Here is a 47,806-nt window from a genome sequence, read left to right as displayed (position 1 = left end):
ATATTTGCGAACCCATTGATATAACATAGAATCACGAATTCCTGCGTGAATTGCGACTGATTTGTTGGATTCTCCGGAAATCACTCTAGCAACAAGTTCCAATTTTTCTTCAGGGGACCATTTTTTATAAGATCCTTTTGGCTTTAGTGCATCGGGCCCTTGAGCATCTTCAAGATGCATCCAATCATTTAAGTAATGGATAAAACGTTCTCTGGAAATACCTTTAGGAATGTCTGGAACAATCCCTTGGCGATACATCTCTACACATTTCCTTTTAAATTCATAACTATATCGCATAAAAATACCCTCCTTACTGGTTTGTCCAGTAAAGAGGGTACATATCAGTATGCTTTCAGCTCTTATTTATTATAGTCAGGACAGTCCTAAAGAGCATCTTCTCCACGTTCGCCAGTACGAATACGAATGGCATCAGTTACTTCATAGACGAAGATTTTGCCATCGCCATATACACCAGTGTTGATTTCTTCGATAATCTGGTCAATGATTTGTTCGTAGGTTTCATCAGATACAATAGATTCAACCTTTACTTTAGGCAGCAGGTTGCCGCCGAAGTCAACGCCGTTGTATACCTGCTTATGTCCTTTCTGGCTTCCGTAACCCATTATATTAGTAATCATAAGCCCGTGAGCGTTGTTATTGTTAAGAATTACCTTTAAATCGTCAAGTCTTTCTGGACGTATAATTATTTCGAGTTTTTTCATAATTAAGCCTCATTTCTGCGCACGCTTCTAGTGCATAGTGAATTTGTTAAAAATGCATTATTAATATTCATAAAATTAATCTTCATAAAGCTGTTTGCTTGAGCTGTAAACTGTGAAGCAGTAGTATAAAGCACATATTCCAACGAGAGCTTCAACAAGTATTGAATATAAAGAAATTGTTGAACCAAATATCATAAAATGTGCAAATACAGCAGCCGATAAAATAAGCCAGGTCATTTGATAATTACGTGTTACAGCAGATTTCTCCTGAATATTAGATTCCATAATAAGTGCTTCTGTAAAATAATAAGTAAAATAGATTGCAAATATTACAGTTATTCCAAGTGAAATAGTAAGCATTGAGCCAGCAGCTTCCTGCCAGTCAATAAAGTTGATGACCTGTGCGATGACAGAAGCAATAAAGCCGACAATAGCAACAATGCCGGATTTCTTGAATCTGGAGTTACGGTTAATCATTGGAAGTACGCCAATTATAATTAAGAGAAAACCAACGCAGTCATTAGTTACATCAATATTAATATGACCAAATGTTACGTTGAAACGCATAGAAATAATTAATATTCCTACAAGAATTAAAATAATATTTTTTTTGTTCATATTCTGTGTCTTTAAGGAAAAGACATCTCCTTTCGATATAGTCTTTCAATACAATATAATATTTTAGGTAGATTATTTCAATAAAAATTGTATTAAAAAACAGATAATGGAAAGTTTGACAAAGTAAGCTTTCCGTTATTATCAAAAATTGGCTGTTGATATGACACTAAACTGTACTATCTAATGGTATGTAATATAGCAGGAAATATACTATTTTATATACTATAAGTATAGTGTGATATACAATATGGTATATGTCAAATAAAAAAAGAAAAGTTAATTTTAGGGGGGTTTTACAGAGGTTTAACACATAATTTATATGGGGAATAGTTGTTTATTATAAATGTGTGTGCTAGAATGTCAGATAATTATCATAAGCCCTATGTGCTTTAGAAATGGAGATGTGTATGTTAGATTGGAATACTCCAAAGCTTAGTGATAAAGAATGGATAGAAAAGTGCGTAAAAGAGTCACAATATATAGGGAGTGACGCGGCATTTGCCAATATATACCTGTTAAGAAGCAAATATAATATAAAAGTGACATATTATAAGGATTTACTCATAAGATATTATGAGGGGCTTGGCAATAGAAAAGGGTATACCTTTCCATTGGGAAGAAAAGATGTGTTATCCGCGCTTTATGCAATAGAGCAGGATGCTAAGGAAATGAACAGACCATTGGAGTTCTGTTTTGTGACAGAGGAACAGAAAGAAATATTAGAGAATACATTTGCAGGCAGGACAGAGAGTGCGTCAGATGCAGGCGATTATGATTACATATATGGACAGCCAGAACTTTCACTGCTTAGCGGAAGAATATATCATAAGAAGAAGAACCACGTTTCCAAATTTAAAAGGACATATGAGGATTATATGTTCTGTGAAATAGGAAATGGTAATCTTGATGATGTTATGATTATAGAAGAAGAGTGGTATTATGACCGCTTACAGCAGGACGACACTTCTGCAATGAAGGAATATGAGGCAATAAGGGAAGCAGTTGATAATTTTGAAGAATTATCGCTTTCTGGTGGAATTATTTATGCGAATAATGTTCCTGTGGCTATGACAATAGCATCATATATTAATGATGCTGCGGTCGATATACATTTTGAGAAGGCAGTCGGGGAATATGCTGTTAATGGTGGATTTGCCGCGATTAACCAGATGTATGCTTCAACGCTTAAAGATGTTAAATTTATTAACAGGGAAGAAGATATTAACATACCAGGTTTAAGAAAGGCGAAGGAGTCATATCATCCTAAGTTTATGCTTAAAAAATATGGTGTGAGAGTGAAATAAAATGCGTGTAGAATAATATATGCGTAAGAATAAGGAGTAATATACAATATGCTGTCAAAGGTATTATCAAAAGAAACTTGTGCAAAATGCCGTTTTTGCTGTTCGTTTAGAAGGTGCAGTCTTTGGGAAACACCTTTATTTCCTAAAAATGAGTGTGAAAAATTATCAAAGGATAATGAATATGGTGTCAAATCAGATTTTCAGATGCAGGGAGAGTATGGGCAGATGAAGCTTTTACACAAATATTGTACACAGGATAGTGAGGAAGAAGCAGCTTGTGATTACCTTGATGAACATAAGGGATGTATTCTTTCACAAGAGGACAAACCATTTGATTGTAAGATATGGCCTCTTAGAATAATGAGAAAAGGCGACAGGCTTGTAATAGCACTTACACCAACTTGTCCTTCGATAGGAAGAGAGCCGTCAGAGGAGTTAAAAGAGCTTGTTAATAACGGCTTAGGTGAGGTTATATATAATTATGCAAAGGAAAATCCATTTATTATTAAAGAATATAAAGAGGGATTTCCTATAATCATGGGTTAACAAAGTATAAAGCTTGCCCGATATATCAATCGTATGTAGTAAAAAATGATTAGGAAAGGGGTCTGGTTATGACTGTTATAGGAGCAGGAAGTTATAGTATTAAAAGTGTTAATTATAATAATGACATAACTGTTATAAAAGATAATCAGGATACAGACACTAATGTTTCGTCATCCGGCATTAATTCAAAGCTTGATAATGCAGAAGCTGCCAGTGATAAGTCTGTAGATGATGTATATGCAGATGACGAACAGGTTAAGGAAGCTGATAAAACACCAAGACATTCTGATCCTAAGAATTTTACATTTGACTTCAAGAAAGGGAATGAATTCAATCTTGAGGGTGCGACTAGGGATTATGAAGATATTAATGTTAGTAAAGCACTTACAGATATGAAGAAAGATGAAGTTCTTGAACAATATAAGTTCTTTGTAGATTCTCCAAATCTTGGAACTGACACAGATGGAACGGTACGGATTGTAAGGCGTTAAAGGCGGTATTATATGCTTTTTAAGGCACTTAATTTAATCACAGATAAAAAAATTCAAAATTTTCAAAAAAATTCAAAAAAACACTTGCATTTTGTAAAATGATAGTATATAATTCATTTTGTTGTCACGACAATGGGCTTTCGCCAAGTGGTAAGGCACTGGATTCTGATTCCAGCATTTCGGGGGTTCGAATCCCTCAAGCCCAGCTTGTACCCTCGCATTTATTGCGAGGGTTTTTTGTTTAACAGGAAATTCCTATAGAATTTTTTATTGAATATACTTTCGGGCAGGTTTGCACTGCGGCTGTCAGAAAAGTATTCATCGGGGGTTATAATAATTAAAGGAGGCAGTTATGATACAATTGGGTAAAACACAATGTCTTAATATAATAAAGAAGACTGATTTCGGTGTATATCTTGGGACAGAAGATGATAAGGTGCTTCTTCCAAAGAAGCAGGTGCCTGAAGATATAGAGATAGGAGATGCACTTACGGTATTTGTATACAGGGATTCAAGCGACAGGCTTATAGCTACAACTAACACACCTAAGATTGAGTTAGGCGGACTTGCAAGACTTAAAGTGTCAGAGGTAAGCAGTATAGGTGCATTTCTTGACTGGGGACTTGAGAAGAATTTACTGCTTCCTTACAGGGAACAGACAACACACGTTAATACGGGTGATGAATACCTTGTAGCTTTATATATAGACAGGAGCAACAGACTTGCCGCAACAATGAAGGTAAGCAGATATCTTCAGACTACAGATAAGTATGTAAAGGATAGTGCTGTATCAGGAACTGTTATTGGAATTAAGCCAGAACACGGAATATATGTGGCTATTGATGATAAATACTACGGATTTATAACAAGAAATGAAATGTCAGATGATATCAAAATCGGAGATGTAGTCCACGGAAGAGTTATAAAGGTAAGGGAAGATAATAAAATAACAATAAGTATACATCAGAAAGCTTATATACAGATGGACGAAGATTCAACACTTATCTATAATAAGATAGTTGAGCTTGGTGGAAGCCTTGGATTTACAGATAAGGCAGACCCGGAGGTTATAAAGAAGTATTTTAATATGAGCAAGAATGCTTTTAAGAGAGCAGTAGGAAGACTTTTAAAGCAGGAAAAGGTTGTTATTACAGAGAATTCAATAGTTTTAAAATAATAATTGTTCTAAAATGAAAATAATAATAGTTCTAAAACAATATTTCTTGAATAAAGATAACTATTGTTATACAATTTAACCTGATGTGAATGATATATGTGTGATTTCAGATTAGATATGCACAGTTACACATCAACTTTTATATATGCGAAGGCATTAGAAGGAGGATAATATGCAGAAAGTTATTAGTACAGACAAAGCTCCAAGTGCAATTGGACCATACTCACAGGCTATTGAGATTAATGGAATGGTGTATACATCAGGTGTTATTCCGGTTATTCCAGCAACAGGAGAAATTGCTGAGGGCGGAGTAGAGGCTCAGGCAGAACAGGCTTTTAAAAATCTTTGCAATCTTGTAGAAGAGTCAGGTTCAAAGGTTGAGAATATTGTAAAGACAACAGTATTTATTAAAGAAATGAATGATTTTGGAAAGATTAATGAAATTTATAAGAAGTACTTCAAAGAACCATTTCCAGCTCGTTCTTGTGTAGAAGTTGCAAGACTTCCTAAAGATGTATTACTTGAAGTGGAAGCTATCGCATGGAAGTAAAAAAGATTAATTGTTTTATGCCGGTATTGATTGTTTCGTATGTATTTCTTTCATCATTAGTATCATTGCTGATGGTTGTGGCAATTAATCAGCTGGGTATTCATATACCAGGCTGGGTGTCTTACGTTATCAGCGAGGCAGTCATTATTGTAATAGGGCTTATATATATTGCTGTTATGGGAATAAGCATAAAGCGTGATATGCAATATCATATAATTGCATTTAAAGATGTAATTGTTTCTATACTTGCGGGTTATATGATGATACCTATGGTGCTGTTTATTAACAACGTTTCAATGCTTTTTTCAAAGAATTATCTTGAAGCGGCATCACAGACGTTGCTAACATATCCATTTGTGGTACAGATTATACTTATGGCAGTTATACCAGCACTTGTTGAAGAATTCATATTCAGAGGCTTGTTTTATGGAACGTATAGAAAATGCGGAGTATTAAAGGGAGCTCTTATGAGTGGCCTTGTGTTTGGACTATTCCACCTTAATATTAACCAGTTCTGTTATGCATTTGTCATTGGTGTTGTATTTGCGTTTTTGGTAGAGGCTACAGGTTCTATATGGTCATCAGTGCTTGCACATTTTGCGATTAATACTTATTCAATTACGATTATACAGCTTCTTAAGATTACAGGTACTTATGATACAATGCAGGAAGCGGCTGGTGAAACAGTAGTACAGAGTTCGTCAATTTCTATGTTACTGACACTTGCTATGCTTCTTGGAGTATCGATTGGATTTATGTCGCTTGTGTATCTGTGCATTAAGAAAATGGCACAGCATAATGGAAGATGGGAATATATCGTTAATGATGTGAAATCTTTCAGAGTGCAAGAAAATGCTGCGTCAGAACAGTCAGTTCCTCAGCAGAAGATTATGACAGTTCCAGCAATCGTTACAGTTATTGCAGTTGTTATATATATGATTGTAAGTGAAATATTTTAATTGGGAAATTAAATGAGTTAAGATAATTAATAATGAGCATAATTCGTATGCAGAATAATACGCCGTCAGTTATCAATAAAGATAATTGACGGCGTATTATTGGTTTAATGTATCAGATAAAAGGAGTAAGAAATATTCTGTTATATACGAATATCAATATTCTGTCCTAATTCAGGATTAACAGATGCTTCCATCATCTTAGTAAGACTGTCTCCTGATGTCTCAAGAGTGTCAAGAGATTGTCTGAGCACAGCAACCTGAACATCATTCACTACATTGATTGTACTTAAGTTAGTAGATAATCCAGCTATGTCCATATATAAATCCTCTCTTCTTTGGAATAATTAATAGATTAATATAATTATAAGCACATAACAGCCATAATGCAAGGGTAAATAGCTGAATATATATAAAGATACTGCAAAAAATAGTAACAGGACAATAAGCAGGGAGGCTGGATAATAAAGATAATAAGACATAGACCAGGAAATATGGATAATGATAATAAAAGAGAATGTTAAAAATATTAATTTAAAATGGATATATATAATTACAGGAACATTTCTTATGGCAATTGCATATAAAAGCATATATGATTCTGCTGGAATGGTTACAGGCGGAATATCAGGAATAAGTATCATAATAAGAAGATTGTCATTAATTGCAAAGGAAAGCTGGAAGTCGGGGTGGCTTCCGCAATCTGGCATACCGATATGGTTCACTAATATTATTCTTGATATTCCTTTATTCATATGGGCATACTGCAAAAAAGGCATAGATTATATTAAAGATACGCTTGCTGCTGATGCACTGCTTACATTTTTTATGGCAGTACTTCCAGCAGATACAAGAGTAGATGTAAGTTATTTAAAGACTGCCATAATTGGAGGCATAATGGCAGGTGTTGGTATTGGAATGGTATTAAGGACTGAGATTACGACGGGGGGAACGGATCTGCTGGCGGGTCTAATTGTTGAAAGAAGCAGATATTTAAGTGTGGTTGTAATTATGAATATAATTGATGCTCTTATAATAATAGCAGGGGCATTTGCATTTGGAATAAGGGTTACGATGTATGCAATTCTGGCGATTGTTATAACAACTTTTATAGCTGAATTTATTATAAGATGGCATATGAAAGTTAAGAGTTTTGGTGATGTTAGTGAAGATTGATTGAGTAAATTTGTGCAAAATACACATCAATTTAATAATTATGGTAAAAGTGATAAAAAAGCAACTGCGATATTTGGCTAATTACCATATAGCCAAGGACAGGCATTTAGTGTAGAATAAGCAGTATCAGAAAGCGTGCATACGCTTTTTATATTTTAGGAGGAAAGTTTTCAATGGCAAGTTTATCACTTAAAAATGTTTGTAAAGTATATCCTAACGGCTTTGTAGCTGTTAAAGATTTCAACCTTGAAATCGCAGATCAGGAATTTATTATCTTCGTAGGACCATCTGGTTGTGGTAAGTCTACAACTCTTCGTATGATCGCTGGTCTTGAAGAAATCAGTTCTGGTGAATTATGGATCGGAGACAAGCTCGTTAATGATGTAGAGCCTAAGGATAGAGATATCGCTATGGTATTCCAGAATTATGCGTTATATCCACATATGTCAGTATATGACAATATGGCATTTGGTCTTAAGTTAAGAAAGGTACCTAAGGATGAAATAGATAAGTCAGTTCATGAAGCTGCTAAGATTCTTGATATCGAGCACTTACTTGATCGTAAGCCAAAGGCTCTTTCAGGTGGTCAGAGACAGAGAGTTGCTATGGGACGTGCTATCGTTCGTAGTCCTAAGGTATTCCTTATGGATGAGCCTCTTTCAAATCTTGATGCTAAGTTAAGAGTTCAGATGCGTGTTGAGATTTCTAAGCTTCATAAGAGATTACAGACAACAATCATCTACGTTACACATGACCAGACAGAGGCTATGACACTTGGTACAAGAATCGTAGTTCTTAAGGATGGTATTATACAGCAGGTAGATACACCTCAGAACCTTTACAATACACCTAACAACATTTTCGTTGCTGGTTTCATTGGTTCACCTCAGATGAATCTTATCGACGCTACAGTAGCTCAGGAAGGTTCACAGGCAGTTCTTAAGATGAGCGAAGAAGTTGTTATCAAACTTCCAGCTGAAAAGAGCAAGAAGCTTATCGATGAAGGTTATGTTGGAAAGACAGTTGTAGTTGGTATCCGTCCAGAAGACGTTAAAGATGATCCAGAATTTATCGCTGCTCATCAGGATACTAAGTTTAAGTCAACAATCAGAGTATATGAATTACTTGGTGCTGAAGTTAACCTTCACTATGAAATCGGTGATGTTACATGTACAGCTAAGGTTAATCCTAGAACAACAGCTCGTCCAGGTGATGAAGTTGAATTCGCTATGGATGTTGCAAGACTTCATGTATTTGATAAGGAAACAGAAATGGTAATTACTCACTAATTACTATACATAATTAGATATTTGTATTATTCAAATATAATTATTTTATAAAATTTAGAGGAAGTGTATAATTTCTATACATTTCCTCTTTTTTTTTTTGTCATTTTGCTTTACAATGATATAGTAAATGTCAAAAAGATGCGAAGGAATGGAGTATAATATGATTTCAAATCAGATTTTACAGACAACCGTTGATGGGTTAAAAGAAATATCACGAGTTGATTTATGTGTTATTGATGCAGAGGGCAAGGTTGTAGCTAAGACATTTGATAATGTTGCTGAATGTACAGCAGATGCACTTGTATTTATAGATTCACCAGCAGATAGTCAGGTGGTTAATGGATATCAGTTCTTTAAGGTTGTTGAAGATGGCAATCTTGAGTATATAATATTGGCTAAGGGAACAACTGATGATGTATTTATGTTAGGAAAGCTTGCAGCATTTCAAATACAGAATCTTTTAGTTGCTTATAAGGAAAGATTTGATAAGGATAACTTTATAAAGAATCTTCTTCTTGATAATCTTCTAAGGGTTGATATGTATACAAGAGCTGAGAAGCTTCATATTGATACGGATGTAAAGAGAGTTGTATATATTATTGAGACTAAGCACGAGAAAGATATTAATGCATTAGAGACAATAAGAACTTTATTTGCTTCAAGAACAAGGGATTTTATCACAGCAGTTGACGAGAAGAGTATAATACTTGTCAGAGAGGTTAAGAGTAATGAAACTTACGAAGACCTTGATAAGACAGCAGAAGTTATTATAGATATGTTAAATACAGAGGCTATGAGTTCTGCTCATATTGCTTATGGTACTATTGTTAATGATATAAGAGAAGTATCACGTTCTTACAAGGAAGCTAATATGGCTCTTGATGTAGGCAAGATATTCTATAGTGACAAGAATGTTGTTGCATATAACAGACTTGGTATTGGACGTTTAATATATCAGCTTCCACTTCCACTTTGTCAGATGTTCATAAGAGAGATATTTGACGGAAAGTCACCTGATGATTTAGATGAGGAGACATTATCAACAATTAACAAGTTCTTTGATAACAGCCTTAATGTATCAGAGACATCAAGACAGTTATATATCCACAGAAATACTCTTGTATACAGACTAGATAAGCTTCAGAAGACTACAGGCCTTGATTTGAGAGTGTTTGATGATGCCATAACATTTAAGATTGCACTTATGGTAGTTAAATATATGAAATATATGGAAAGTAAAGATACATACTAATTTGGAGGAATATTAATAATGATTATAATGGAAGATGTTACCAAAACGTATACATCTGGAGTTCCTGCTTTGAACGGAATTAATCTTCACGTTCAGAAAGGAGAATTCGTGTTTATAGTAGGTAAGAGTGGTTCAGGTAAGTCAACTCTTATAAAGCTTCTTCTTAAGGAACTTGACCCAACATCGGGTAAGATATACGTTAATAAAAAGTACCTTAATAAACTTACAAGAAAGAAGTTACCATATCTTAGAAGAGATATCGGTGTTGTATTTCAGGATTTCAGACTTTTACCAGATCGTAATATATACGATAATATTGCATTTGCACAGAAAGTTGTCGAAGCTCCTAATAAGAAGATTAAGAGCAGGGTTCTTGCTATGCTTTCAATGGTAGGACTTCTTGATAAGTATAAGTCATTTCCTAATGAGTTATCAGGTGGTGAACAGCAGAGAGTTGCCATAGCCAGAGCACTGGTTAATAAGCCAGCTATATTATTGTGCGATGAGCCTACAGGTAACCTTGACCCAGCTAATTCTAATGAGATTATGAAGATATTAGATCAGGTTAACAAGCAGGGAACAACAGTACTTGTTGTTACTCATAATATGGAGATAGTTCAGCAGATGAAGAAGAGAACTATTACTATGAGCGAAGGCAAGATTATCAGTGATTTGGAAAAAGGTGGTTATTTCTATGAAGATTAGATCGTTATTTTATCATATTAAAGACGGATTAAAGAACATCTATCGTAATAGATTGTTCTCTCTTGCGTCTATAGCAACAATTACAGCGTGTATATTCCTTTTTGGTGTATTCTATGCACTTGTATCCAATTTTCAGTATATGATTCATAAGGCTGAGAATGAAGTATGCGTAACAGTATTTTTCGATGAAGGACTTACAGACGCAGATATTAAGAAGCTTGGCGATACGATAAGCCAGCGTAATGAAGTGTCAAGAATTCATTATACATCAGCTGATGAAGCGTGGGAGAATTACAAGGCTGAGTATTTTAAAGATTACCCAGAACTTGCAGAAGGTTTCAAGGATGATAATCCTCTTGCTAATTCTTCATCATATGAGATATATCTTAATGAAGCTTCAAGTCAGGCTACACTTGTAACATACCTTGAAAATCTTGATGGTATAAGACAGGTTAACCGTTCAGAGGCAACAGCAAGTGGACTTGCCAGTGCCGCAAGACTTGTTAGTTACATAACAATAGCAATTATAGTTATTCTTCTTGCAGTATCTATATTCCTTATTACTAACACAATTGTAATAGGTATTACTGTCCGTAAAGAAGAGATTTCTATTATGAAGTATATAGGTGCTACAGATGCATTTGTTAATGCACCATTCTTCGTAGAAGGTATTGTAATTGGACTTGTTGGTTCAATTATTCCAATAGTTATTCTTAGATTTGTATATGAGAATATTATTAATTTTGTTATGAATAAGTTCTCGATACTTCAGAATATTCTTGCATTTATGCCGGTTAATGATGTATTCAGAATACTGGTTCCAGTAGGAATTCTTCTTGGTATCGGAATAGGTGCATTAGGAAGCTTCTTTGCTGTAAGAAAGCATGCTAATGTATAGCAGATAATATTAGCCAGACATAGGACTGCTGCATTGAATTATATGATTATGTATTATATATGAAGATTATATTATGTGATTGTATATGATATGTGGAAGTCCTATTTAAAAATAAAAATGGTATCCGACAGTATAGATTGTTATGCTATTGTTAAGCGGCTGTTTGTATGCATTTTATAAATGGTCTGGCTGAATGGAGGAGTTGTATGAGGAGAGCATTAGCAAAAAGGCTTATTCCATTGTTGATGGTACTTGTGCTTGTAATACCATATTTTGCAGTGTCATATTATGATGTATATGGAGATGATAAGCAGAATCTCAATGATGCTAACAGCAAGAAAAAAGATTTGCAGAGCCAGTATGAACAGACAGAGAAAATAATTGAAGACTTAAAGGCACAGAACGATGATATGATAGCTTATATTGCCCAGCTTGATGCACAGATGTCCAGTGTTGATGGCGAGCTTAATGAGGTTAATGAGCAGGTTGAGCAGATAGAGGCTGAGATAGCGGATACAGAAGAAAAGCTTGCACAGGCAGAGATAGAGGCAGAAGAACAGTATAGTTCAATGAAGCTTAGAATTCAGTTTATGTATGAACATAATGATGAAACATATTTTGCATTGCTTATGAATTCTCAGAGTATGGGTGATATGCTTAATAAGGCGGAATATATTACAAAAATCTCACAGTATGACAGGGAAATGCTTGAAAAATATAATGCTACTGTTACTTATATAACTGTCGCTAAAGCACAGTTAGAAACAGACAGGGAGACACTTGTAACCAAGCAGGAGGAGCTTGAAGATAAGAGAGCTTCACTTTCACTGCTTGAGTCAACCAAGAAGAGTGAGATGGCTTCATTACAGAAGAATAAGCAGCAGCAGGAGAATTATAAAGCTAAGATAGAAGCTGATATAAAGGCTCAGGACGAATATATTGCCAAGATAGAGGCAGAGATTAAGGCCAAGGAGAATAGTGGAAGTGCCAATGTTGTAAAATATGATGGTGGAAAGTTCAAGTGGCCTACAGAGTCAACAAGGATAACCTCACCTTATGGTGATACAGAGGGCAGAAGCTCTCCGCATAAGGGAATTGATATCGGTGCACTTAACAGAGGCGTTGCGGGTGATGCTATATATGCGGCGTATGATGGTGATGTGGTAATTGCGACATTTAGTTCATCAGCGGGTAATTATATTATGATTAATCATGGTGGTGGATTGTATACAAGATATCTGCATGCTTCAAAGCTTCTTGTCAGTGCAGGAACACATGTAACTAAGGGACAGAAGATAGCACTTATGGGAACAACTGGTGATTCTGACGGAGTTCATCTACATTTTGATGTAAGATATAACGGAAGTTATGTTTCACCTTGGAACTACTTAAGCAAATAAATATTAATAAATGCAGAGGCATATAGGTATGGACAATCAAAATAACAACATTTATTCAAATGATAATGTCAATAGTGATGATTTTAATGCTGGTGATAACATTAATGTAATTAATAATGTTAATGCAGATAATGACAATAATGCCGGAAACAGAATTAATAATAGTGCTTCGGATAATCGTGGAAATATTGGTGATTTGTATGGAATGAATGATTTAAGAAGAAATGCACAGCCGCCAAGAAAGAAGAAATCACAAGGCTTTGCAAGTGGAATGATTATCGGTGCTGTATCAGCATTTATGGCTGTTATACTTCTAATATTAAGTGTGGCAGCAGTGTGTATAGCTAAAGGCTACATTCATATAGGTGTTAATGGAGATGTATATATACAATCTGATGCAGTCACAGATTCAGACGGAATTGGAAGTGAGGTAGAAGGCAAGCTTAATGCAATTGATTCTGTGCTTGAATCCTTTTATTTTGGTGATGTAGATGATGAAACCGCCAAAGATAACATTTACAAGGCGTATCTTAGTTCATATGGTGACAAGTATACCATGTATTATACAGCGGATGAATATAAAGCCTTAAAGGAGTCAACAAATGGCAAGTTCTATGGCATAGGAGCAGTCTGCCAGCTTAGCGGTGAAGGTGGTGTTCTTCTTGTAGATGTATATGATAATGGGGCAGGTTATCAGGCTGGACTCAGGAGTGGCGACAGGGTTGTAAATGTTGATGGCAGGGACATAACAGATATGGAGCTTTCATCAGCCGTTGCACTTATTAAAGGCGACAAGGGTACATCTGTCACGCTGGAGGTCATTCGTGGAACTGAGCGACTGACATTTTCTGCGGTAAGAGATGCTGTTGAAGCAAAGACAGTGTCATATACACTTCTTGATAATAATATAGGTTATCTTTCGATATCACAGTTTGAGGAGGTAACAACAAAGCAGTTCAAGGCGGCTGTTGAAGATTTGCAGTCACAGGGTATGAAAGGACTTGTAATTGATATAAGAAACAATCCAGGTGGATTGCTTGATACGGTTGTAGGTATGCTTAAATATATGCTTCCTGACGGACTTATTGTGTATACAGAGGATAAGCAAGGCAATAGAAAAGAGTATAAAGGTCAGGATAATGATGAGTTCAATCTGCCACTGGCAGTCATTGTAAATGGCAACAGTGCCAGTGCCTCAGAGATATTTGCAGGTGCTATACAGGATTATGGCAAAGGAACGATAATTGGAACCCAGACATATGGCAAAGGAATTGTGCAGACAGTTAAACCACTTACAGATGGAAGTGCAATAAAGTTCACAATTGCCAAGTATTTTACACCAAAGGGTCAGGATATACACGGAAAAGGTGTTACTCCAGATATGGTAGTGGAATATGATACTGATGCAGATGTTGATACCCAGCTTGATGCGGCAATTAAGAATGTGGAAGCACAGATTAATTAAATATATGCAAATGTAAAATATATAAATTACAGTAAGCCTGATGGCTGATATGCGGATTGGCAGTTTGTTGAAATCTGTTGTGTATCAGCAGTCAGGTAATTTTTATCACAAAATAAAACAAATGTTCTATTTTTAATAGACAAAGGCATTTATTTGTAGTAAAATCAATATATAAGGTAAATACTATTAAATAATATTGTTGTTGACTATTTTACTATAGATTAACGAAGGGAGAATTGTTATGGAATTCAAGTTACACGCTCCTTATAAACCGACAGGAGATCAGCCCCGTGCAATAGAGAAGCTTGTGCAGGGATTTGAAGAGGGTAATCAGTTCGAGACCCTTGTCGGTGTTACAGGCTCTGGTAAGACATTTACTATGGCAAACATTATCCAGCATGTACAGAAGCCTACTCTTATAATCAGTCATAATAAAACATTAGCAGCACAGCTGTACTCTGAGATGAAAGAGTTCTTTCCTGAAAATGCAGTGGAGTACTTTGTCTCTTATTATGATTATTATCAGCCAGAGGCTTATGTGCCACAGAGCGATACTTATATAGCCAAGGATTCTTCGATTAATGACGAGATAGATAAGTTAAGACATTCAGCAACAGCGGCACTGTCTGAAAGAAATGATGTAATCATAGTTGCTTCAGTTTCATGTATATATGGATTAGGTGCACCTATTGATTATAAGAATATGGTTATCTCACTTCGTCCAGGTATGGAAAAAGACAGGGATGAAATGATAAGAAAGCTTATAGATATACAGTATATGCGTAATGACCAGGATTTTAAACGAGGAACATTCAGGGTAAGGGGAGATGTTGTAGAGATATATCCGTCAGCTTCCAGTGGAGATGCTGTGAGAGTAGAGTTTTTTGGTGATGAGATAGACAGGATAAGCGAGATTGATTCTCTTACCGGTGAGGTTAAATGTAACCTTGACCATGTTGCTATATTTCCTAATTCACATTATGTTGTTGAAAAAGAGAAGATGGAAAAGGCGATTGAGAATATTAAGAAAGAGCTTGCAGAGAGAATAGAGTATTTTAAGAGTGAGGATAAGCTTCTTGAGGCACAGAGAATAGAAGAACGAACGAACTTTGATATAGAGATGATGCAGGAAACAGGCTTCTGTTCAGGTATTGAGAATTATTCAAGACATTTAGCAGGGCTTCCGGCAGGGTGTCCACCATATACGCTTATGGACTATTTTCCAGATGATTTTATGATTATTGTCGATGAGTCACATATAACTATTCCACAGATAAGGGGAATGTATGCAGGCGATCAGGCAAGAAAGACGACACTTGTTGATTATGGCTTCAGGCTTCCATCAGCGAAGGATAACAGACCGCTTAATTTTCAGGAGTTTGAGAGCAAGATATCACAGATGCTTTTTGTATCTGCTACACCTAGCAGGTATGAGGAAGAACATGAGCTTATGAGGGCAGAACAGATTATAAGGCCTACAGGACTTCTTGATCCTGAGATAACAGTAAGACCAATAGAGGGTCAGATAGATGATCTTATAAGTGAGATTAATAAGGAAGTTGAAAAAAAGAACAAGATACTTGTAACTACACTTACCAAGCGTATGGCAGAGGATCTCACAGATTATCTTAAGGAAGTCGGCATAAGAGTCAAGTATCTTCATGCGGATATTGATACACTAGAGCGACAGAAGATTATAAGGGATATGCGACTTGACGGATTCGATGTGCTTGTTGGTATCAATCTGCTTAGAGAGGGACTTGATATTCCAGAGATAAGTCTTGTGGCTATTCTTGATGCTGATAAAGAGGGCTTCTTAAGAACAGAGACTTCACTTATCCAGACGATAGGACGAGCTGCCAGAAATGCAGAGGGACACGTTATTATGTATGCAGATACTATAACAGAGTCTATGGAAAAGGCTATATCTGAGACGGAAAGACGTAGAAAGATACAGCAGGAGTACAATGAGGTACACGGAATAACCCCTCAGACTATAAAGAAGGCAGTAAGAGATCTTATAAGTATATCTAAGGCAGCAGAAGCAGATAATTCAAATGGAAGGCTTGATGTAGATTATGAATCTATGAGCATTAAAGATCTTGAAAAGGTTAAGAAGCAGATTGAGAAAAATATGCGTAAGGCTGCAGCAGAGCTTGACTTTGAACAGGCGGCTATGCTTCGTGATAAGATGATCGAGATTAATAAGTATATTTATGAGGATAAGAAGTCAGGCAGATAGAATTAATAGCTATTATACCAGGTGAGGCAATAAGTTCAAAAGCAATATTACGCAGTCAGGAATGACAGGCAGATATTATCATTACAGTATTATATGATGTATGTGTCATAATTATAAAAAGCAGTTGCTGATTACAGAAAAAGCTTTATGTACCTGAGATGATTAAGGATTAAGAAAGAAGAAATAACGGAGAAAATAGAATATGGAAAAAGGCGATTACAGGAATTATATAAGAATAAGAGGTGCAAATGAGCATAATCTTAAAAATATTGATGTAGATATACCAAGGGACAGTCTTGTAGTACTTACAGGTCTGTCTGGTTCTGGTAAGTCAAGTCTTGCCTTTGATACTATATATGCAGAAGGCCAGAGAAGATATATGGAGTCATTATCTTCATATGCAAGGCAATTCTTAGGACAGATGGAAAAGCCGGCGGTAGAGAGTATAGAAGGACTTTCACCAGCTATTTCCATAGACCAGAAGTCAACTAACAGAAATCCACGTTCAACAGTTGGAACTGTTACAGAGATATATGATTATTTCAGACTATTATATGCAAGAATAGGTACACCACATTGTCCAAAGTGTGGCAAAGTAATCAACAAGCAGACTGTAGACCAGATGGTTGATACTATTATGGAGCTTCCAGAAAGAACAAAGATACAGATATTAGCTCCAGTTGTAAGAGGAAGAAAAGGTGAACATAAGAAGCTTTTTGAACAGGCTAAAAAGAGTGGTTATGTAAGAGTTATTGCTGATGGCAATATGTATGAGCTTACAGATGAGATAAATCTTGATAAGAACAAGAAGCATAATATAGAAATTGTTGTTGACCGTCTTGTAGTCAAAGATGGAATTAATAAAAGACTTACAGACTCAATAGAAACAGCACTTAAGCTTGCAGAGGGACTTATGACAGTTGACGTTATAGACGGTGAGCCAATTAACTTTTCACAGAGCTTTTCGTGTCCGGATTGTGGCATAAGCATAGATGAGATAGAGCCAAGAAGCTTTTCATTCAATAATCCATTTGGTGCGTGTCCAGATTGTTACGGACTTGGTTATACAATGAATTTTGATGCAGAGCTTCTTATACCAGATGATTCATTAAGCATCGATGAGGGAGCTATAGTTGGTATGGGATGGCAGTCTGTAAAGGATGAGGGCAGCTTTTCTAGGGCTATTATGAGCGCACTTGCAAAGGAATATAACTTCAGTTTATCAACACCATTTAAGGATTATCCAGATGATATTAAGGATATGATTATAAATGGTACTAATGGCAGAAGTGTTAAAGTGCATTACAAAGGCCAGAGAGGCGTTGGAGAATACGATATAGCATTTGAAGGCCTTATCCATAATATGGAGAAAAGATACAGGGAAACTTACTCAGACAGTGCAAAGCAGCAGTATGAGGAATTCATGCGCATAAGACCTTGTAAATCCTGCCACGGACAGAGATTAAAGCCATCATCTCTTGCTGTTACGATAGCAGATAAGAATATATATCAGATTACGGATATGTCTATTGTTAAGTTAAAGAAGTTCTTAGATGAGCTTGAGCTTACAGACAGACAGAAGTTTATCGGTGCAGATATACTTAAGGAGATTAAGGCAAGAATACAGTTTCTTATGGATGTAGGACTTGATTATCTTTCATTATCAAGAGCTACAGGTACGCTTTCAGGAGGAGAGGCACAGAGAATAAGACTTGCGACACAGATAGGTTCAGGACTTGTTGGTGTGGCTTATATACTTGATGAGCCAAGTATCGGACTTCATCAGAGAGATAACGACAAGCTGCTTGGGACACTTATACATTTGCGTGACCTTGGTAACTCAGTTATTGTGGTTGAACACGATGAAGATACTATGCGTGCCGCAGATTATATTGTTGATATAGGACCGGGCGCCGGACGTAATGGTGGAGAAGTTGTTGCGACAGGAACAGCGGCTGATATTATGGCATGCAAGGATTCGCTTACAGGTGCATATCTTAGTGGAAGAATCAGGATTCCAGTGCCGGCGAAGCGAAGAAAGCCGACAGGCTGGATAACTGTTAAGGGTGCAAGGGAGAATAATCTTAAAAATATTGATGTTGATATACCACTTGGAGTATTTACATGTGTAACAGGTGTATCGGGTTCAGGAAAGAGCTCCCTTGTGAATGAAATTCTGTATAAGCACCTTGCGAAGTCTTTAAACCGTGCAAGATGTATCGCTGGTGACCATGATGATATTACAGGAATCGAGCAGCTTGATAAGGTTATAGATATTGACCAGTCGCCAATAGGAAGAACTCCACGTTCTAATCCTGCGACATATACGGGCGTATTTGATATGATAAGGGATCTTTTTGCTTCAACAACAGATGCTAAGGAAAGAGGTTATAACAAAGGACGTTTCAGCTTTAATGTAAAGGGAGGACGTTGTGAGGCTTGTTCTGGAGATGGTATTATCAAGATAGAAATGCATTTCCTGCCTGATGTATACGTGCCTTGTGAAGTGTGTGACGGAAAGCGTTATAACAGAGAAACACTTGAAGTTAAGTATAAGGGAAAGAGCATATATGATGTGCTTGATATGACAGTTGAGGATGCAGTTGATTTCTTTGAAAATGTGCCATCAGTCAGAAGAAAAATAGAAACTCTTAATGACGTTGGACTTTCATACATTAAGTTAGGACAGCCATCTACAGAGCTTTCAGGTGGAGAGGCACAGAGAATAAAGCTTGCTACAGAACTTTCAAAAAGAAGTACAGGAAAGACTATATACATTCTTGATGAGCCTACAACAGGACTTCATTTTGCAGATGTCCACAAGCTTGTTGATATACTTCATAAGCTTGCGGAGGGCGGTAACACTGTTGTTGTTATTGAGCATAATCTTGATGTTATCAAAACAGCCGATTATATTATAGATATGGGACCAGAAGGCGGCGACAGAGGTGGTACAGTTATTGCAAAGGGTACACCAGAAGAGGTTGCCAAGGTTAAGAAGTCTTATACGGGACAGTATGTTAAGAAGTATTTATAAGGATGGTGCAGATGACTGCATTGTGGATGAAAGTTCAATGATAGAAGATGTTTAAAATATCTAAATTGGCAAATTTGAAAATTGCAGGTGCTGGTCAGTGTTATAAATTATAAAACATATCTTTTATAGTTACTTTAAATAATATAAAGTGTAAAAATACGACATTTGATTGCTAGGAGAAGAAAAATGGTATCAGGCATTATATTTGATATGGATGGTATTCTTATAGATTCAGAAAGACAGTCTAATGAGGGCTGGCTATGGGCGGCAGGGCAGCTTGGAGTGGATATGCCCATGTGGCTTATAGACAGCTTTAAGGGTGCTCCGGCAGAGCTTTGCTGCAAGTTCTTTGATGATTATTACAAGGGTGTGATAGATTATTGGGAAGCGAAGGAGCTTAGAACACAGCATGTATACAAGATAAGGGAAACAGAAGGTATTCCTGTTAAAAAGTGCGTAAAGGACATATTTGAATATATAAGAAATAATGGACTAAAGTGTGCAGTTGCTACATCAACAAGGCGTGAAAGTGCTGAGAAAACACTTCATGAAATAGGAGTGTGGGATTATCTTGATGCGGTTGTATATGGAGATGAAGTCGAACATGGAAAGCCAGAACCAGATATATTCCTTCGTGCGGCTAAGGCAATAGGCGTAAATCCGTCAGAGGCAGTAGTAGTTGAGGATAGTATCAATGGAATTAAGGCTGGATATGCGGCAGGTATGAGAGTTGTCCATATTCCTGATACAATAGCAATAGATGATGATATCAGGAAGCTTACATATATGGTATGTGATGACCTTAATGGACTTATCGATGTTGTGGAAAGTATTAACAAACCGGCTATTAACAGGAAAAATGTTATCAATGCATTTGCAGAGTATGTAAGAAATTACGATCCATCAGATGAAAAGATAAAGCTTAAGATAGATCATACCTACAGAGTAGCAGGACTGTGTCAAAGAATTGCAGAATCATTAGGCTTAAGTGAACCAGATGTAGATATTGCATGGCTTCTTGGAATGTTACACGATATAGGAAGATTTGAGCAGATAAGACGTTTCGGTACATTTAATGATGTCCAGTCAGTAGACCATGCAGAATTCGGGGCAGACCTACTGTTTAAGGAAGGTCTTATAAGGAAGTTTGCAGAAGGGTATTATGAAGAATGTGAGCTTGCACAATCGGATAATCAGTCTGATTATTGTCAGGAAGAACGGAAAACTAAAGAATTCTTAGTTAATAATGATGCAACGGCTGTCGATGATGAGCAGATAATAAAAAACAATGAGTACCACAATAAAGATACAGGACTTCTTGAAATGGCAATAAGACAGCATAATAAGTATCGTGTAAAAGAAGACCTCACCGAAAGACAGCGTATGTTTTGTGATATACTGCGTGATGCAGATAAGGTTGACATATTTAAGGTAAATGCAGATATTCCTATGGAGATTATATATGATGTAACAACAGAGGAGCTTAAGAATGGAATTATAACCAAAGAGGTACTTGAGAGCTTTTATAAGAAGGAAACAGTACTTAAAAGTGTAAGAAGGAGTGCAGTTGACCATATAGTAGGGCATATATCACTGCTTTTTGAACTTGTGTATAAAGAAAGTTATAGACAGGCCAAGGAACAAGGTTATGTATATAAACTGCTGAATTTTAAGTCTGATGTACCTGAGGTTAATGCAGAATTTGACGATATGAGGAAATATGTAGACGAGTTCCTTATGGAAATATAAAGCTGTATAAATCTGAAATTAAGCGGTATAAGCATACAACAGATTAATAATAGGAGGTTGTGTTGTATGGGATTGTAATAAAGATTGAAGAATATGCTTGTCATTATACCGCTTGTTTACTATAATAAATGTATATATGAGTTGTAGATGTGTTATATATACTGATATATACTTTAAATGCAATGGAAAAAAATATAAAACAATAAGAGCTGTAAATTGATATAAAAAATTGTTATGTAAAATACCTAATTAATATATGTGTGTGTTATATGTATATATTATATATGTATATGTTATATATATGTATATTATGATACCAGGGGCACAAGGTCTAAACCCACATGGGCTCGCTCATAGGTGGGTTTAGACCTTGTGACACGCCCCCGATATGAGCATAAAAGTGGGATGATAATCTCACGATATGTGAATATTGGGTAGGATTGTGGGAGTGCATAGCACGGAACAATCCGTAGGTATCAAAGTCGGGGCTTTTGACCCCTACATAATATTATTTATATATGCATATTGTGTCTGTATATTTTTTATGATTGGCTGATTAAAGTATAGAAATGCATATAAAATATATCTTCAACGCAAACTTATGATTAGGAAAGGGACAATATGAATCAGGAAAAGGTTATAGTTATTGACTTTGGCGGACAGTACAATCAGTTAGTTGCACGTCGTGTCCGTGAATGTAACGTATATTGTGAGATATATTCTTACAAAACACCTCTTGAGCAGATTAAGGCGATGAACCCTAAAGGAATTATCCTTACAGGTGGTCCGAATAGCTGCTATGAAGAAGGTTCACCTACTTGTACTAAAGAGCTTTTTGAACTTGGTGTTCCAGTGCTTGGATTATGTTATGGTGCTCAGCTTATGCAGCACGTTCTTGGCGGCAAGGTTGAGAAAGCTCCAGTAAGAGAGTATGGAAAGACAGAGACATTTGTTGATAAGAGCAGTGCTTTATTTGGAGATGTTTCAGAAAAGACTATCGTGTGGATGAGCCATTTTGACTACATTTCACAGGTTGCTCCAGGATTTAAGATAATTGCACATACAGCAGACTGTCCAGTGGCAGCAGCAGAGTGTGCAGAAAAGAATCTCTATGCAATCCAGTTCCATCCAGAAGTTCTTCATACACAGGAAGGTACTAAGATGCTTCACAACTTTGTGCGTGGAGTATGCGGATGTGCTGGAACCTGGAAAATGGATGCATTTGTAGAGAATACTATTAAGGAAATACGTGAAAAGGTTGGCGATGGTAAAGTATTACTTGCACTTTCTGGTGGAGTTGATTCATCAGTGGCAGCAGGTCTTCTTTCAAGAGCTATTGGAAAGCAGCTTACATGCGTATTCGTAGACCATGGTCTTCTTCGTAAGAACGAGGGCGATGAGGTTGAAAGTGTATTCGGTCCAGAAGGACAGTTTGACCTTAACTTTATAAGGGTAAATGCACAGGAAAGATATTACTCTAAGCTTGCAGGTGTTACTGAACCAGAGGCTAAGAGAAAGATAATCGGTGAAGAGTTCATTCGTGTGTTTGAGGAAGAAGCCAAGAAGATTGGTGCAGTTGACTTCCTTGCACAGGGAACTATATATCCAGACGTTGTAGAGAGTGGACTTGGCGGTGAATCAGCGGTAATCAAGTCACATCACAATGTAGGTGGTCTTCCAGATTTCGTTGATTTCAAGGAGATTATTGAGCCACTCCGTGATTTATTCAAGGATGAAGTACGTAAGGCTGGTCTTGAACTTGGCATACCAGAACATCTTGTGTTCCGTCAGCCATTCCCAGGTCCAGGACTTGGAATAAGAATTATCGGCGAAGTAACAGGCGACAAGGTTCGTATCGTACAGGATGCCGATTACATCTACCGTGAAGAAGTAGACAAGGCAGTAGAAGCCTACAAGAAAGAAAATGGCAAGGCACCAGCCTGGATGCCAAACCAGTACTTTGCAGCCCTCACTAATATGCGTTCAGTTGGTGTTATGGGTGATGAAAGAACTTATGACTACGCAGTTGCACTTCGTGCAGTCAATACAATTGACTTTATGACAGCCGAAAGTGCCGAGATACCATTTGAGGTACTCCAGACGGTTATGAGTAGAATTATAAATGAGGTGCGCGGGGTTAATAGGGTATTCTATGACCTGACTAGTAAGCCACCGGGAACGATTGAGTTTGAATAATGTACATGAGCCAAGAAATGCTGAAATTACGGCGTTTCTTGGCTCGTTTTTGGTTGAGTGACAATCAAATGACAATAATTTTGGAAATCATTGATTGGATTCGCTGGAAGAATTATTTCCACGATGTTCATAGTTCCATGTGTTTTGACCATGTGAAAGATATTGAGATGTGTCATTTTGCGTTGAAGATGGAACTACCACATCACTAGGTTTTGTATCTTGACCAGCAGCAATAGTATTTAAAAAATCTTGAATATTGTCCATTAGTAGACCTCCTTTCTATGCAAAAATTAATAGAATATATTCTGCAAAACTGAATGAAACTACGATGCTCATAAGTAAAGTTACTAGGGATATTTTTTTGTAGGCGTTCTCAAGTGCTTCATTATTGCTCAAGACAAATTCTGTGTACTGCTTAACAGCGAGCATGTTAGCTTGACTAGAAGGTTTATTCCATAAGCTGTAGTCTATCAATAATTTTGGATTAAAACGATGTAATTTGATTGGTCTTAATCCAATAACAAGTATAAGCATAGAAGATATATAACACAAGCTTATTATTATAAAGAGCACAATACATAATACAAATATAATGCCAGCTCTTGTTGTCTGCGGGAAAGAAAGTGTTACTAGTTTATCTAGTAGAGTTAATATGAAAGCAAAAAACACACTACAAAATGTAATCATTATATAGATTTTATTATCGTATTTGTTTGCACGTTCTGTAACATGTTTGTATTCCTCAAGTGTTATTTCTAAACACTCGGCAGAAGAATCATATGACATATTTTGTGTGTCCACTTTATCAATTTTTACATTGTATTCCATAAGTTACTCTCCTTTCTTCGTTTTCCTTTTCCTCTTCACATAAGAGAAATCCGGAAACAAGTCTTTTAACAATTCTGAGGTTTCTTCTGCATCGTCATCCTCACTCATATTCTGAATTAGTAGCTGATCGTCATCATTGAGATTCAACGAAACAGTGTATTCTTTATTTGGCCCTATTGGATTCATTGGGTACTTTACCTCTTTGAGATAATATTCCGTTTCTGATATTTCTCCATCCTCCAGCTTGTCTCGCAAGCGTGCCCAATACTCAACCATCTTTCGGAAGTTATCAAGGTCTTCTTGTGGACGAGGACCGGCACTAGGAAGCCGCTCTTCAAATTTGAAGCATATTTCTCCATCTTTTAGGGTAGGTCGTAGTCCATATGCCCATTCAATGTCAAACAGCACATGAAGCGCACTGAATATATTTGCCACATCAGGGTCAGACAACGCATAAAAGCTGACCCCTAGATTTCTTGCAATATTTAATAAAGTTGCTTCATCAGGATATCTGTTTCCAAGTTCATAGTTTCTGATAGTGGATTCGTTTAATCCACATTTATCTGCTAATTCCTTTTGTGTCATGTCAGATGCAATTCTGAAATTTCGAATCAAATAGCCTACCCGGCTGGTGAATTTCTCGCCCATTTTACTGCTCCTTATTAGTGTAATGAGTACCATCTTATGCATGATGTCACAAGGTACAAATCATATAACTGCGTACATTATATCATTAACAGTACAAGAATGAAATGTTTTTTACCGAAAAGTATTGACAGTACAAAAGTGAACTGGTAATATAACACACATCACAACCGTTCGGAAATGAACTGAATAATAAAACGAGGAGGCATTAGCTTATGGAGAACAAGAGATTTTTGACAGCGCAGGATGTAATGAAAATGCTGGGAGTTTCACTATCGTATTCCTATAAACTGATACGACGGCTGAATTCAGAACTTGAGGCTGATGGATTCGTGACAATAAAAGGGCGTGTCAGTACACAATATTTTATGAAACGAATCTACGGGCTATCTACGGATAAGGAGGTGGGATAGATGGCGGTTATCAAGAATAATAAGACTGGAATGTGGGAGGTGAGAACCTATTATAAGGATTTGACCGGAGCAAGGAAGCAGAAAACCAAGAGGGGATTTGCCAAGAAGAGCGAAGCCCTTGAATGGGAGCGTAATTTCAAACTGAAAGAGGAGCAGAGTATCAGTATGAGCTTCAAAAGTTTTGTGGATATCTATTTGACGGACTTAGAGCCAAGAATAAAACGCAATACTTTTCTTACAAAGAAGCACATTATTGAGACAAAGATTCTGCCCTATTTCGGGAAACGAAAACTGGATGATATTCGGACCTCAGATGTCATTCAGTGGCAAAACGAGATTATGAAGCTGAAAAAAGATAATGGGGAGTTATTCTCCCCTACCTATCTGAAAACAATTCATAATCAGCTCAGTGCCATATTAAATCATGCGGTAAATATGTATGGTCTGAAAGATAATGTGGCACGAAAAGCTGGAACTATGGGCAAAGAAGAAAATAAGGAAATGGAGTTCTGGACACAGGATGAATTTCAGGCATTTTTAGAGTGTGTGGCAGATAAGCCTATTTCGTATTATGCATTTGAAATGCTTTATTGGACTGGTATTCGTGAAGGTGAGCTGCTTGCACTGACACCGGCAGATTTCAAGTTTGAAAAGAAAACTCTTCGGATAAATAAGTCATATCAGAGGCTGGAAGGCAAAGATGTGATTACAGATCCGAAAACACCAAAGAGTAACAGAACAATTGTCATGCCGGATTTTCTTGCTGTAGAGATGGAGGATTTTATAAGCAGCCTTTATGGAATAAGGGATGATAACAGAATTTTCACTATTTCAAAAAGTTATCTGCATCATGAGATGGATAGAGGTGCAAAGCTTGCAGGAGTGAAGAGAATACGAATTCATGGATTACGACATTCGCACATTTCATTGCTAATCAATTTAGGATTTTCTGCATTGGCAATAGGGGAAAGAGTCGGACATGAGGCGGTAGATATCACATATCATTATGCACATTTATTTCCAACGGTGCAGACGGATATGGCAGCACAATTGGAAACGGAAAGGGAGGCGTTAGTCAATGTCAGAAAAGAATAGAGATGATAAGAACAGATGGCGGAATGTTACAATAGCATTCCGCATGTCACCAGAGGAAAACGAGGAGTTGAATAACAGAGTGAAGCTCAGCGGATTTTGTACCAAGCAGGATTATATAATCCAGAGTGTTCTTCATCAAAAGGTGGTTGCTACAGGCAATCCGTTGATGTTGGTGCAATTCCGGCAGAACCTGCAAAGGATTGAGCGTGAGCTTGAAAGGATTGAAAAGGCATCGGATATGGATGGGGAGTTACTTACTCCCATTCGCTCCATGCTGGAAATATTGGAAGGTTTCAAGGAACAACCGGGAACATTGGCAGATATGAAGAAACTAACAGTACCAAATGAGGAATAACAGATATTTTGTATAAAGGAAGTGACTGCTATGAGCGAAGAAACATTATTTGAAAAATTAGGTGTGAAATACATAGAAAAAGACGGCATTTTTTATCCGTTGATTACATCCGGTGGAGAGGAGAACAGTACAGATGTCGGTAAATATGGTCGTATGTGGATGGATTACATACAGAAGGAATATCCGCAACGATACAGAAGTCTGGTACGATTTGGCGAATTATATGATAAAGCAGCCGAGGTAAATGAAGTGGCTTATGAATTGCTGGAAGATATTGAAAATGAGTGGTTGCGTAAACATAAACCAAAGCAGTCGAATTCTTTTGTGGAAATGTATCTGCTAAGGACTCAGGCAAGAATGATAGCAGAGGAAGTAGTTCTGCATGATGTGGTGAACTGTTTTCATTAGGCGATAAGTGGAGTTCTGTATCGGAGCTGTGGCTGGTAAATAGTATGTCGCGTATACGCGACTCATAAGCTCCCCAAAGGGAGCTTTATCCAGCGACGAGAGCCATATAGCCACTCCGGCGAGGAGCGCAAAACCCGCTTGCGGGTCTGCATTTTTGATGGCGAAGCTGTCAAAAGTGCTTTTGCGTTACTTTTGACAAAAGTAACAAAACCTTCCCAGGAAAAACTTCTGTTTCGTGCCGTAGCCGGCACTCATTACGGATAAGAAGGATGTGTCTGTATACATACAAAAAGAGGAGGATTTTGACAATGGAAAGAACGATTAGTTTTATGAATGGGGAAGGTTCTATTGGACACAACACGAGAAGATTTATAGCTGACAATGTAGACGCCAGCCGCACTCCAAATAATATCACACTTATCCATGAGGATATTAAACAGGCATATCATAAACTGTTTGATAAGGCACTTAAGGAATACAATGCAAAACAGAAACGCAAGGACAGGCAGATTAAAAGTTATTATGATAAGATTTCCCGAAGCAAGCAGGAAAAATTATTTTATGAGGTTATTGTTCAGATAGGCAATAGGGATGATACCGGAGTAGGTAGTTCTTCTGCAGAGGTTGCAACATGGGTGCTGAAGGATTATGTGAAAAAGTTCCAACTTCGCAATCCACAGCTTTATGTGATTGGTGCTTATATTCATCTGGATGAGGAAACACCACATTTGCATCTTAATTTTATCCCTTGGGTATCCGGTTGCAAGAGAGGATTGGAGACAAAGACAAGTCTTAAGGCGGCACTTGTTACCAGAGGATTTGTAAGTGAAGGAAAAGGGAACACCGAATGGAAGCAGTGGGCGGAGGCAGAGAAAGATGATATTGCTCTTATTATGAGCCGGTACGGAATTGATTGGAAAAAGAAAGACACACACAATAAGCATTTATCCGTACTGGATTATAAGAAGCAGGAGCGGGCAAAAGAAGTGGCTGCACTTGAGGAGGAGATAGAGGGTGCACAGGTTGTTCTGGAATTAAAAGAGGAACGGATTGATTCTTTGGAGAAGGAAATTGAAAGTAAGCAAGACAGTTTTAGAAAAGAACAGTCTGAGGCTCAAAAGAAGCTAGATGATACCATATCCGAGAACCAGAAATTACAGTCGGAAACAACGGATTTGCGCTTGAAGAACTCACAATTACGGCTGGAATATTATGAGAATATAGATAAGCTCACAGATAAACAGAAGGAAATTGAGGTGGCGCAAAAAGAGGCTGACAAGTGGATGATGATATCGGATACTGCAAAATTACAGACTGAACGGGCTGAATTTGAACTAGAAGAGGTGTAAAGGCTTAAGAAGGAACTGCTTGGTGCGGTCGATGGAGATGATTATCTGAAGGAGCAGGTGATAGAGCTGAGGTATCAGAATCAGATATTGCGGGAGGAAAACGTAGCCTCAAGGAAAATCTGGAAAAGGCGTATGAGTTTATGAAACAGTTTGTGATTGGCGGGATTAATCTGCTCGAGAAGTTTATGGAGTGGATTGGGGAGAAGGTCAAGGATGTGGGGAGAGGAAGGTGATGTTAAAAATTCACAAAATAGAAAGGCAATTAATGTGGAGAATTCATGAGAATTGTGGTAAAATTATTTTGGGATTTTGTCTTTATTTCGATGAATGGGAATGCTATTTTAAGTAATATTACAAATATGAGTCCTGATTATTGAACATATATTATATGTATAATGTTGTTGGATAGACAATTTTCTAATTACTTATTAAGGAAGTTAGTTGTTATGCGAACAATGTTATTGAGCTTCAAGCCAGAATGGTACAATAAAATTATGGATGGTAGCAAGATATTTGAGTATAGAAGAACATTTCCAAATGAAGAAATAATGGCATATATGTATGTCAGTTCTCCAGTAAAAATGATAGTTGGAAGGATTCATTTGGGTAAGAGAATTGATATTAACACATGGAAAGAACAATACAAAGCGGACAAAGAAGTATGTGAACGAATAGATGATTTCCTGACAAGACATACTTATGCCATGCCGGTGTTGTCTTTTCAGATGACGAAGGAAATAGAGTTAGAAATACTTCGTAAGTTTAACCCAAATTTTGTATGTCCTCAAATGTATTATTATTTGGATAATTATCCGGAATTGTTTGATTTTATAAGGAAAAATGCAACTGACATTGGGAAATTACACATTAATTCATTTGTGAATATAGAGAAAGATGAAATTTGCAGAAAACAGTATTAGGAGGTTTGCCATGGGTGATTTTGGTGCTGCGGAAAGAAGAATATTAGAATTTATGTCAAAGGGGACAGAATTTGTCTTCAATGGGAAAGGATATACAGTAATGTTATCTGGAAAACCAACATGTCATAAAGGTGAACCGAAAACGGATATTTATATATTGGCAGAATCTTGTGAAGATGAAGTTGAAATAAAAATTTCTTATAAGAAAGAAAATGCGGATTTTATTGAAAACAAGATGAGCGCAGAACGTGCAGAACAATTATTTGGTGAAGATTGGATAGATATTATAGAACACTCTACTACAGCTATTCAGGATAAATTTTATGAGCGAATGCTGATTTATAAAAATGGATTTAGAAGAACTGAAAAGGGTTCAATTACCCTCGGATGGAAATTTGAGTTGCTTAATAAAAGTGGTGGAGACTTATCTGGGAAAATGTTACTTACAGATGAACAGGTAGTAGATGTTTATGCAGGAAGTAATCTTTCTCCAGATAAGAAAAATGCGAGTGTTTGTGGGCAGATCATAAGAGATAGTGGTGTCGCTAACTACATATTGATGGATGAGAATGTGTATTCTGCGCAAGATGTAATAGATAAAATGATTCCTATAAGAGAATATGTAATGATGCACCCAGATATTTATTTTGCTTGTAAGGCTTTGAATTACAGAACTTTTGCTGAAAAATGGGATGGGAATAGACCATTATCAGTTCAAGTAAATTGGGATGCACTTGATAACAGATTAGTTCCCGAACTTGTTTTTGACAAGCCTTTGATAGTAAAAGGTAATGAGGTGGCTGAAAGACTTATTCATTATATGCGGAAATTAAATATCAGAACAACAGATGATATTGATGAGGATAATTCGGGAACTGATAAAATAGTATAGAGGTGATAACATGGCTGTTATTTTAGAGGAAAGAGGGCGTGGTAAATTTAAACCAGCTCCAGACTATAAAGTTGATGAAGTAAAAGAACTTCTAAATAAAAAAATTGAAGAAGAAAGACAGGCATTTGCAGATTGTAGTGAAGAGATTGAGTTTGATAAGCTTAACTATGATCCTAATAAGTGGAACCTGCTGTCGCTATTTTCGGGATGCGGTGGTCTGGATTTGGGCTTTGAATTAGCAGGCTTAAAAGCAGTTATGGGCGAAGAAGTTATGGAAGCAGCATTTGCAGACAAAAAGGTCTTTGATGAAAATATCAATAATAATGTATTCAATACGATTTATGTAAACGATATATTTGATGAAGCAAGAGAAACCTATGCACAGAATGCAGGTAAGTATATATACATGGACAAGAGTGATATAAGAAAAATAAAGGAGTTTCCCCAGGCAGATATTGTATTAGGCGGTTTCCCTTGCCCAGGCTTTTCAGAGGCTGGACCGAGATTGGTTGATGATAAGAGAAACTTTTTATACTTGCATTTTATTCGTTGCCTGATGCAGAGCAAACCCAAAATTTTTGTGGCTGAGAATGTAAAAGGAATGATGACTCTTGGAAAGGGTGAGGTTTTCAAGCAAATTGTTCAGGACTTTGCAGCAGCAGGATATACAATATATCACAAACTTTTAAACTCGGCAGAATATGGTGTGCCACAGATAAGAGAACGAGTGATTTTGGTTGGTGTCAGGAATGATACAGACTTTGAATATGTTCATCCGAAACCTACACATGGGTATGGCATTGATGGATTGAAAGAAGTAGTAACACTTCGTGATGCAATTGGTGATTTAGAGGATGATCCGGGAGATTATTTTACAGGCTCGTACTCTACTATTTTTATGTCGCGTAATCGAAAAAAACTGTGGTCACAACCAAGTTTTACGATTCAGGCATCTGGTAGACAGGCGCCGATCCATCCGGCAGGAGCACCTATGGAACATATAGGCAAGGATAGATATATCTTCAGCGATGGAGAAGAAAATAATCGGCGCCTATCAGTGAAGGAAATTGCAAGAATTCAGACATTTCCGGATTGGTATGAATTTAGCAGAGGAACAAGTAACAGAAATGATAATGCCAAACTTGATTTGGTGTATAAGCAGATAGGTAATGCAGTGCCGGTACGCTTAGCATTGGCTGTTGCGGAACCGATTGCGGAGTTTGCAAGGACACAATTAGAACAAGAAAAAGAAGATACAAAGTATGTGATTGTTCATGAAACGGAGAAAAGAATGATGGCATAGAAAAGTAATAATACATTTTGGATAGAAAGTGGTGATGACATGCAGGATTTTTCAAGTGTAAACATAAAAAATATGATTATTCATAATGTAGGAAATAAAGTAAAAGGTGAATCACTAGATTTATCAACAGAAATATGTGATACTAATAATAAAGTAACAAATCAGTATCTGAAACAATTCTTTTTTTCAACATTTAAATTTGATATAACATACAGGTTTGTACATGAGACAGATATAGCAATGAATGAAATATATAATTATGTAAAACACATATTTGATAATTCAGATCAGTTTTATGAGCAATCTGTAAATATTGCTAAGCACCTGTATGAAGTGTCAGTGCATCCTAACATAAAAGCAGGAGAATTGTGTATAGTATATTTACAAAACTGCATAATAGATGATAATGTCACTGATGCTGTAGGAATTTATAAATCAGAATCTAAAGATTATTATTTGCAAGTTAATAGTACTGAAAATGGATATGATATTGAATGCCAACAGGGTATTAATCCTAAGAAATTGGATAAAGGATGTCTTATATTTAATTCATCAGATTCAAATTATAAAGTATGTGTTGTAGATAAAAATGTTAATGATGCCATGTATTGGAAAAAACTTTTTTTGATGATTGAGGAAGAAAAAAATGAATATGCCAATACATCAAAGACATTGAAATCATGTAAAAGATATATTGCTAAAAATGAAGATTTAGAACCAAAAAAGAAATTGGAACTTATAAACAATTCTGTAGAGTATTTCGAAAATAATGATGAATTTGATTTGGAAAAATTTTCAGAAAAAGTATTTAATAATAAAGAAGAATCAGATAAGTTTAAAGTATATTTAGATTCATATGAGATAGATAATAAATTTAGTATATCGTCGAATGCTGTAACTAAAATTAAGAAAACAATAAAGAAGAGTATAAGATTAGATGATAATGTGGAGATTAAATTTAATGATACTGTAGATGATATTAATAATTTGATTGAGAAAGGTTACGATAAGGAAAAGAAAAAAAAGTATTATAAAATATATTATAATGATGAAGATTAGGAGGAGCAAATATAATGGCTGGTGGTGAAAAAGCGAAAAGCTCTGGTGAATACGGAGAACAAATTGTAAAAAATATTCTTGATATGATGGGATGGAATAATGCAAATAGTGGGGTGACGGTACCATGTGTACATAAAGAAAAACATAAAAGGGAAAATTCTAAAGAGTCTCAAAAGCATGGAATTGATTATGTCTATACATATAAATCTCAATTAAGAGATGCCACTAAGCAAGATGTTTTGGTAAGCGTTAAATGTAGAGATGGATATCCAGTAACAGATAGCGGAATAAAAAGTAAATTTAAAGAATTTGTATTAGATTTGGCATATGCGATGGAGTGCTATCCAGTATGCGAATTAGCAAAGAAAAAGATACCTAATACAGATAAGAAGGTTATATCGGGATTAATATTCTGGATTGACAGAAGTCGTGAAGATGGGAGAGAAAATGAAAGTGTTATAGACAAAATAGGAAATTTTTATATGAATCAAGAATGTGTGTATGAAACAATAGCATTGGTAGACAACAAAAGAGCACAATTCTTATATCAGTTGTTATCTTATGCTCATTCAAAATATGGTAAAGAAAACGTTGAGTTTTTTTATATTGACACGGGGTTGAATAATTCTAGCCTACAACGCGTATATAGAGGAAAAGAAATGCCATATGAGTATATTAACTCAAATGTTATTCCGTTAGCAATTAGCAATGGTGACGAAAAAAGATTGTTTATTGGTGTTGCTGAAGCTTTTTGTAAAGAGTATTTAGAACGCTTAATAGGATTAGCACAGGAACTAACTAGTACATGGACTGCAAAGGTTACAATAGCATTTCCAGATTATAACTCGTTTGAACATAAGGAAGTTGTTTTAATGGCAAAAAGTTTTTTTGAAAATGCTGATTTTGTAAAAAATATTGAGGTTATAACGTATAAACCAGATTTCAGAGATGGGGTGATTTAATAATGGAGGAAATAAATATAAAAACATTGCTTCCGGTTGGTGAAAAATTAAAACCTTTGTTAAGAAGATCATGTATAAGTGAGTCTGATTTAAAAGGGATTTTAGCAGAACGTGGAGTATTCATAGGCGACAATTCTAAACAAATGTCAATACCGCTTCTTACACTTTCAATTATAAGTCCTAAAGAGTTTGAAAAATTACAAGAGTTTCAAAAGACGAAAGAAGATAGTGTGAAATTTCGCACCTCAAAAATTGAATCATCGACAAATGAGAATTTAAATGATATAGTGCCACTTTCTTTGATTGAACCTCAAAAAATAATAGATGATTCAAGTAATTATACTGTTAATACGGATATGCAATTTACAATGAATTCTGAAAATAATCTTGTTCTTGAATACGAAATTTTACGAGACGATATCACGAAAGATTGGGCAAATTGTGAGAGTAAATTTTCAGGAAGAGTTGAAATTGTAAAAGATGAAAAAACCAAAGAAATTACATTTAGAAATGAATTCACATCATCTGAAACAGAAGTAATTAATCGAAAAGTTGTTAAGGATGTAGTGAAACTTTTGAAGGACAAAGGTGCAGTAGCAACTTCTGATTATGCAATGGAGTTATCTGCTAAAGAATTCAATAATAATCAGCGATTTATGTTTATGTTGTCAATAGCTAATAACAGTCCAAATGGATTTTTAGAATTTGAAGCAGTGAAAAATATAGAAATAGGACCAGATAGGGAATCAAAACAACCACTGCCTGATTCAGCAAAATGGATGAATGGAAGCGTAAAAAATATTATAATTAACAGTGAAAAAGGGGAAACATTAGAGAACGTAGAATACATTTCTGATCCATCATATCATGATGTACTAATACTTAGGCAGGTTCAAGCACAGTATAGATTCGAATTTGGAGAAATGAATGGGAGGTGCATTATTGAATATGGTTTTCCACATTATTTTAGAAAAAATGTAAAAGGTGATTCATTTGAATCGCGTTTGGCAAATATTTATTTTGGAAAAGCAAGCAAAAGTCAAAATGTAAAAAATGCAACTAGATTAATATTGGAAGAATTTGAAAAATTATATCAAATGCAATATCATTCGTGTTTGAAAAAATAAAATGGGTATAATTGCATTAAAGATTTACTGGTGAAGTGACAAGTTATTCTACTGACAACAAAATGACAATATAATCACCTAAAAATCCACGCAACAGGTACAATTTGGACAAAACTCCTGGATTTTCACCACCAAAATCAATACATTACACCACACAACAACTTTACAAAGAAGAGTTTGAATAACGGATTAAAATGCCGAAAGCCTGTATTTATGCGGGTTTCCGGCATTTGTTTTATCAAATGGCTCTAGTTTGGCTCTATTTGTGGGTGGAGTAATGATTTTCATAAATCAATATATTGCTTTGTTAGGTTGATTAGGAGAAAATATGACAGATAATGAAAAGAGATTTATAAAAGATATATTTTCGGGAGACAGTAGTGGTCATGACTATTATCATACGATACGAGTATATAAACTGGCTACTAAAATCGCAAAACAGGAAAATGCAGATGTTAAAACAGTGCAGTTGGCAGCTCTGTTACATGATGTGGATGATATTAAGCTTTTTCCCGACAATTATGCTATCAAGAAAAATGCAGTTGATTTTATGACAATTAACAAAATAGATGGTAAAAGGATAGAGGCGGTATGCAAAATTATAGATGAGGTTTCATTTGCAGGAACTGATTCAGTCGTACCTGATACCATAGAAGGAAAATGTGTGCAGGATGCAGACCGACTGGATGCTATAGGAGCTATTGGAATTGCCAGAACATTCGCATATGGTGGTAGTAGGGGAAGAAAGATTTATGATCCGGAAATAAAATCTAAAATGGGAATGAATAAAGAAGAGTATCGGAATAATCAAGATTCTACAAGCATTAATCATTTCTATGAAAAGTTGCTTTTGTTGAAAGACATGATGAATACGACTGAGGGAAAGAAACTGGCAGAACATAGACAGGTTGTAATGCAGGAATTTCTGAATGAGTTTATGCTGGAATGGGAAGGGAAAATGTGATGGAAGTAAAATTTTATGATACAGTTAATGATGAACTATTGAAATTTGCAGTAATTATCTCACAGAGTAACGGCAAGTGGGTATTTTGCAAACATAAAGAAAGAGATACATATGAAGTGCCGGGAGGGCATAGAGAAGCTGGGGAGGATATTTTTGAAACAGCTAAAAGGGAGTTGCAGGAAGAGACTGGGGCTATCAAATTTGAGATAAAACCAATATGCGTATATTCGGTGACAGGTAAGACTAGAGTAAATGATACTGGTGAAGAAACATTTGGACTGCTTTGCTTTGCAGAGATAACAGAGTTTGCGAAAGAATTACATAGCGAAATGGAGAAAGTTGTGCTTATGGATGAGTTGCCTGAGAACTGGACATATCCGTTGATACAGCCGAAATTGATAGAGAAGTATTTACAGGTAAAAATAATTCTATAATTGGAGCAACAGTAACTGTCACAGTCGATAGACCATTAGGAAGTTATCATCCTGAATATAAGGATATGTATTATCCAATAAATTATGGTTACATTGAAGGAGTTATGGCACCAGATGGAGAAGAGCAGGACGCTTATATATTAGGTGTAAATGAACCAGTAAAGAAGTTTACAGGTAAAATTATTGCCATTGTTCGGAGAAAAGATGATATAGAAGAAAAGTGGGTAGTTGTGCCTGACGGAATGATGTTTTCAAAAGATGAGATTAGGCAGCAGATTTATTTTCAGGAGCAATATTTTGATAGTGAAATTGTGATGTAATATTAAGGAGATTGCTATGTCATTAGGATTAAAAAGAGGAACAGTGCAGCTTGAACCACATGATAAACAGTGGGATGAGGCTGCCATTCAAACAATCAAAATACTTAATTCTATATTAGGAGATGCTGCTATTGATATACAGCATATTGGAAGTACAGCAATACCGGCAATTAAAGCAAAACCGATTATTGATATTGTCGTTGGGGTAACTGATTTTGAGAAAATAATGTCATATAATGAGCAGTTACAGAAGGATGGAATCTTTTATCGTGGTTCGGATGTGGAAGATCAGATTCTTTATGTAATGGGTGATATGAAAAAGGATATCAGGACATACCATATTCATGTTGTGAAGTGGAATGGAACTGAGTGGAGGAATTATATTCATTTTAGAGATTGTCTAAATGCTAATGCGAATATGGCTTTGCAGTATCAGAGGGTGAAGGAAGAACTGGAAAGTAAGTATGCTGATAATAGGGGATTGTACACTAAAGGAAAGAAAGATATAATAGATATTATTCTAAATAATTAATAATTTTTATTTTGTATGTCTTGACAAAAAATAATTATGAATTTACTATGTTAAAAAGCGATGAAGAGAGATAGTAAATATTTTGAAAATTACAGAGAGGAGTTGCTTGGTGGAAAACTCTATTGAAGAAATATTGAACCAGTCTTGGAGCCGTGTACCGACTGATTTATTCATTAGGCTACACTGGGAACGCCCATTACAGCGTCAGGGTATCGAAAGAAATTTCCGTACTTGCTAAGGTCTATATTGCGAAATATAGATGAATTAAGGTGGTAACACGAAGCTATCAGCTATCGTCCTTAAAGTAAATTTAAGGAGGGTAGCTTTTTTAATGCATAAAATAATAGAATCGGAGGAATTAGTGATGAATTATGTTGTTGACAGTTACGAGAATTACAAAGAGGAAAATCGTTTGACTACAAATAATGCAAGAAGAATTGAATTTGTAACAACTACAAGAGTTTTGGATGAGATTATCGGCACCAATAGTAAAATATTAGATTGTGCAGCAGGAACAGGAATTTATGCTTTCTGGTTTGCAGATAAGGGGCATGATGTAACTGCTACAGATATTACGCCAAGGCATATAGACATTATTAATCGAACTCTTACCAATAAAAATTATCATATGAATACTTCTGTTTTGGATGCTACAGATATGTCCTGTTTCGCAGATGATTCATTTGATATTGTTCTCAATATGGGACCATTTTATCATTTGATTACAGAAGAGCAGAGAGAAAAATGCATGAAGGAATGTCTAAGAGTGTTAAGGAAAGGCGGGCTTTTGGTTACTGCGTACATTCCAAGATACTATGTTTTTCAATATATTGCTACGAGCAATGAAAAATATTTGGATGAACACTTGGCGAAACAACTTATTGAAACTGGTGTGCTGAAGCATGATGATGAGAAGTGCTTTTGGACAGATACTTATTACTCATCAAAAGATGAAATGGAATCAATTTATCGAAGATATGGATTAAAAATTGTAGACCATTTCGCTCAAGATGGTTTAGCTCCTCTTTTATCACAAAAGGTTGACAAATGGGATGAAAATCAGTTCAAAACTTGGTGCGACTATCATTATAGTGTATGCCGTGAACAGTCGGTTTTAGGAGCAAGTAATCATGTTATTATAATTGGGAGAAAATAATAAGATTTTGAAAGATATAACATTTATCCTTGCATTAACATAAGTTCCTGTGTTAGGATACCATTTAAGGAAAGTACCCATGACAGGGAGTTAAGCGTCCTGGGGACGCTTGTTTAGCGCCGACCGGAGCGGAGTGTAGACGTGGCGCCGATGACGGCTTATGAGATCCTTTCGATTTTCATTGGGATATTAAAAGGATATTTCTGGAAAGGACTAAGGAAGAAAGTGTACGAGAGGCATTAAGTGGTACTCATTACGATGTAGTAATTGATAAAATTGCATATTGCTCAAATGATATTACTCATGTTTTTCAAAACGAAAAAACATTGTTGGAATAATTAGTAAATTTTATATGGAGGTATTAATGAAAGAGAAATTTATATCATTTTTAGAGGTTATAAAAGGGCTTATAAAATTCCCAATCGTATTTGGATTAGTTGTAGTGGCATTTGCTTTAAATATTATTCAGGAATTCTTTCCGACGAAAGGCTGGATTCAATTTTTACAGTTAATCGGAATCATAATAATTGCTGCAATTTGTGCTGTTATTCTTCTTACTGATAAGAATGGGAAAAATTACATTAAAAAAATTGGTATTTTCTCGTTTTTCTGGTTTGCATCGTGTATAGCATTAGTTGATTTTAATAGTTTTAATTGGGAATTGTTGATTCAGATTATTACTTCTTATGAATTTATCTTTTTGGGATGTTTGATACCAGACTATTTTTCTCAGATTGAAAGAGAACGCGATAATTCAATCAAAAAAATGGAAGAGAGAAATTCAATATTAGAGAATAATCAATCTCATCAATCATAATAATTATTAGTATAGAATAGTAGAACTATCTCGTGTATTATATACTGCTATTAGATATTTTGAGGTTGTTTTTAACATAATTTATACATAGCCATTAGGAAGGCAGCACACTTTCTTAATGGCTTTTTCTATGCCCGGAGAGGAGGTGAGATTAAGATGAATATCAAGAAAGTGGATGATAAGCCAATGGTTATTCACACCAAGAAAAAGATGGAGTTTCATACAAAGGAACCAGATAAAAGGTCTTATATACAAAAGACATAAAAGATTCGTAAACGCTCCAACCCATGTACCTACAAATACTCCGAAAAATTTGATATAACCATAATAATCCAGTTGCACAAGTTGTACGATTTTAACAAATTGTACAATTCGTACAATTATCACAAATTTTTCAGGGGGTTATAATTATTGAATGCTAGGGAGCTGGAAACACAGCACAATCTTAAAAAGTGGGCAGCTATAATAAAAGAATGCCGTTCAAGTGGCATGAAGATACTTCAGTGGCTTGAGATAAACAACATATCAAAAGACCAGTATTACTACTGGCAGAAAAAGCTTAAAGAAACATGTATTGATACTTTTGAAAGACAGGCAGCTACATTTGTGGAACTTCCTGTAACTAAAGAAGTCCCGGCATCAACAGAATTAACTATTACACATACTATATGTGAAAACAAAAATGATGGCTGTTCTTTTAAAGATAATACAATAGCTGCTGTAATAAAAACCAATGGAGTTACATTTGAAATCACTAATACTGCTACACCTGATTTTATAAAAAATCTTATAGAGGCATTTAACCATGCTTAATGATGCAGCCGGTTTTAAACGCATATTTATAGCAGCCGGCTACACGGATTTACGGAGAGGAATAGACGGACTTGCAGGAATCGTACAGTATCAGTTTGAACTTGATCTACACGATAAAGATACAATCTTTTTATTCTGCGGAAGAAAGAATGACAGGATAAAAGCACTTCTATGGGAAGGTGACGGATTTCTGCTTATGTATAAAAGGGTTGAAGAAGGCAGTTTCAAATGGCCAAGAAATGTAACAGAAGCACTGGAGATAAATGAGCAGCAGTTTGAACAGTTAATGAAAGGCTTTGAGATTATAGCAAAACGCCCGATTAAGCCACAGGATAATCCTGGAACACTAATGTAAACATTGTGCAGAAAGTAGATTTTTTATAATATAAAAAGTTTTCAAAACTATAATCGTGACAGCAAATATATGGATTATCCACTAAATGCAGGACATAAAAGAATTAATACATCCCTGTGTCCTGCCTTATGTGGATAATAGTTCTAAAGAACCAGAAATACCGGCTTTTTAGAAGTGTTATCCACCGTCATAATGACGAATCAGACAAATGCCATAAGTGGCATAATAACACGATTTCTGCTATACTTAATGCCATGAAAAGGAGTATGTGGTTATGGAGATTAAGTATACAGAGAAAGAACTGAATAGCATAGATAAGACACTTCTTATAAAGATGTTTCTTAATCTTCAGAACCAGATGGAAACTCTTACAGTAGAAATGAAAGCACTTAATGATAAGATGCAGAAAATGATGGAACAGCTGGTGCTTGCCAATAATAACAGGTTTGGAAGAAAGACAGAAAAAATGTCTGATACAAACCAGATATGTTTTATGGAAGTAGATGGAAAGATAGTATTCTTTAATGAAGCGGAAGCAGTGTCTGATCTTGATGCAAATGAGCCGGAAGAACTGGAAATAAATGCCATACATGGAAAGAAGACAGCTGGCAAACGTGTCGTGGATATGGAAGGACTTCCTGTTGAGCGAATAGACCATTACATGACCGAAGAAGAATTAAAAGCAGAATTCGGTGAAAAGGGATGGAAACAGCTTCCGGATACAGTCGTTAAAAGGTATCACTTTACACCGGCTAAGATAACAGTTGATGAGCACCATATAGGTGTATATGCCGGCAAAGAAGACGGACATATGAAGCGTGCACCACATCCAAAGGGATTACTGCCATCAAGTCCTGTAACGCCATCACTTGCAGCGGCAGTCATGAATGGCAAATATGTAAATGCTGTACCTTTATACAGGCTTGAAAAAGAGTTTGAGAGATACGGACTTGCCATAACACGCCAGAACATGGCTAACTGGATGATACGTCTTGCAGATGAATATCTAGGAGTAATGTATGATTATCTTCATATGAAGCTTTATGGATTTCATGTAATCCAGGCAGATGAGACTCCTGTGCTTGTAAACAAAGACGGCAGACCAGCCGGTTCCAAGAGCTTTATGTGGGTATACCGTTCAGGATATATGTATTCAGATGAGCAGATAGTCCTGTATGAATACCAGCGGACAAGAAATGCTTCACATCCAAGGCAGTTTCTTAAAGATTATTCCGGGGTATGTGTAACCGATGGTTATCAGGTATACCATACAGTAGAAAAGGAACTGGAAGATCTTAAGATAGCCGGATGCTGGGTACACTGCAGGCGAAAATTTGATGAGGCATTAAAGGCAGTTCCAAAGGCTGCCCAGAAAGAAAGCCTTTCATATCTGGTAATAAAACAGATACAGGCAGTCTACCGTGAAGAGGATAAGCTGAAAGAACTCAAACCAGAAGACAGACTTAAGCAGCGTCAGGTGGTAATAAAGCCACTGGTTGATGCTTTATTTGCGTACCTTAAATCAAACGAAAGAAAAGCCAGCACAGCTAAACTGAAACAGGCTGTCACTTATGCACTCAATCAGGAAAAATATCTGAGAGTATTTCTTGAAGATGGTGAAGTCCCAATGGATAACAATGCATCGGAACGTGCAATAAGAGGCTTTTGTATAGGCAAGAAGAACTGGGAAATGATAGATACAATCAATGGAGCTACATCCTCAGCAATAATATACAGCATAGCAGAGACAGCTAAAGCTAATAACTTAAAGCCTTATGAGTACTTTGAATATCTGCTGACCCAGATACCGGCACATATGGATGATACAGACCGCTCATTTCTGGAAGATCTTCTTCCATGGTCACCAAAGCTGCCAGAATACATCAGAAAACAAAAAGACCGTGGTTAACGGTCTTTTAAAAGTCAAGGTACATGGGTTGGAGCGTTTACAAAGATTCTGCTAAGAATGTTGTAAATATCAATGAAAATGCAACAACTAAGGGTAAAAGATTTTTTAGAAACAGGATAAATGAGGCGAACAGTTCAATCAAAATTAAGTCTCAGAGGCTTAAAGTTGCAGGTGTTGCAGGTGCCGGGGTAGTTGCAAATCAAGTCGAAGGCGGAAAAGAGGTTAATGAAGCTGTAGGAGTAGCTGTTGCAATTTCAAGTCCGGTTATTAGGGGAGCAAGGATGTCATCTGGGCTAATAAGAGAGGCTGGTATGCAGATAAGAAAGCAAAAATTTAAGAAAGTTGAAGCGGGGAAGAAAATTGCAAGGCGGGAATGCAGTCCAATTTGTATTATTCAGCTTGGTAGGTCTTTGCAATATATTTAACTGTTCAGCAATTTGCCCTGTAGAATAGCCATACAGGTACATAAAAAAGATTAATCAAACTGTCTTGGCTTCCTCTTCGTTAATGATAAGATTTCCATCTTCATCGTGGTCATAACCAAGAAGAACAGGAGTTAAAAATAAGCCTCTTCCAAATCGCATATCAATGGAACGCTCCATTGTTTTTGATTTAGTGTGACTTTCTTCTTGTGCCATAGTTGAGACAAAGGCAAGACTCATTTCATAATCTTCCTTAAGGGTATAAATACTTTCCGTTTCAAAGAATATGCCAATGGGTGGATTGAGGGCACGCAAATGTATGGCATTATCAATACAATCGACAATATTACGGGCAAATCTGGATACGCTTTTAGTAATAATCATATCTACTTTTCCCGCATCATAGTCACGCATAAGTCGTTTGAATGCATCTCTGTGTTGCAAGGAAGTTCCCGAAATACCTTCATCAGCATAAATATCAACAAGAGTCCAGCCAGGTCTTTTGTTGATCATATCTTCATAGTGATTTTTTTGAAGCTCATATGATGATGTCTGATTAATTCCATCTGTGGATACTCGTGCGTAAACAGCTACTCTTTTTTCACTTGTATCATTGTAAAAATCTTCTTGAGTAATACATGGAATTATGTCAATCAGGTCAGTATCAATTCCTTTGTATCGTTGACGAATCTTGGTTTTTTGGTCTTCGACAGACAAAGTATGCTTTTCCACTTCATTCATTTGCATTTGCTCCTTTATTTGTTTCGTTCTGATTATCTATAATAAGCGATTCACCAATTATCAAATCATCTATAGGAACATTGAATAGTTTACTTAGGGCAAATAATACATCTATCTTTGGAATGGATTCTCCTCGAAACCATTTATAGATGGCTTGGGGATTTTTCAAATAAAGGTATTCTTTGATATCGTTAATGGTGTAACCCTGCTGTAACATTATCTTTTTTATCTGTTTCCCGGTTGCCTGCATATCTATTGAGATAAATTTCTTCATAGTAATTAGTTCATTTTTGCCCACGTTATTAATATACTATAGTGGAAATAAGGTAAAAAAATAAAGGCCTGAAGGCTAAGCTTTACAAAGCATTCAGGTCATATTTTGAGATAGTATTAAGGTTGAGTTGTGTAAAATCAGATAGAATCTTTGTATTTGAATAAGGCTTCCTTAACATCCTGCATTATCCTGAGCAAAGATTTTCGTTCAGCAGCAGTACAGTCAGAAAGCAGTTCGTCAAACTCATTCCTTTGAATCTGCTTAACTTCATTGTTTGATGCACGGAGCAGCCAATCAGCAGAAACATTAAGAGCTTCGGTTATTCTTATAAATATTTCAATCCCAATTTGTTTCTTTCCATTTTCAATGTCGCTTATGTGAGAAATAGAAACTTGAGCTTTTTCGGCTAAATCAGCTTGGCTCATACTTTTTTTCTTTCTTGCTTGTGCAATTCTTAATCCGATTTCTTTCAGATTATCATTCATTTTATTTCACCTCTTGGCTTATAGACGATATTATGATGCTATGATATAGTCTATAGACTATTTTTGAAATAGCCAATAGGATAATAATTAGTCTGTAGACCAAACAAAATTTTTAGGAGGTGTGTTCTAATGGAGTTTGATTACAGCGAAATCGGAACTAACATTAGAAAAGCAAGGAAGAAAAGAGGCATTACGCAGGAAGAACTGGCAAATGTAGCAGACATTTCTACGCAGCATTTATGTAGGATAGAAAATGGAGTCAGGACACCAAGTCTTGAAACTGTACATAGGATTACGTATGCACTAGGCACTACGGCAGATGTACTATTTGGAAATGTAGTTGACAAAACTGTGGACTATCAGGAGGAGCTGAAACTGATTTTTGATGACTGTAACGAATATGAGAAGAATGTCATAGGTGAAATATTAGTGAATGCAAAGAAACGTATCAGAAGAAATCTTCCACTTATTGATAAAGAGAAATAGTTTAAACTACAAGGACAATGACAGCTAAGTCAAATAATGTTATGGAGAAAAGAGAAACATAGTTTATATAAATATTATATATGGCAGGGCGGATTGTTAGCGATATCTCCAGAATCGTAAACGAGCAATGGTATGATTATTGATAGGACCGTAATAAATTAAAGTAAACGGATAAGTGAGTATGATAGTTGAAGGGTGGTCATATTATTATACAAGGAGGTGATAATGTCGATGAATATTGAAAAAAGGCATAGATTCTGGTATGATAATCATAGAATAAACATAGGAGGAATTTTTGTGGATCCAATTACTCAAAAATTTTTAGGTGAATTTTGCAAATTATTTGAAATAGATGAAAAAAAGACAGATACAGCATTTGAACATTTTTGTAATTATTGCTGCGTTAATAAGGAAAATGGAATTGTTGATATTAAACTTGAAGAAATATCAACAGGGAAGAATGCGCAGGGAATTGATGGAATTGCTATTATTGTAAATCATAAGTTGGTGACTTCTATTTCAGAAATAGAATTTCAGATTCAGAATTCTAGAATGCTGGATGTGAATTTTGTATTTATTCAAGCTAAGACTTCTTCATCATTTGATAATACATTAATGTTAAATTTTTTTGAGTTTACAAAATCGTTTTTTGAAGGAGATGGTAGCGAATTTACGACATCTGAAATTCAAAACTTCTTTGAAATGAAAGAGTTTATTTATAATAATGCAGAATACATGACAGAGAGTAATCCAAAATTGTCAATGTATTACGTTACTACTGGAAAATGGGTTGATGATAAAACTCTTGTTAAGGTAAAGAATAGAAATGAGAAAGAATTACAAAACTTAAATATTTTTTCGGAAATAAAGTTTGTTCCTTGTGGAGCAACAGAGATTCAGTCACTATATCGTGGAACAAAAAATATGTTGACAGCGAAGTTTAAATTTGAAAAATATATTGTTATGTTTGGAGATGAAGATAGTGATAGCATAGGATATAGTGGAGTAATCCCGTTTAGCGAATATAAAAAAATTATTATGGGTGATGGTGATTCGTTAAAGCCTGTTTTTGATGATAATATTCGAGATTTTTTAGGAAATAGAAATCCGGTTAATAAAGCCATAACAACTACATTGCAATTAATGGATAAAAATTCATTTTGCATGTTGAATAATGGGATCACAATAATAGCTGAAAATGTACAAATAACAGGAACAACTGCGGTACTTACAGATTATCAGATAGTGAACGGATGTCAGACAAGCCATGTTCTGTATGAGAATAGGAATTTAGATGGAATTGAGGAGCTTTTAATCCCAATTAAAGTAATAGGAACAAAAGATGATATTACACGTAATAGTATTACTAAGGCAACAAATAGTCAGACATCAATAAAACCAGAACAGTTAGAGGCTTTATCAGATTTTCAAAAAAATTTGGAAACATATTATAGCACTTTTGAAGATGAACGAAGATTATATTATGAAAGAAGAACTGGACAGTATCGATTAGAGGCTATTCCAAAGACTAGAATAGTTAATATTCCCCAACAGATTAAGTCGGTAACAGCGATGTTTTTGAATAATCCACATGGTGTCTCTGGTAATTATGGTACTATTGTTAAAGCAGTTGGAAATAAGATTTTTAATGCGAATGATCAGAAAATATTATATTATACCAGTTCTATAGCACAGTATAAAGTTGAGAGACTGATTTCTGAGGGGGTGATTGATAAAAAATACAATAAATCACGTTATCATGCGATGATGCTGTTTCGAATATATGTATCCGGAAAAAAGGTTCCTCGTTTTAACGAAAATAAAATGGAAGAATATTGTAACAAGATCATTGATACGTTATTTGATGAGGAAAAATGCAAGTCGATATTTATGAAAATAATTGAGTTTATTGTTGCTCAAGATGAAATTGATTTTAATGATAGAAAAACATTTGAGAGAAAAGAGACTACAGATTTGTTGTTGAATAAATCTGCTGAATTAAAAAGATATATAGATGGACAGTAAAACACGGAGACATTTATATTAAATCACAAGGACACAGCTTTAAACTATACAATGATAGGTGCGTATGTATTTGATAAGTTATTATTGGGAGAATAATTCTTCTGGTAATAGCTTATTTTTATGGAAAGAGGCATCAGTAAAATGGAGAAACCTATGTATGAAATTCTAAGCAATGATATAGAAATGGTTGAAGATATGATTGATGCACTTATGATTGCTCCAAAGGGGTATAAGTTGCATCCAATGGGAAACAAATGTGCTTTGGCAGTTGATCATATTCATGAATGTGTGTATGCGGATGAGGAAATGTGGATTAATGATTATGAATATGAGATTGTCAGTGAGGCAAAAGAAATGGCATTACCTGTAGAGACAGATGTGCCGGATGAAAAGCTTGCAACATACGCAGACAAGGAACTATATGTTGTTATTGGCTATGATGATGTATGTGGGAATGGTAATTATGAGGCAATTCTTTATGGGGTGTACAGTACGGAGCAACTTGCAAGAGAAACTGCGGAGGAACTTTTTGAACTGGGGAATATACATCATTATGAAATAGAATGTCCTAAGTTAGATGAATTTGGATGGAGATAGGAAATGTGGTTAATAGTTTCATAAATCACATTAAGGAATTAAACTGCAAAGACACAAGAGTAAACTACAAGGACTGTAATGGGAAATTTGTAGGAGAGTTATTTGGAGAAATCCTCACGTAAATGATATTTTAAGAGAAATAATACAAATGATTGATAATGTAAATCAAAACGATACATTATAATTATAAGAGGTGCATATAATATTATTATTGTATTTTGAGATGGAGGCGATTTTATGGCTACAGTACCTACACAAGTAAGAATAGATGAAAATTTAAAGAAACAGGCAAGTGAACTTTTCTCACAGTTAGGAATGGATATGTCCGGTGCAATGAATATATTCTT

Annotated in this window: 51 protein-coding genes, 1 tRNA gene and 1 other annotated feature; of the genes, 42 read left to right on the top strand and 10 right to left on the bottom strand. The window is 35.8% G+C overall.

All coding sequences use genetic code 11. The features are described 5' to 3' along the window. The 3 genes from BM157_RS10600 to BM157_RS10590 form a co-directional block, all read right to left on the bottom strand. Positions 1-297, bottom strand: a 297-nt coding sequence (locus tag BM157_RS10600; RefSeq protein ID WP_318255788.1) for a transposase, incomplete at its 3' end; no start/stop codon positions are given. Between the two features lie 86 nt (positions 298-383). Beyond that, positions 384-722, bottom strand: coding sequence for a P-II family nitrogen regulator (locus BM157_RS10595; protein ID WP_022501231.1), 339 nt, complete (start codon positions 720-722; stop codon positions 384-386). Between the two features lie 75 nt (positions 723-797). Beyond that, a complete protein-coding gene (locus BM157_RS10590) occupies positions 798-1,340 on the bottom strand; it encodes a hypothetical protein (protein ID WP_090141072.1) in 543 nt (180 codons plus the stop codon). A 407-nt stretch (positions 1,341-1,747) separates the two neighbouring features. Here BM157_RS10590 and BM157_RS10585 point away from each other — a divergent pair, with 407 nt between their 5' ends. The 7 genes from BM157_RS10585 to BM157_RS10555 all read left to right on the top strand — a co-directional run bounded on the left by BM157_RS10585 (position 1,748) and on the right by BM157_RS10555 (position 6,367). Then, positions 1,748-2,644, top strand: a complete 897-nt coding sequence (locus tag BM157_RS10585) for a DUF2156 domain-containing protein (RefSeq protein WP_090141069.1) — start codon at positions 1,748-1,750, stop codon at positions 2,642-2,644. Positions 2,645-2,692: 48 nt separating this feature from the next. Beyond that, positions 2,693-3,190 carry a hypothetical protein gene (locus BM157_RS10580; protein WP_022501234.1) on the top strand — a complete coding sequence of 166 codons (498 nt, stop codon included), beginning with the start codon at positions 2,693-2,695 and terminating at the stop codon, positions 3,188-3,190. A gap of 68 nt (positions 3,191-3,258) precedes the next feature. Next, positions 3,259-3,681: a hypothetical protein gene (locus BM157_RS10575; RefSeq protein ID WP_055173928.1), complete on the top strand. Its 423-nt coding sequence runs from the start codon at positions 3,259-3,261 to the stop codon at positions 3,679-3,681. Positions 3,682-3,814: 133 nt separating this feature from the next. Then, positions 3,815-3,887, top strand: a tRNA-Gln gene (locus BM157_RS10570). Between the two features lie 146 nt (positions 3,888-4,033). Beyond that, positions 4,034-4,858, top strand: a complete 825-nt coding sequence (locus BM157_RS10565) for a CvfB family protein (RefSeq protein WP_055173929.1) — start codon at positions 4,034-4,036, stop codon at positions 4,856-4,858. A 172-nt stretch (positions 4,859-5,030) separates the two neighbouring features. Continuing rightward, on the top strand, positions 5,031-5,408 hold the full coding sequence (locus BM157_RS10560) for a RidA family protein (protein ID WP_022501237.1): 378 nt from the start codon (positions 5,031-5,033) through the stop codon (positions 5,406-5,408). After that, entirely contained in the window at positions 5,399-6,367 is a 969-nt protein-coding gene (locus tag BM157_RS10555; protein ID WP_055173930.1) for a CPBP family intramembrane glutamic endopeptidase, read from the top strand. Before BM157_RS10560 ends, BM157_RS10555 begins: the two co-directional genes overlap by 10 nt. 140 nt (positions 6,368-6,507) lie before the next feature. On the opposite strand, the gene BM157_RS10550 is transcribed toward BM157_RS10555, so the two are convergent. Beyond that, entirely contained in the window at positions 6,508-6,684 is a 177-nt protein-coding gene (locus BM157_RS10550; RefSeq protein WP_022501239.1) for a YjfB family protein, read from the bottom strand. 181 nt (positions 6,685-6,865) lie between these two features. On the opposite strand from BM157_RS10550, the gene BM157_RS10545 reads away from it, so the two are divergent. The 11 genes from BM157_RS10545 to guaA all read left to right on the top strand — a co-directional run bounded on the left by BM157_RS10545 (position 6,866) and on the right by guaA (position 23,773). Further along, a complete protein-coding gene (locus tag BM157_RS10545; RefSeq protein WP_055173931.1) occupies positions 6,866-7,540 on the top strand; it encodes a YitT family protein in 675 nt (224 codons plus the stop codon). A gap of 173 nt (positions 7,541-7,713) precedes the next feature. Then, on the top strand, positions 7,714-8,829 hold the full coding sequence (locus BM157_RS10540; protein WP_022501241.1) for an ABC transporter ATP-binding protein: 1,116 nt from the start codon (positions 7,714-7,716) through the stop codon (positions 8,827-8,829). A gap of 160 nt (positions 8,830-8,989) precedes the next feature. Beyond that, positions 8,990-10,081 carry a PucR family transcriptional regulator gene (locus BM157_RS10535; RefSeq protein ID WP_022501242.1) on the top strand — a complete coding sequence of 364 codons (1,092 nt, stop codon included), beginning with the start codon at positions 8,990-8,992 and terminating at the stop codon, positions 10,079-10,081. Between the two features lie 18 nt (positions 10,082-10,099). Further along, positions 10,100-10,786 (top strand): cell division ATP-binding protein FtsE, encoded by a 687-nt coding sequence (ftsE, locus tag BM157_RS10530; RefSeq protein ID WP_022501243.1) that lies wholly within the window; start codon positions 10,100-10,102, stop codon positions 10,784-10,786. Next, the gene (gene ftsX, locus BM157_RS10525; RefSeq protein WP_022501244.1) at positions 10,776-11,684 is read left to right on the top strand and encodes a permease-like cell division protein FtsX; all 909 of its coding nucleotides are present in this window, start codon (positions 10,776-10,778) and stop codon (positions 11,682-11,684) included. Before ftsE ends, ftsX begins: the two co-directional genes overlap by 11 nt. A gap of 206 nt (positions 11,685-11,890) precedes the next feature. Further along, entirely contained in the window at positions 11,891-13,084 is a 1,194-nt protein-coding gene (locus tag BM157_RS10520; protein ID WP_022501245.1) for a murein hydrolase activator EnvC family protein, read from the top strand. A gap of 28 nt (positions 13,085-13,112) precedes the next feature. Beyond that, a complete protein-coding gene (locus tag BM157_RS10515) occupies positions 13,113-14,549 on the top strand; it encodes a S41 family peptidase (protein WP_318255926.1) in 1,437 nt (478 codons plus the stop codon). Between the two features lie 241 nt (positions 14,550-14,790). Continuing rightward, a complete protein-coding gene (gene uvrB / locus BM157_RS10510) occupies positions 14,791-16,791 on the top strand; it encodes an excinuclease ABC subunit UvrB (protein WP_022501247.1) in 2,001 nt (666 codons plus the stop codon). A gap of 202 nt (positions 16,792-16,993) precedes the next feature. Next, positions 16,994-19,828, top strand: coding sequence for an excinuclease ABC subunit UvrA (gene uvrA / locus BM157_RS10505; RefSeq protein WP_090141064.1), 2,835 nt, complete (start codon positions 16,994-16,996; stop codon positions 19,826-19,828). A 186-nt stretch (positions 19,829-20,014) separates the two neighbouring features. After that, positions 20,015-21,577, top strand: a complete 1,563-nt coding sequence (locus BM157_RS13055) for an HAD-IA family hydrolase (RefSeq protein ID WP_318255925.1) — start codon at positions 20,015-20,017, stop codon at positions 21,575-21,577. Positions 21,578-22,198: 621 nt separating this feature from the next. Beyond that, entirely contained in the window at positions 22,199-23,773 is a 1,575-nt protein-coding gene (gene guaA / locus BM157_RS10495; protein WP_090141062.1) for a glutamine-hydrolyzing GMP synthase, read from the top strand. An 87-nt stretch (positions 23,774-23,860) separates the two neighbouring features. Here the strand turns inward: guaA and BM157_RS13050 are convergent, their stop codons facing one another. The 3 genes from BM157_RS13050 to BM157_RS10485 are packed head-to-tail and all read right to left on the bottom strand — an operon-like array spanning position 23,861 to position 25,249. Then, a complete protein-coding gene (locus BM157_RS13050; protein ID WP_318255924.1) occupies positions 23,861-24,037 on the bottom strand; it encodes a hypothetical protein in 177 nt (58 codons plus the stop codon). 15 nt (positions 24,038-24,052) lie between these two features. After that, positions 24,053-24,601: a hypothetical protein gene (locus BM157_RS10490; protein WP_090141060.1), complete on the bottom strand. Its 549-nt coding sequence runs from the start codon at positions 24,599-24,601 to the stop codon at positions 24,053-24,055. 3 nt (positions 24,602-24,604) lie between these two features. Continuing rightward, on the bottom strand, positions 24,605-25,249 hold the full coding sequence (locus BM157_RS10485; RefSeq protein WP_090141058.1) for a helix-turn-helix domain-containing protein: 645 nt from the start codon (positions 25,247-25,249) through the stop codon (positions 24,605-24,607). A gap of 212 nt (positions 25,250-25,461) precedes the next feature. On the opposite strand from BM157_RS10485, the gene BM157_RS10480 reads away from it, so the two are divergent. The 21 genes from BM157_RS10480 to BM157_RS13045 all read left to right on the top strand — a co-directional run bounded on the left by BM157_RS10480 (position 25,462) and on the right by BM157_RS13045 (position 42,854). Continuing rightward, on the top strand, positions 25,462-25,659 hold the full coding sequence (locus tag BM157_RS10480; RefSeq protein ID WP_090141057.1) for a MarR family transcriptional regulator: 198 nt from the start codon (positions 25,462-25,464) through the stop codon (positions 25,657-25,659). Continuing rightward, positions 25,660-26,754, top strand: coding sequence for a site-specific integrase (locus BM157_RS10475; RefSeq protein WP_090141055.1), 1,095 nt, complete (start codon positions 25,660-25,662; stop codon positions 26,752-26,754). Next, on the top strand, positions 26,738-27,109 hold the full coding sequence (locus BM157_RS10470; RefSeq protein ID WP_090141053.1) for a plasmid mobilization protein: 372 nt from the start codon (positions 26,738-26,740) through the stop codon (positions 27,107-27,109). Before BM157_RS10475 ends, BM157_RS10470 begins: the two co-directional genes overlap by 17 nt. A gap of 30 nt (positions 27,110-27,139) precedes the next feature. Then, entirely contained in the window at positions 27,140-27,517 is a 378-nt protein-coding gene (locus BM157_RS10465) for a TnpV protein (protein WP_090141052.1), read from the top strand. 308 nt (positions 27,518-27,825) lie between these two features. After that, a complete protein-coding gene (locus tag BM157_RS10460; RefSeq protein WP_318255923.1) occupies positions 27,826-28,866 on the top strand; it encodes a plasmid recombination protein in 1,041 nt (346 codons plus the stop codon). 446 nt (positions 28,867-29,312) lie between these two features. Then, the gene (locus BM157_RS10455) at positions 29,313-29,786 is read left to right on the top strand and encodes a hypothetical protein (protein WP_090141050.1); all 474 of its coding nucleotides are present in this window, start codon (positions 29,313-29,315) and stop codon (positions 29,784-29,786) included. A gap of 10 nt (positions 29,787-29,796) precedes the next feature. Next, complete coding sequence (locus BM157_RS10450; protein ID WP_090141048.1) at positions 29,797-30,678, top strand: hypothetical protein; 882 nt, start codon at positions 29,797-29,799, stop codon at positions 30,676-30,678. 10 nt (positions 30,679-30,688) lie between these two features. After that, positions 30,689-31,981 carry a DNA cytosine methyltransferase gene (locus tag BM157_RS10445; RefSeq protein ID WP_090141046.1) on the top strand — a complete coding sequence of 431 codons (1,293 nt, stop codon included), beginning with the start codon at positions 30,689-30,691 and terminating at the stop codon, positions 31,979-31,981. A gap of 39 nt (positions 31,982-32,020) precedes the next feature. Beyond that, positions 32,021-33,040, top strand: a complete 1,020-nt coding sequence (locus BM157_RS10440) for a nucleoid-associated protein (protein ID WP_090141044.1) — start codon at positions 32,021-32,023, stop codon at positions 33,038-33,040. Positions 33,041-33,054: 14 nt separating this feature from the next. Next, on the top strand, positions 33,055-34,002 hold the full coding sequence (gene gapS4a / locus BM157_RS10435; protein ID WP_090141042.1) for a GapS4a family protein: 948 nt from the start codon (positions 33,055-33,057) through the stop codon (positions 34,000-34,002). A 2-nt stretch (positions 34,003-34,004) separates the two neighbouring features. Further along, positions 34,005-35,129 carry a GapS4b family protein gene (gene gapS4b / locus BM157_RS10430; RefSeq protein WP_090141040.1) on the top strand — a complete coding sequence of 375 codons (1,125 nt, stop codon included), beginning with the start codon at positions 34,005-34,007 and terminating at the stop codon, positions 35,127-35,129. A 328-nt stretch (positions 35,130-35,457) separates the two neighbouring features. Continuing rightward, positions 35,458-36,093 carry an HD domain-containing protein gene (locus BM157_RS10425; RefSeq protein WP_090141038.1) on the top strand — a complete coding sequence of 212 codons (636 nt, stop codon included), beginning with the start codon at positions 35,458-35,460 and terminating at the stop codon, positions 36,091-36,093. Further along, the gene (locus tag BM157_RS10420; RefSeq protein WP_090141037.1) at positions 36,093-36,527 is read left to right on the top strand and encodes an NUDIX hydrolase; all 435 of its coding nucleotides are present in this window, start codon (positions 36,093-36,095) and stop codon (positions 36,525-36,527) included. The genes BM157_RS10425 and BM157_RS10420 overlap by 1 nt, the downstream gene beginning before the upstream one ends. Before the next feature lie 65 nt (positions 36,528-36,592). Beyond that, positions 36,593-36,847 (top strand): inorganic pyrophosphatase, encoded by a 255-nt coding sequence (locus BM157_RS10415; RefSeq protein ID WP_456361693.1) that lies wholly within the window; start codon positions 36,593-36,595, stop codon positions 36,845-36,847. A 16-nt stretch (positions 36,848-36,863) separates the two neighbouring features. Beyond that, positions 36,864-37,379 (top strand): GrpB family protein, encoded by a 516-nt coding sequence (locus BM157_RS10410; RefSeq protein WP_090141032.1) that lies wholly within the window; start codon positions 36,864-36,866, stop codon positions 37,377-37,379. 51 nt (positions 37,380-37,430) lie between these two features. After that, positions 37,431-37,683: a binding site (T-box leader), on the top strand. A 60-nt stretch (positions 37,684-37,743) separates the two neighbouring features. Further along, complete coding sequence (locus BM157_RS10405) at positions 37,744-38,535, top strand: class I SAM-dependent methyltransferase (RefSeq protein WP_318255921.1); 792 nt, start codon at positions 37,744-37,746, stop codon at positions 38,533-38,535. A 364-nt stretch (positions 38,536-38,899) separates the two neighbouring features. Continuing rightward, positions 38,900-39,352, top strand: coding sequence for a hypothetical protein (locus tag BM157_RS10400; RefSeq protein WP_090141030.1), 453 nt, complete (start codon positions 38,900-38,902; stop codon positions 39,350-39,352). A 411-nt stretch (positions 39,353-39,763) separates the two neighbouring features. After that, positions 39,764-40,165: an IS66 family insertion sequence element accessory protein TnpA gene (tnpA, locus tag BM157_RS10395; RefSeq protein ID WP_090141028.1), complete on the top strand. Its 402-nt coding sequence runs from the start codon at positions 39,764-39,766 to the stop codon at positions 40,163-40,165. Continuing rightward, positions 40,158-40,520 (top strand): IS66 family insertion sequence element accessory protein TnpB, encoded by a 363-nt coding sequence (gene tnpB / locus BM157_RS10390; protein ID WP_090141026.1) that lies wholly within the window; start codon positions 40,158-40,160, stop codon positions 40,518-40,520. Before tnpA ends, tnpB begins: the two co-directional genes overlap by 8 nt. Positions 40,521-40,794: 274 nt before the next feature. Then, positions 40,795-42,429 (top strand): IS66 family transposase, encoded by a 1,635-nt coding sequence (gene tnpC, locus BM157_RS10385; RefSeq protein WP_090141024.1) that lies wholly within the window; start codon positions 40,795-40,797, stop codon positions 42,427-42,429. Positions 42,430-42,452: 23 nt separating this feature from the next. Continuing rightward, positions 42,453-42,854: a hypothetical protein gene (locus tag BM157_RS13045; protein ID WP_318255920.1), complete on the top strand. Its 402-nt coding sequence runs from the start codon at positions 42,453-42,455 to the stop codon at positions 42,852-42,854. 54 nt (positions 42,855-42,908) lie between these two features. Here BM157_RS13045 and BM157_RS10380 read toward each other — a convergent pair whose 3' ends face one another. From BM157_RS10380 to BM157_RS10370, 3 genes are all read right to left on the bottom strand, one after another. Next, positions 42,909-43,592 carry a recombinase family protein gene (locus tag BM157_RS10380; RefSeq protein WP_318255919.1) on the bottom strand — a complete coding sequence of 228 codons (684 nt, stop codon included), beginning with the start codon at positions 43,590-43,592 and terminating at the stop codon, positions 42,909-42,911. Beyond that, a complete protein-coding gene (locus tag BM157_RS10375; protein ID WP_090141022.1) occupies positions 43,585-43,866 on the bottom strand; it encodes a helix-turn-helix domain-containing protein in 282 nt (93 codons plus the stop codon). The genes BM157_RS10380 and BM157_RS10375 overlap by 8 nt, the downstream gene beginning before the upstream one ends. Before the next feature lie 137 nt (positions 43,867-44,003). Then, on the bottom strand, positions 44,004-44,351 hold the full coding sequence (locus tag BM157_RS10370) for a helix-turn-helix domain-containing protein (protein ID WP_090141020.1): 348 nt from the start codon (positions 44,349-44,351) through the stop codon (positions 44,004-44,006). A 129-nt stretch (positions 44,352-44,480) separates the two neighbouring features. Between BM157_RS10370 and BM157_RS10365 the strand changes: the two genes are divergently transcribed. From BM157_RS10365 to BM157_RS10355, 3 genes are all read left to right on the top strand, one after another. Continuing rightward, positions 44,481-44,837 (top strand): helix-turn-helix domain-containing protein, encoded by a 357-nt coding sequence (locus BM157_RS10365; RefSeq protein ID WP_090141018.1) that lies wholly within the window; start codon positions 44,481-44,483, stop codon positions 44,835-44,837. A 231-nt stretch (positions 44,838-45,068) separates the two neighbouring features. Beyond that, positions 45,069-46,862 (top strand): AIPR family protein, encoded by a 1,794-nt coding sequence (locus tag BM157_RS10360; protein ID WP_318255918.1) that lies wholly within the window; start codon positions 45,069-45,071, stop codon positions 46,860-46,862. A 141-nt stretch (positions 46,863-47,003) separates the two neighbouring features. Further along, the gene (locus tag BM157_RS10355; RefSeq protein WP_318255917.1) at positions 47,004-47,459 is read left to right on the top strand and encodes a hypothetical protein; all 456 of its coding nucleotides are present in this window, start codon (positions 47,004-47,006) and stop codon (positions 47,457-47,459) included. The last annotated feature ends 347 nt before the right edge of the window (positions 47,460-47,806 follow it).

It is taken from the genome of [Lactobacillus] rogosae (assembly GCA_900112995.1).
In the GTDB taxonomy this organism is placed as follows: Bacteria; Bacillota; Clostridia; order Lachnospirales; family Lachnospiraceae; genus Lachnospira; species Lachnospira rogosae.
The sequence above is the reverse complement of the archived record's forward strand: the minus strand, read 5'-3'. Positions and strand labels throughout refer to the sequence as shown.

Bases quoted from the DNA above. Each gene is read 5' to 3' on its own strand.
- BM157_RS10595 (WP_022501231.1), bottom strand. From the start codon at position 722: ATGAAAAAACTCGAAATAATTATACGTCCAGAAAGACTTGACGATTTA.
- BM157_RS10590 (WP_090141072.1), bottom strand. From the start codon at position 1,340: ATGAACAAAAAAAATATTATTTTAATTCTTGTAGGAATATTAATTATT.
- BM157_RS10585 (WP_090141069.1), top strand. From the start codon at position 1,748: ATGTTAGATTGGAATACTCCAAAGCTTAGTGATAAAGAATGGATAGAA.
- BM157_RS10580 (WP_022501234.1), top strand. From the start codon at position 2,693: ATGCTGTCAAAGGTATTATCAAAAGAAACTTGTGCAAAATGCCGTTTT.
- BM157_RS10575 (WP_055173928.1), top strand. From the start codon at position 3,259: ATGACTGTTATAGGAGCAGGAAGTTATAGTATTAAAAGTGTTAATTAT.
- BM157_RS10565 (WP_055173929.1), top strand. From the start codon at position 4,034: ATGATACAATTGGGTAAAACACAATGTCTTAATATAATAAAGAAGACT.
- BM157_RS10560 (WP_022501237.1), top strand. From the start codon at position 5,031: ATGCAGAAAGTTATTAGTACAGACAAAGCTCCAAGTGCAATTGGACCA.
- BM157_RS10555 (WP_055173930.1), top strand. From the start codon at position 5,399: ATGGAAGTAAAAAAGATTAATTGTTTTATGCCGGTATTGATTGTTTCG.
- BM157_RS10550 (WP_022501239.1), bottom strand. From the start codon at position 6,684: ATGGACATAGCTGGATTATCTACTAACTTAAGTACAATCAATGTAGTG.
- BM157_RS10545 (WP_055173931.1), top strand. From the start codon at position 6,866: ATGATAATAAAAGAGAATGTTAAAAATATTAATTTAAAATGGATATAT.
- BM157_RS10540 (WP_022501241.1), top strand. From the start codon at position 7,714: ATGGCAAGTTTATCACTTAAAAATGTTTGTAAAGTATATCCTAACGGC.
- BM157_RS10535 (WP_022501242.1), top strand. From the start codon at position 8,990: ATGATTTCAAATCAGATTTTACAGACAACCGTTGATGGGTTAAAAGAA.
- ftsE (WP_022501243.1), top strand. From the start codon at position 10,100: ATGATTATAATGGAAGATGTTACCAAAACGTATACATCTGGAGTTCCT.
- ftsX (WP_022501244.1), top strand. From the start codon at position 10,776: ATGAAGATTAGATCGTTATTTTATCATATTAAAGACGGATTAAAGAAC.
- BM157_RS10520 (WP_022501245.1), top strand. From the start codon at position 11,891: ATGAGGAGAGCATTAGCAAAAAGGCTTATTCCATTGTTGATGGTACTT.
- BM157_RS10515 (WP_318255926.1), top strand. From the start codon at position 13,113: ATGGACAATCAAAATAACAACATTTATTCAAATGATAATGTCAATAGT.
- uvrB (WP_022501247.1), top strand. From the start codon at position 14,791: ATGGAATTCAAGTTACACGCTCCTTATAAACCGACAGGAGATCAGCCC.
- uvrA (WP_090141064.1), top strand. From the start codon at position 16,994: ATGGAAAAAGGCGATTACAGGAATTATATAAGAATAAGAGGTGCAAAT.
- BM157_RS13055 (WP_318255925.1), top strand. From the start codon at position 20,015: ATGGTATCAGGCATTATATTTGATATGGATGGTATTCTTATAGATTCA.
- guaA (WP_090141062.1), top strand. From the start codon at position 22,199: ATGAATCAGGAAAAGGTTATAGTTATTGACTTTGGCGGACAGTACAAT.
- BM157_RS13050 (WP_318255924.1), bottom strand. From the start codon at position 24,037: ATGGACAATATTCAAGATTTTTTAAATACTATTGCTGCTGGTCAAGAT.
- BM157_RS10490 (WP_090141060.1), bottom strand. From the start codon at position 24,601: ATGGAATACAATGTAAAAATTGATAAAGTGGACACACAAAATATGTCA.
- BM157_RS10485 (WP_090141058.1), bottom strand. From the start codon at position 25,249: ATGGGCGAGAAATTCACCAGCCGGGTAGGCTATTTGATTCGAAATTTC.
- BM157_RS10480 (WP_090141057.1), top strand. From the start codon at position 25,462: ATGGAGAACAAGAGATTTTTGACAGCGCAGGATGTAATGAAAATGCTG.
- BM157_RS10475 (WP_090141055.1), top strand. From the start codon at position 25,660: ATGGCGGTTATCAAGAATAATAAGACTGGAATGTGGGAGGTGAGAACC.
- BM157_RS10470 (WP_090141053.1), top strand. From the start codon at position 26,738: ATGTCAGAAAAGAATAGAGATGATAAGAACAGATGGCGGAATGTTACA.
- BM157_RS10465 (WP_090141052.1), top strand. From the start codon at position 27,140: ATGAGCGAAGAAACATTATTTGAAAAATTAGGTGTGAAATACATAGAA.
- BM157_RS10460 (WP_318255923.1), top strand. From the start codon at position 27,826: ATGGAAAGAACGATTAGTTTTATGAATGGGGAAGGTTCTATTGGACAC.
- BM157_RS10455 (WP_090141050.1), top strand. From the start codon at position 29,313: ATGCGAACAATGTTATTGAGCTTCAAGCCAGAATGGTACAATAAAATT.
- BM157_RS10450 (WP_090141048.1), top strand. From the start codon at position 29,797: ATGGGTGATTTTGGTGCTGCGGAAAGAAGAATATTAGAATTTATGTCA.
- BM157_RS10445 (WP_090141046.1), top strand. From the start codon at position 30,689: ATGGCTGTTATTTTAGAGGAAAGAGGGCGTGGTAAATTTAAACCAGCT.
- BM157_RS10440 (WP_090141044.1), top strand. From the start codon at position 32,021: ATGCAGGATTTTTCAAGTGTAAACATAAAAAATATGATTATTCATAAT.
- gapS4a (WP_090141042.1), top strand. From the start codon at position 33,055: ATGGCTGGTGGTGAAAAAGCGAAAAGCTCTGGTGAATACGGAGAACAA.
- gapS4b (WP_090141040.1), top strand. From the start codon at position 34,005: ATGGAGGAAATAAATATAAAAACATTGCTTCCGGTTGGTGAAAAATTA.
- BM157_RS10425 (WP_090141038.1), top strand. From the start codon at position 35,458: ATGACAGATAATGAAAAGAGATTTATAAAAGATATATTTTCGGGAGAC.
- BM157_RS10420 (WP_090141037.1), top strand. From the start codon at position 36,093: ATGGAAGTAAAATTTTATGATACAGTTAATGATGAACTATTGAAATTT.
- BM157_RS10415 (WP_456361693.1), top strand. From the start codon at position 36,593: ATGTATTATCCAATAAATTATGGTTACATTGAAGGAGTTATGGCACCA.
- BM157_RS10410 (WP_090141032.1), top strand. From the start codon at position 36,864: ATGTCATTAGGATTAAAAAGAGGAACAGTGCAGCTTGAACCACATGAT.
- BM157_RS10405 (WP_318255921.1), top strand. From the start codon at position 37,744: ATGAATTATGTTGTTGACAGTTACGAGAATTACAAAGAGGAAAATCGT.
- BM157_RS10400 (WP_090141030.1), top strand. From the start codon at position 38,900: ATGAAAGAGAAATTTATATCATTTTTAGAGGTTATAAAAGGGCTTATA.
- tnpB (WP_090141026.1), top strand. From the start codon at position 40,158: ATGCTTAATGATGCAGCCGGTTTTAAACGCATATTTATAGCAGCCGGC.
- tnpC (WP_090141024.1), top strand. From the start codon at position 40,795: ATGGAGATTAAGTATACAGAGAAAGAACTGAATAGCATAGATAAGACA.
- BM157_RS13045 (WP_318255920.1), top strand. From the start codon at position 42,453: ATGGGTTGGAGCGTTTACAAAGATTCTGCTAAGAATGTTGTAAATATC.
- BM157_RS10380 (WP_318255919.1), bottom strand. From the start codon at position 43,592: ATGAATGAAGTGGAAAAGCATACTTTGTCTGTCGAAGACCAAAAAACC.
- BM157_RS10375 (WP_090141022.1), bottom strand. From the start codon at position 43,866: ATGAAGAAATTTATCTCAATAGATATGCAGGCAACCGGGAAACAGATA.
- BM157_RS10370 (WP_090141020.1), bottom strand. From the start codon at position 44,351: ATGAATGATAATCTGAAAGAAATCGGATTAAGAATTGCACAAGCAAGA.
- BM157_RS10365 (WP_090141018.1), top strand. From the start codon at position 44,481: ATGGAGTTTGATTACAGCGAAATCGGAACTAACATTAGAAAAGCAAGG.
- BM157_RS10360 (WP_318255918.1), top strand. From the start codon at position 45,069: ATGAATATTGAAAAAAGGCATAGATTCTGGTATGATAATCATAGAATA.
- BM157_RS10355 (WP_318255917.1), top strand. From the start codon at position 47,004: ATGGAGAAACCTATGTATGAAATTCTAAGCAATGATATAGAAATGGTT.